The organism is Marinomonas sp. G8-14 (genome assembly GCF_055808935.1).
In genome coordinates this window covers 1175858-1231980 of record NZ_CM147891.1, presented here as the reverse complement: position 1 = coordinate 1231980, position 56123 = coordinate 1175858, and the positions used below count along the sequence as shown (strand labels likewise).

The following is a 56123-nucleotide window of genomic DNA, read 5'->3' as shown; positions in this document are numbered from 1 at the left end:
AATGAGCACTTCACCTCCTACAATCTCATTTGTTGAGAGATCTACCTGAGGTTGAATATCAAAATACAAAATGTCGTGTTGGATGTCTTCTGTTAGTAGGGTAATTAAACGCAGTTGATGTGCATGGTTGTTCTTAAGATTGTCGGTGAAAGGAACCCAATTGCCGGAGGAGTAGGTGACAGAATCTTTCGCAATCAGAGCATTTTGATACAATTTATCAAGATCGGTGCCTTGAGATGGGTAAAGAGCACTGCCTATTTTATACTGATGCCGAAAATGAATTTTATTCACCAGCGTTGGATGGTCGAGAGTGTCTTGTATTTGCTGAATTTGCGTTTTGAGTGCTTCTGGCTGGGTGCTGATGAAAACAATATTTTTTGTTGTCATGCGGATGATCTTCATCGCGTTTTTCTTGGACAATGAAAAGGGTAATAATCCGTCCATTGTCATGGTTTGTTGATGCACCTTTAAAATAATTTCACACATAGCGGCATCGGCTTTTGCTGGGCCGAATGCTTGGCTTAATGTTTGGTGGTTCGTTAGGTCTATTATGACTAAGGCTAGTTTTTGGTTAGTTAGGCCTTGCTTTTCTAATTGGGCTGGTAGCTTGTCAAAATAGTAAGTCCGATTGGGCAAATGAGTTGCTAAATCGGTTAAAGCTTGTATTCGGCGGTCGCGTTCCATTTGTTTGGCTTTATCAGCAAACGCGAAAGCGAAACCGAGTAGTTGCACAATACAAGCGATGGGGAAAATGGCTTCTGTTGCAGGGGTGATTGGGAGTATTTTCCAAAAGATAAGCGTATTTAGTATGCTGCCAGTAAGCAAAAAAACCAAGAGAATAGATAAAACCGCACTGGTGTAAAGCCTTTGTAATAGGCTTTTATTCCCCAAGTGATACATATAAAGAAGAGAAATACTTCGATGAACGCAAAAAGCAGTGCAAATATTTTTACAGAAAAAAGCTGTGTCGCAAGTAAAAAGGCGACAAATAGCCAATCACCGTACTGTTTGATGAGGGTGTTTGGGGCGGGTATCTGCGTTTCTTTTAGAAAATGTATGCTAAAACGAAACAGAATCCATGCCCCCAATCCAAAAACAACAAAGAGGTTGCTCGTGATCCATTGACTGATTGCCTGTGAGAAAATCCATCGGTTAAAACCTGTGATAGTAGAGAGTGAGATAAAGATAATCAGGTTTAATGCTAGGTAATAAATAAAACCAGGTTGTTTCAATAAGATGAAAAGAAAGACGTTATAAATCAATAATATACATAATGTGCTGATAATAAACGTCCAGAAAATCAATTTCTGCGCTTTTTGATTTGTCGCGGTTGAGCTATCCATTAGCTTGATTGGCGTCAGTAGCGGATGGTTGCCTTGTTTACGAATGAGTAGGCTTGTACTGTGTTGATTGGAGAGTGTGATTGGAATCCATATGCCATCATACTGACGGCTGTCTTTGCCCCAGTCTTGTAATGCGCCTCTTTTCCATTGCGATACGAGTTGTCCATCATGAAATAAGTAAAAGTCGAGCTGCTCTATGATGTAATAGCTAAAGGTAAGATAAAGAGTTTTTGTGCTTTCTTGTTCTGTGGCTTTGGGGAAAGTGAGCTTGTGCCAATACGCGTTTTCTGAGAAATTTTGTGATTCAGGATAAAGGTTATCGCTAAATTCATCGCTCAGAAAGGCGGCTTCAGCGGAAGTGGGGGTGATTTCTTTGAAGGTGGGAATGACGGATGGCGTGTATGAGTCGCCTCCAAAAGCATTCTGCACTGACAGCTGAGTCAGTAGTAAAAGACAAAATATAAGGGGATTGGCTGTCATTCCTGATGTGCCTCTTAGGCTTAACTTGGTTGCTGTTAAAAGACTTCACTTGCAATACGGTTGGCTTTCTTAAAATATAGGCGACATTTTTAATCAATGTATACTGTTTAGGATTTTTATGAGCGATAAACTTACTCACTTGGATAGTCAAGGCCATGCGCACATGGTGGATGTTTCTGATAAAGACATCACTAAGCGAACGGCGACCGCTAAGGCTATCGTTCTCATGAAGCCGATAACCCTAAAAAAAGTGATAGAAGGTGGCTTACCAAAAGGAGATGTGTTGGCTACTGCACGTATAGCCGGTATCCAAGCGGCAAAGAAGACGGCCGATTTGATACCCCTATGTCACCCATTGATACTGACGAAAGTAACCGTAGATATTAATGTGGTGAGTGATTGTGAGCTTGAGGTGTTATGTACCTGCTCTTTATCTGGTAAAACTGGCGTTGAAATGGAGGCGTTAACGGGAGCCAGTATTGCCGCTTTGACCCTTTATGATATGTGCAAAGCGGTTGATAAAGGGATTGTGATTCAGGCGGTTTCTCTGTTAGAAAAAAAGGCGGCAAGAGTGGTGATTGGAGTAATAACAATGCCTAGTGTTAGAGTGGTTTTTTTTGCCTCATTAAAAGAGCGTATCGGCCAAAATGAGTATGTGGCTGAGATCGCGCTGCCATTAAGTATTGGTGATTTAAAGCACCTATTGGCAAGCCAACTTAATCAAGGCAGTGTGCTGCTTGAAAAGGGAATTCAATCTTCCATTGATTTTGAATTCGCTAGAGACGCAGACATGGTCTCTGAAACCGTGAAAGAGGTGGCTTTTTTCCCACCTGTAACCGGAGGCTAGATGATTCGTGTACAAGAAGAAGATTTTCACGTTGATGAGTTGTATCAAGGTCTCTTGAAAGCCAACAAGACAGGTGCCGTGGCTATGTTTGTTGGATTAGTGCGTCAGTTTTCAGACTTGCCAAAGGCGGTTTGTCATTTTGAGCTTGAGCATTATCCTGGAATGACGGAGCGAAATTTACAAAACATAGTCGATGAAGCCAATAAACGTTGGTCCTTACTTGATGTTTGCGTTGTACACCGCGTTGGCCGTTTATCAGTGGATGATCAAATTGTGTTTGTCGGGGTGAGCGCGGCCCATCGTGCGGAAGCGTTTCAGGCCTGTGATTTTGTTATGGATTATTTAAAGAGCCGAGCGGCGTTTTGGAAAAAAGAGTCTCAAGGCTCCCAAAGCCATTGGGTGGAAGCCAATGGTAGTGATGAAGTGAGCCTAGAGCGCTGGAAAAAGTAATTTGGCGTGTGCGTGACTAATGAGGGCGAAGGGTTTTCTTTCGTCCACTTGCATGACGCTCTCGGTATTCGGTATCAATGTATTTGTCTGTCGTCGCCATGCTCGCGTGCCCCGCGTCTTCTCTGACGTGTTCTTTTGGTCTGGTTTTAACATCTTCAGATATGCCTGTGTGTCGTAACCAGTGAACGGTTGCGACACGCAAATCATCAGCATCGGCACGCATGCCATCTTCACACATACGCTCATAGGCTTTGTCGAAACACAGCTGAACAATATTACGTACTTGCCGTGAGCTGGTCATAGCGCCTTGGCCTCTATTTTTAGGCACTAGAGGGGTGTTTTCAGCAATGGTTGGAAGCATGGGTAAGTCTCGAAAACGACGGTAGCGAATCAAGGCATTGAGCATATCGTCTGATACCGCAACTAGACGTTCTTTATTGCCCTTAGACAGCACTTTAAACCACCAATGCCCATCGGAGTCTTTAATGAAATCTCCCATCACTGGTGCTGATCGTTCGTCGGCCACTAATTCTGAAATTCGCAAATACATCCCCAGTAGGGCGTTCATAATAAACAGAGTGCGTTCGTGATTGACGGGGTCTTCTTCTGCAAGCATTTCAGCGGTTTCAATAACATAGTCCCACTGTAGGTTAGAAATTCGTCGCACTTGCTTACGCGTTACTTCTTTCTTAACAAATTTACTTTTTTGTCTAATTAAAGCAACTGGGTTTTGCTGCGCGGCATCTTCTTGCATAAGAAAACCATAATAAGACGATAGAATTGAGAATGTGGCGCGGATTGCCGCTTGAGACAACGAGTGCAATTTTGTTTTTGGTACGTCACCATTTTTGAATTCCAATTTGCTGACATGGGCCACAAAGGGTCGCCACTCTTTGTTTGCGATTCTTTGTCCCATGTGTAATTTAAAACGAGCAACGTTTTTTATGCCAATCCAACTTTCGGGAGGTGTTATGCAAAAGTGTATAAATTCTTCAATTTGATCGCGTCGCAATTGAGTAGTAGGGCAATTAGCAATATTCCATGACCACAGTAGTAGTCGTTCTACTTCTCGACGATACGAGTTGAAAGTAGCCTGGGAGCCGTTGTAGCTATAGATAAAACATAAGGCAAGTTGGAGATCTCTGCGATACTCGGAATCACTAAGTTGAGGTGTCGATGCACTCAGATGAGTAAGAATACTATCAAACTGAGTGAAAGGGTTTGGTAGATTTTCTAAGTTATCGATTAAAGCAAGCGGCGTCATAATCTTTCATATCCAAATTGATGTCCTATATTAACAAAATTTTCGATGTATCCCACTGATTTATCATTCGCTACAAGCCTATCTTTAAAAAGTCGGTCTCAGTTTGTCTTTTTCTTCCTCATTTTTCAGCCTTTATGTCTCATTTATTTTGATTTCATTCTTTTTTATGTGATTTTGATGCAATTTGATACTTATTAATTCGTATTTGGAACAAAGGTGGAAGATAAGGTTTTGGGGTTTTTAAATTAAATTAAAAGACTATTATGAACTCATCGAAACACAATATGAATTGTGAATTAACATCAATATAGAATATCGAGGGAATAAATATGAAAACTTTTTCTAAATCAGCTATTACATTTTTTACTGCTTCTGTTATGGCAGCGTCTGCATTTGCTTCTGAATCAACAGATCGTGTGCAAAGCGCTAAAGGCAGTGTTGAAGCCTTGGGTGTTACGCTTGAAAACATGGGTGCTAACGTCGATACAAATGTCGATTTAAACGGTGCTTACACAGCGGATCAAAAAGCAGCTGTATACAAAGCTAAACACGCTGAACTACAAAGCCAGTTTAATACTTTGCATGCTCAGTCTGCTGAATAATTTAGGCTAAAAATATTTTTAATTATTAATTGAAGAGGGTTATATTATGAAAACGTTAAATAAAGCAGCATTGGCTATACTTGCAGCAACAGTTATGACAACTAGCGCATTTGCTAGTACAGAGGGTGCTACAGAGCGTGTTCAAAGCGCCAAAGGTAGTGTAGAAGCACTTTCTGTTACTCTTGAAAACATGGGGGCTGATGTAGACGCAAGTGTGGATATGAACGGTGCCTATACGGCCGATCAAAAAGTATCAATCTACAATGCAAAGCACGACGAACTACAAGCTCAATTTGATGCGTTACGCGCTCAATCAGCAGAGTGATACTGTGCAGTTCTTACAAAAAAGCCAAACATTTGTTTGGCTTTTTTATTGCTTTAATTTTCTTCTTCTAAATCTTCTTGTTTTTCTGCTTCATTTATTATTTTAAATTCTTCTATTGTATTATTTATGATGCTTTTTTCATTTTCTGTAGCATCTTTCTCTGCTCGGGTTATTAAATACTGAGCAGTCTTGTCTTTTCCTTGGCTGAAATCTAATAGTGCGCGGTAGTTTAATGCCATTGGTATATTGTTTCTGGATTGATAGTACTGAATATTAGCACGCCAAATTAGACGTTTTTCATAGATATAGTCAGATGATACGTTAATGGGTTTTGATTGGGTGGATTGTGCGTATAACATAGAGAAAAGGATGTTGTTGGGAGAAAGTTCTAATTGTCGGTTAATAATAACCAATCCTTCTTCTGCGTTATTTGCAGCGATAAAGCTTAGGGCTTGCAGGTAATCTGTAAACTTATTGTGCTTTTCTAGCTTGTTTAAGAAGCTTAGTGCACGTTCGGGTGACTGGACAATATAAGAAAAGAGTGCCTTGGCAAAGTTTCTGACATCATTGTCTTGGATTCTTTGGTCCAAGTACGCCAATGGTCTGTCTTCTAAGCCAGCTCTGTACGCAAGCAGACTAGCCCGGAAATAATCAAAGTCACTCTGGGGGCGACTGTTTAGTATACTTTCCTGAGTGTCTGTGCTGAATGAATCAGAGAGACGAGAGTTTGGTGATGGGTGGGTGGACAAAAACTCTAATTTTGGTCTGCCTAGGGCTTGTTTAAAAAAGGCTTGAAAGAGTTTGGTCATGCCTTCTGGTGGTAGACCGGCGTTAATTAGGTATTCTCGCCCACGTCTGTCTGCTTCCTGCTCTTGATTTCGACTGTAAGTTAGTGTGTTTTCGGCTTGGTTTGCGATACCACCTAACCATAGTGCAGTAGTCGCATCGCCACCTGCTCCGGCGAGAGCCGCTGCAATCCCAGCGCCTAACATGACTAACGTTTTGCTAAGCTCTTCACTAGAGTGTTTTGTTTGGCGTTCATAATGTCGAAGATCTAAATGGGCCACTTCGTGTGCTAATAATCCATAGAGCATGTCTTCACTGGTGATCATTTCCATAATATCGGAATAGATAAAAAGGTGATTGCCAGGAATGACAAAGGCGTTACTTTGGGTGCTATTGAGCAACGTCATTTCAACAGTGGTATTGTAAAGATTTGTCTGTGGCAGGATATGAGAAAGCGCATCTTTCAAATAGTCGTAAGCGGGTGGGAAATCGATTAAGGCGCGACTGCCATTCAGTTTTCTAAACCAGTGCTGTCCAAGTATGTAAGAGGGATTAGATAATGCCCTCTCGTCCTTGTTGGCTTCAAGATCCGGAAGGTTTGCATTTGACATACTTGAGAAAGTGCTTGTAAAAACAATGGCTAAGATGGTTAAGCTTGTTGTAACGTTTGAAAATAGTCTCATAATATGGCTAATGTATTTTTGAGTAAGTTATAAAATGAACGATCTATACGAAGAGTATGACGTAATCTTGGATGCAAGAGAAGATCGTTGTCCAATGCCTTTGCTAAAGACCAAGATGGCGTTAAGCAGAATGGCTGTCGGGGAGCGACTGTGTGTTATAGCGACAGACTCTGGTTCGTTAAAAGATATTCCTCAATATGTGACCTTGGTTGGATTGTCTTTATTGTCGATGCAGGAAGATAATGCTGTCTATACCTTTGTTATTCAGAAAAGCTGAAACGGATTCGATATGTTTAAAATTGTTGATACGCTGATTAAACGATATTTTTCAAATGAGGAAGTGGTTGTTTTCTTGCTTCTGATGATTGCGACCTTGTGTGTTTTTGCTTTTTGGGGTGGTATTTTAGCGCCGATACTGATTGCCATTGTGCTCGCCTTTCTACTGCAAGGCCTGGTGGATCGATTGCAAAGTTTGGGTCTTGGTCATGTTACTTCAGTGCTTCTTGTATTTTCTGCTTTTATAACCGCATGCGGTGTTTTCATCGGTGTTATGGTGCCGATTATTTGGCGTCAGGCTGTTCGCCTTGTGCAGGATGCGCCCCGCATGTTCACGGATATACGTCATGAGGTACAACTGTTTGCGGAAGGTCATCGGGATTTTGTTAGCGAAGCCGCCATTGATGAGGTGATTAACTCGCTAGCAAATGAATCAACAAATCTAGGGCAATGGCTGGTCTCTTTTTCGATTGCCAGTATTCCATCTTTGTTCTCGTTAATTATTTATTTGGTGCTTGTGCCTCTGGTCATGTTTTTTTTGCTCAAAGATCAGCAGAAAATTCTCACTTATATGACGTCATGGTTACCAAAAGAAAGAAAAATGATGCGTAATATCGCCCATGAAATGAATGAACAAATTGCTAATTATATTCGCGGTAAGTTCATCGAAATGCTAGTTGTGGGGATCGTAACCTATATTGTATTTTTGGTGTTTGGTTTGAAATACGCTGAATTGCTTGCTCTTTTGGTTGGACTGTCGGTGTTGATTCCATATATAGGCGCAGCGGCGGTGACAGTGCCTGTGGTACTCGTTGCTTTTTATCAGTACGGCACTCAGAGTGAGTTTGTGTATGTTGTGATCGCTTATTTAGTCGTACAAGCTTTAGATGGGAATGTACTTGTGCCTTTGTTGTTTTCTGAAGCGGTGAATTTGCACCCATTAGCCATCATTGTTGCTGTGTTGTTTTTTGGCGGTATATGGGGGTTTTGGGGCATCTTTTTTGCGATTCCCTTAGCCACCTTGGTGAAGGCCATCATTAATGCTTGGCCAGATCAGCAACAGTTGGCCTAACTTTTATCACAGTATATTACTGATAGCCCTTTCTTATTGCTAAGAAAGGGCTTTTTTTAGAGGATTACTTTCGCCAGCAGAATGCTGTATGGAGGAAGAACAACGGTATTGCCGTCGATGTACCCACTGTGTATTGCTTCAGGCAATATCAAAGCAGACAGTTTAAGTTCGACAGGTAAAATAATGTCTTGATTGGCGGTATTAATAGCGACGTAAAGCTGCTTACTCTTATAAGCACGCAGAAATGTCAGTGTGGTGTCATCGTTGTACATAAATTCAATGTCACCATGGCGTAATTCTGCGTGGTTGCGTCTTACATGAAGAAAGTCACGGTAGGCATGCAGAACGGAGTGGCGATTGCCTTCTTGTTCGTTAACGGCCAGTGGACGTTGGGTGTCAGCAATGGGTAACCAAGGCACCGTAGACTGGGTAAAGCCTCCCAGCGTTTCGTTTTTCCATGGAATAGGGGTTCGACAACCGTCACGTCCTTTGAATTCTGGCCAAAAAGCAATACCAAAAGGGTCTACTAGTTGATCTAACGTCAGTTCAGCTTCTGGTAGACCAAGTTCTTCACCTTGATATAAGCAAACGCTTCCTCTTAGGGTTAATAGCATGGCCATGTAGATTTTGCTTTTGGCAATGGCATCGTGGTTTTTTCCCCAGCGAGTTGCTACCCGTTCTACGTCATGATTGCCGATGGACCAACAGGGCCAACCATCTCCTAATCCGGCCTCTATCGTCTCCATGGTATTGCGAATGTGTGTCATTGAAGCATCATGAGTGAGGAGGTCGAACGAGTAACACATGTGTAGCTTATCTTTACCCTGGGTATACGCTGCCATGGTTTCTAAAGCAAAATCGCAACCGACTTCGCCAACTGTGGTGGTATTTGGGTATTTATCTAATAGACTGCGCAAGCGCTGCAGGAAGCCAATGTTTTCAGGTCTGGATTTATCATAAAGGTGTAGTTGATAGGCGTAAGGATTGTCTAGTCTGACACCAATACTTCCTTCTACGACGTCTTTTTTAGGTGGGTTATTTCTTAGCTCTATATCATGATAGTAATAGTTGGCTGTATCAAGACGGAAACCATCAACACCGCGTTTTAGCCAAAACTCGACAGTATCAAGTAGGGCATCGACGACATCAGGGTTGTGGAAGTTTAAATCAGGTTGGCTGTCTAAAAAGTTATGAAGATAATATTGGCGACGGCGGCTGTCCCAATGCCAAGCTGGACCACCAAAAACAGACAGCCAGTTGTTAGGTACCGTGCCATCAGGGTTGGCATCTGCCCAAATATACCAATCGGCTTTCGCGTTATCATGACTGCTGCGTGACTCGACAAACCATGGGTGTTGATCGGAGCTGTGGTTAAGCACTTGGTCTATCATCACTTTAAGGCCATGATGATGAGCAGACTCAATCAGCTGGTCGAAGTCTTCTAGCGTGCCAAAGATAGGATCAACGTTACAATAATCACTGACGTCGTAACCAAAGTCTTTCATCGGAGAAGTGAAGAAAGGCGATAGCCAAATCGCGTCGACCCCCAGTGAGGCAATATAACTCATTTTTTGGGTGACGCCTGGAAGGTCACCGATACCATCGTTGTTTGAATCGAAAAAGCTTCTAGGATAAACCTGATAAATTACCGCGCCGCGCCACCATTCTTGATTCATCATCATGATTCCTTCTCACTGTAATAGGGATGTTTTGGTGTCATTGCTAACAGAATTTCTTAGATTTATAGAGGATTGGTCCCATTCTCTGTCGTGCTTTTTTGACATAATTGCAGCATACTCAATGATTATAATTAATGCATGATTTTTGTTGCTTTATTTAGTGGCAATTTTGTTATTTTTTGGAGCTGTGATGTTCTCTGATAATGCTCGCCCTGTGGCTTGGCCTTTATTCTTTTTTTATTTTTTCTTTTGTGCATTAGTGGGCGTAATGATGCCCTATATCTCCCTGTATTATAAATCGATCGGTTTAACCGCGTCAGAGATTGGTAGGTTGATGTCGACCTTTACCTTGTCTGGCATCTTGATACCGCATTTTTGGGGGTGGCTGACTGCAAAAGTAGGGCTTCCTAAGCGCATATTACAAATTGGAATTTTAGGCTGTTTTATTGCTGTTATCCCATTTAATTGGAATGATCAATTTGAAACCTTGTGGCTATTAACCTGTACGATGGCTTTGTTTTATTCCGCTTTGATTCCGATGACGGATTCTTTGGCAGTGAGGAGTATTCGACACTTAGATGTGCCTTATACTCGTCTGCGGGTTGGTGGTTCAATTGGCTATGTGTTTGCTGTAACGGGAGCGGGCTTTTTAATTGGTCAGTTTGGTGTCGTAATCGTTATTCCTACTATGTGCGTATTTTTAGCACTGGCTGTAGTGACGTCATTTTTCCTTAAAGAGCAGGCCTATGAGGTCCAGACTCAAAAAGCCACTACGTCTTTTTTGGCTTTGGTGAGAACGCCAGAGTCTATGTTGTTTTTTGGGTTAGCGTTTTTGGCATTTATGTCTCATGCACCTTTTAATGTCTTTTTTGCGGTGCATTTGTCGAACTCGGGTTACAGCGGCCAATACATCGGTTTACTAATGGCGTTGGGGGTCGTTATTGAGATCGTATTATTCTTGTTTTTTGGCAATACGATCAAGCGTTTTGACGTGGTTCACATTATTACCTTGTGCTTTATTTGCGGCATGGTGCGTTGGTTTTTAGTGGGATGGTTTGCTTCCGTGGTATGGGTGCTGATTTTTACCCAACTGCTGCATAGTATAACCTTTGCTCTCTTTCATATGGTTTCTATCGAACAGATTCGGCGTCTATTTCCAGAGCGCTTCGCAGGTCAAGGTCAGGCTATGTATAGCGCCTTTGCCATCGGCTTGGGGGGCGGTTTAGGAATGGTTGTTGCCGGCTATTTATGGGAATGGATTGGTGGCGCATGGGTGTTTACTTTGGCGTCTTGTGTGAGTGCGTTGGCGTTAGGCATTCTCTTGTTCAGCCAGCGTCGTTAGTGCATTTCTAAGTTTGTGCCGTCGCTTTTTAATAGTTCAATAAAGGCGATGGCGGCACGACTCAATGTTCTTTGTTTGTGATGTATGACACCGAGTTTTCTTTCCACGTTTAAATCAGGCAAGTTTAAGACAACCAACTTTTCATCGACGAGTGTTGAGGGAAGGAGTGACCAACCCCAGCCGATGTTTACTAGCATCGCCAATGTTTCTAGGTTGTTTGTATTCATTCTTACTTTCGGTTTTAGCCCCTGCTTTCCAAAGGCTTGTTCGGCAATTTGTCTAGTAAACGTGTTTTTATTGGGCAAAACGCAAGCATGTTGTGCTAATTCAATAAGAGTTAGGTTCTTATAAAAAGCGAGAGGGTGGTCTTTACTGACGACACAGGTCAGTGGATCAGACCATATAGGCAAGGATTCAATTAATGGGTTTTCTTTGTTTGACAAGGTAATAATCCCTAGCTCTGCTCGACCTTTCAAAACATCTTGGTAGGCTTCTTCAGATTGCACAAATTCAATTTCTAATTGCGCACTGGGGTAATCTTCTTGAAATCGTTTGAGAGATTTAGGTAAACGGTGCAAGCCAATATGATGTCCGGTAGATATGCGCAATTCACCACTGACGTCTTGCATCTGTAATGTCATGCTGCGTTTGATTTCTTGCAGGTCTTCAGCCATTTTTCTAGCTTTGGGCAGCAAGCGAATGCCCGCTTCAGTTAATTGTACTTGCCGCCCGATACGATCAAAAAGTTTTACACCAAGGCTGTTTTCAAGTGAGGCTACTCGTTTGCTAATGGCGGGTTGGGTAACAAAAAGTTGATCTCCTGCTTCTGAAAAAGAGCTGGTCTCGGCAACTTTTATAAACGTAAGTAGTTCCGCGATGTCTATCATTCCAAAAAATTATCCAAAACATGAAAAATATGAATTTGAGTAATTTAAGCCAAAGTTTTAGGATAGCGCAATAGATTTCTGAGGAGAGAGCGTATGTCTGGTAAAACCCTTTATGACAAGTTGTGGGATAGCCATCTTGTTCAGCAACGAGATGACGGCAGTGCATTGATTTATATCGATTTGCAGTTGCTTCATGAAGTGACATCACCACAAGCATTTGAAGGTCTTCGGTTGGCTGGTCGTAAGCCTTGGCGTGTGTCGTCAAGCTTAGCAACGCCGGACCATAACGTACCTACCACTAAGAAAGAGCGTATTTCTGGTGTGGATGGTATTGAAGATCCTGTTTCGAAAATTCAAGTCACTACCTTGGATGATAACTGCAATGAATTTGGTATTACTGAATTCAACATGAAAGACATCCGTCAAGGCATCGTACACGTTGTTGGGCCAGAACAAGGTGCGACGCTTCCTGGTATGACGGTGGTGTGTGGTGATTCTCATACTTCTACCCATGGTGCATTTGGTGCTTTGGCGCATGGTATCGGTACGTCTGAAGTTGAACACGTGTTAGCGACCCAGTGTTTAGTACAAAAGAAAAGCCGCAATATGCTCGTTCGTGTTGACGGTGAATTGTCACCTTGGGTTTCTGCGAAAGACGTTGTTTTGGCGATTATTGGCGCGATTGGGACTGCGGGTGGTACTGGTTATGCCATTGAATTTGGTGGCACAGGTATTCAGTCTTTATCCATGGAAGGCCGCATGACGGTATGTAACATGGCCATCGAAGCGGGCGCTCGCGTTGGTCTGATCGCTGTAGACGATACGACCATTGAGTACGTAAAAGGTCGTCCTTATGCGCCAAAAGGTGAGCATTGGGACATGGCTGTCGAAGCTTGGAAAGATCTTGTGTCTGATAAAGATGCAAAATTTGACGAAGTGGTTGTGTTAAAGGCTGAGGATATTAAGCCGCAGGTTACATGGGGAACCTCGCCAGAAATGGTGATCGCTATTGATGAGCCTATTCCTCGCGCCGAAGATCAAAAAGATCCAGTGAAAAAAGAAGGTTATGCACGTGCTTGGAAATACATGGGGCTTGAAGGTAAGACCATGTTATCTGACGTCATTCTAGACCGTGTTTTTATCGGCTCTTGTACTAACTCACGTATTGAAGATTTGCGCATTGCTGCGCAAGTGGTGAAAGGTCGTAAAGTGGCGTCTAGCTTGAAGCAAGCGATTGTGGTTCCTGGCTCTGGCTTGGTGAAAGCACAAGCAGAGAAAGAAGGTTTACATGAAATCTTCGAAGCCGCTGGGTTAGAATGGCGTGAGCCAGGTTGCTCTATGTGCTTGGCAATGAACGCCGACAAGCTAGGCGCTGGTGAACATTGTGCGTCTACTTCGAATCGTAACTTTGAAGGGCGTCAAGGCTTTGGTGGTCGTACGCATTTGGTGAAGCCTGCTATGGCGGCTGCGGCTGCGATTGCTGGCCACTTTGTTGATGTTAATGAGTTTGTTAAAAGTTAGGAGAGAAGAGCATGCGTCCCTTTACTAAACACACAGGTTTAGCCGCTCCTTTGGATTTGGCAAACGTTGATACGGACATGATTATTCCAAAACAGTTCTTGAAATCCATCAAGCGTACTGGTTTTGGTAAAAATTTATTTGATGAGCTTCGTTACGAAGACGAAGGACAGCCAGATCAAGAGTGTGATGGTCGTCCATTGCGCAAAGATTTTGTATTAAACCAAGACCGTTACAAAGGCGCTAGCGTGTTACTGGCTCGCCAAAACTTTGGTTGCGGCTCTAGCCGTGAACATGCTCCATGGGCCTTAGACGATTATGGTTTTCGTTCCATTATTGCGCCAAGCTTTGCAGATATTTTTTACAATAACTGTTTTAAAAATGGCTTGTTACCTATCGTGCTGCAAGCAGAGGAAGTGGATCAATTGTTTGCTGAGGTGGCGCTTCGTGAAGGCGCTCAAATCACGATTGATCTTGAAAGCCAAACCGTGACATCACCTTCTGGTGCAACATTCGAGTTTACGGTTGATAATTTCCGCAAACATTGTTTGTTGAATGGCTTGGACGATATCGGCTTGACGCTACAGCAAGATGCCGCTATTCAGCGTTATGAAGAAAAACGAATGAAAGATGCGCCATGGCTTTTTTTGCCACGCGGTCAATAAATAAAAGATATCGATTTTAAGGATAAGAAATGACTAAAAAAGTATTGGTTTTACCAGGTGACGGTATTGGCCCTGAGATCGTTACGCAAGCGGTTCGTGTACTGGATGCGGTAAATGAACAGTTCTCCCTGAATATTCAACATGAAAGTGCCTTGGTTGGTGGTGCTGCTTATGATGAGACTGGATCTCCTTTACCCGAAACCACGTTAGCAAAAGCGAAAGTAGCCGATGCCATTTTGCTTGGCGCAGTGGGTGGTCCTAAATGGGATAAATTGGATATGTCGGTTCGCCCTGAAAAAGGCTTACTTGGACTGCGTTCCAATCTTGATCTGTTTTCGAATCTTCGTCCTGCTATTTTGTACCCACAGTTGGCGGATGCCTCTAGCTTGAAACCAGAAATCGTTGCTGGCTTGGATATTCTTATTGTTCGTGAATTAACGGGTGGCATCTACTTCGGTCAGCCACGTGGTATTCGTACATTAGAAAATGGTGAACGCGAAGGCTTCAATACCTACGTTTATAACGAGTCTGAAATTCGCCGCATTGGCCGATCTGCTTTTGAAGCCGCTCGTCAACGAGGTAAACGTGTGTGCTCTATTGATAAATCCAACGTGCTAGAAGTGACCGTGCTCTGGAAAGAAGTCATGGAAGAAGTGGCCAAAGAGTATCCTGATGTCCAATTGAGCCATATGCTAGTTGATAATGCTGCGATGCAGCTTGTTCGTGCCCCAAAACAGTTTGATGTAATGGTTACTGGCAATATGTTTGGTGATATCCTTTCTGATGCTGCTGCAATGTTGACAGGTTCTATTGGTATGTTACCTTCTGCATCACTCAATGCTGAAGGTCGTGGTATGTATGAGCCATGTCACGGATCTGCGCCTGATATTGCCGGTAAAGGAATTGCGAACCCATTGGCGACGATTTTGTCTGTTGCTATGATGTTGCGTTATTCTTTAGATGCAAAAGACGCGGCGGATGCCATTGAAGCGGCGGTGAGTAAAGTTCTAGACTTGGGTCTAAGAACAGCAGATATAGCATCAAAAGGATGCGAAACAGTTAGTACGCAAGCCATGGGCGATGCGGTTCTAGCTGCATTAAAAGCTTAATATCACTGTGATATTGGGCATTCATTAGGGATACTGCTCTTGGTATGAGCGGCCCCACAAAAAAAGGTAACGTTAACCATGTCAAAACACACTGTAGGTTTAGTCGGATGGCGCGGAATGGTTGGTTCCGTGTTGATGCAACGTATGATGGAAGAAAAAGACTTTGATCATATTGATCCGGTTTTTTTCACTACGTCACAAACGGGGCAAAAAGGTCCAGAAATTGGTAAAGATATTCCATTGCTTCAAGATGCGAATGATATTGAATCGTTGAAAAAAATGGACATTATTATTACCTGTCAAGGCGGGGATTATACCAAGGCTATTTACCCTCAGTTGCGTAATGCGGGTTGGAAGGGGTACTGGATTGATGCCGCGTCTTCTTTGCGTATGGAAAAAGACGCTATTATCGTGCTTGATCCTGTTAACTTAAATGTAATCAAGCAAGGTTTGTCTAACGGCGTAAAAACCTTTGTAGGTGGTAATTGCACCGTGAGTTTGATGCTGTTGGCGCTGGGTGGTCTATTTGAAAAAGGCCATATCGAGTGGATGACGTCGATGACTTATCAGGCTGCCTCTGGTGGTGGTGCACGCCACATGCGTGAGTTGATCAATCAAATGGGCATGCTGCAGAATTCTGTTGCAGCAGAGCTTGCCGATCCTGCCAGCGCTATTTTAGAGATCGACCGTAAAGTTGCTGAGCAAATGCGCTCGAATACTATGCCTGTTGATCAGTTTGGCGTGCCGTTAGCGGGTTCGTTGATTCCATATATCGATTCTCAGCTCGATAATGGTCAAAGCCGTGAAGAGTGGAAAGCACAGGCTGAAGCGAATAAGATCCTAGGCAATACTGGCGCAATTATTCCTGTAGATGGCTTGTGCGTTCGTATCGGTGCGATGCGTTGTCACAGCCAAGCCTTCACTATCAAGTTGAACAAAGACATCCCTGTTGCGGATATCGAAGGTATCTTGGCACAACATAACGATTGGGTCAGTGTGGTGCCTAACGATAAGCAAGCAACGATGGAGCGTTTAACGCCAACAGCCGCCACGGGAACATTGAATATTCCGGTTGGCCGTATTCGTAAATTGAATATGGGGCCTGAGTATATCAGCGCTTTCTCTGTTGGTGATCAGTTGTTATGGGGGGCGGCTGAGCCCTTACGTCGTATGCTACGAATTTTGCTCAATGACTAGCTTTATTGAGTAGGCTTGCTAATAAAAAGCGTCAGTCGTTTGTGACTGGCGCTTTTTTTGCTTGCTAGGTAGCTCATGGCGTGTTGTTATGAAGAATGAAATGCATCGCTTAAAAGAAGAGCGGTATAAATAGATTTTTAGTACAACATTTTAGGAGGCGCAGTGTTGTCTCGATTGCCTAAATGGGTTGAGTATGGCGCGTTTTTGCTTGCGCTTGTTGCAGGTAGTGTTAACGCGGTTGCACTACTGGGCTTTCATCATCAAGCGGTGTCTCATTTATCAGGCACGGCGACACTCATTGGGAGTGTTTTGTTCAGTCAATCGTCAGATGCTTTGTTGCATTTAATCGGGATTCTACTCAGCTTTGTTATAGGGTCGGCGATTTCAGGTTATATGTTGACAGGTAGATCATTAAAGCTCGGGCGATTCTATGATGTCTTGCTAGTGTTGGAGGCTCTATTTTTATTGATCGCGATGTATTTATTGTTAAATAATCATACATCGGGGCATTATCTAGCCTCGGCGGCCTGTGGCCTACAAAATGCGCTAGCGACTACTTACAGCGGCGCCATCGTACGAACCACCCATCTCACTGGTATTTTTACTGATTTAGGTATTATGTTAGGAGAGGCTTTACAAGGTAAGCCTCTAGATCGACGTAAAGCATGTTTATTTATTATTATTGTACTAGGCTTTATCTGTGGCGGAGCCTTAGGGTCATGGTTGTTCTTGGCACTTAGTTTTTGGGCTTTATCCATACCGGCGCTTGTCTGCTTTGTGCTCGCTGTTCTGTATCGCTTTGTGGCAACCGCTTCTTAGAGTGAGGCGCAGAAATTTTTCACATTTGGTGATATCGATATGTAGATTTATCGTCTATGGTTAATGAAATGGATGGTTAATGGTGTGTATGATAAGTGTCTTTAAAATATAGTGTATTGAAAAATTTGCTAGATTTTTAGAGTTATGATATTGATGTGTAAAGTGTTTTGAGTAGGAGGGTAGTGGTTTTTGTAAATGCTTGGCTTTGTTCATGATCTTGAGCAAGTATTTACATTATCGGTATTGAAATTAAGTGAATTCATCCATAGATTATAGAAAGGGCACAGAGGAGAGCAGAAAGTAAGTTAATAAAAAAACCTGATTACAACAGAAGGAAATTCTCTATGTATACATTGAATATCAGCGGTCACCACGTCCAATCTGGTGAAGAAGTTCAAGAAGTAGTAAAAGAAAAAATGGATCACTTGTCACGTATTAATAATCATATTACGACGATTAATGTGACCTTAAATACAGAGAAGCATGGGACTCATGAATTAATAGTAGAAGCCAGTGTGCATATTCCTGGTCATGATCTTTTTGCAATGGTTCAAACGGAAAAACAGCTTAAACCTGCCCTTGATATGTTGGTCAGTAAGTTAGAGAAACAGTTGATTAAGCATAAGGCGAAGCCTAAGAATGCTGGTCGACAACACCACATTAACGCTAAGGATGTTGAAAGTCCTATCGAGCGCCAGTTACAGGCTGAATTTGATGAGCTTGTTGAGCGTGAAGTGATTTAGTTAACCTAACCTTATAGGATAAAGCCTCGCTTATAGCGGGGCTTTTTTGTGCCTGCTTAAAAATAGTGTGAAAAAATTCATCACTCTTTTTACAGTTATATTTTCCTACCATAAGCTGGAAAATAAGAAAGGATAGGCGAAATGAAATTCAGTGCAAAAAAAGCGACGCCCGGTAAGGCATCGCTTTTTTATGTTACACATTATTTAATTGGTAATAATTAAATATTAGTAGCAGGGATAAACTCAACTGGAGCCATTGTCATTGCATCTAATGGTGGTGCGAAGTCTGTTAGGTGTATGCCATCAACCGCTGCTTTGTACTCTTCCAATGTTGGGAAACGTCCCAATATTGTAGAAAGCACAACAACTGGAGTTGAACCTAACAGTGACTCACCTTTCTTCTCGTTCGAGTCTGCTACAACACGACCTTGGAACAATCGAGTCGAAGTTGCAATAACCGTATCACCAGGCTCGGCTTTCTCTTGGTTACCCATGCATAAGTTACAACCAGGGCGCTCCAAGTAAAGGATGTTTTCGTACTTAGTACGTGCTTGACCTTTAGGATTGCTGTCGTCAAATTCGAAACCAGCGTATTTCTTAAGGATTTCCCAATCGCCTTCCGCTTTTAATTCATCAACGATGTTATAAGTTGGTGGTGCAACAACCAATGGCGCTTTGAATGTTACGCTGCCATTTTGTTTTTCGATGTTGCGTAACATTTGAGCGATGATTTGCATGTCACCTTTGTGAACCATGCAAGAGCCAACGAAGCCTAAATCAACCGGTTTATCTTTGTAGAAAGACACTTGGCGAATGACGTCATGTGTATAGCGCTTAGAAACATCATCGTTATTGACATCTGGATCGGCAATCATCGGTTCGATGATCTCGTCAAGATCAACAATAACTTCAGCATAGTATTTAGCGTTATTGTCTGGTACAAGAGCAGGCTGTTCGCCTGACTTGATGCCTGCAATGCGCTTATTAGCAAGATCGATTAGGTGATGAAGTGTTTTGGCTTCATTTTCCATGCCTTTGTCTATCATGATCTGGATGCGTTTTTTAGCCAGTTCTAAAGATTGGATTAGTGTGTCGTCTTTAGAAATACAGATAGAAGCTTTCGCTTTCATCTCGGCAGTCCAGTCAGTAAAGGTGAAGGCTTGGTCAGCCATCAATGTACCAATGTGAACTTCAATGACGCGGCCTTGGAAGACGTTTTCACCGCCAAACTGTTTAAGCATTTGAGCTTGCGTAGCATGGACGATGTCACGGAAGTCCATGTAGCTCTTCATTTTGCCCTTAAAAGTTACCTTGACGGATTCTGGGATTGGCATAGTGGCTTCACCTGTTGCCAGAGCCAACGCAACGGTTCCTGAGTCAGCGCCAAATGCAACGCCTTTAGACATACGAGTATGAGAGTCGCCACCAATGATAATCGCTGTATCATCAACAGTAATGTCGTTCAACACTTTGTGTATAACGTCTGTCATTGGAGGGTAGACGCCTTTGGGATCACGACCAGTGATTAATCCAAATTTGTGCATGAAAGACATCAGTTTAGGAATGTTGGCTTGTGCTTTTGAATCCCAAACAGATGCAGTGTGACAGCCTGATTGGTAGGCACCATCAACACTTGGAGAAATAACGGTAGCCGCCATAGACTCCAATTCTTGAGCCGTCATTAAGCCTGTTGTGTCCTGTGAGCCGACGATGTTTACTTTAACGCGAACATCTGAGCCGGCGTGAAGAGCTTTCTTCGATTTTACGCCTACTGCGTTTTTATTGAAGATTTTCTCAACGGCTGTCATGCCTTGATTGTCTTTAGAGATCTCTTTTGCTGGAGCGTAAACGGTTGGTGCTGTGATGCCCAAAGTTTCTGCCGCAAAGGTTTGAAGTTTCTTGCCGAATACCACAGCGTAGGAGCTGCCGGCTTTCATGAACTCAACTTGCTGAGGTGTAAAAGCGGAAGAAATATCCACTAACATTTTATCGCCGTTGTACAGTTTCTTTTCTTTGGTATTAATCGTTAATACTGTGCCTGTTTCAACAGAATAAGCTTGCTCAAGAACGACATCACCATTAGCGTCAAGTACAGGCTTGCCATTGGCATCCAGTTTTTTCACCCAGTTTTTAAGATCTAGACCAATACCACCTGTCACACCTACCGTTGTCATGAAGATAGGAGAAATGCCGTTTGTACCAGCGACGATAGGGGCAAAGTTTACAAATGGAATGTAAGGACTTGCTTGTTGGCCCGCCCAAAGTGCAACGTTGTTCACACCAGACATACGTGACGAACCAACGCCCATTGTGCCTTTTTCAGCGATAAGCATAACTTTCGCATTTGGGTGTTTAACTTGCAATGCTTTGATTTCTTGCTGAGCTTGTGGGGAGATCATGCATTTGCCATGAAGTTCACGGTCTGAGCGAGAGTGTGCTTGGTTGCCTGGAGAAAGCAAATCTGTAGAAATATCACCTTCCGCTGCGATGTAGGTTACTACTTCGATTTTTTCACTTATATCAGGAAGCTTGGTGAAGAACTCAGCTTTGGCGTAGCTTTCTAGAATGTCTTTGGCAATGGTATTACCCGCTTTGTAAGCGGATGCAATGCGTTCCATGTCAGCTTCGTATAGGAATACTTGTGTTTTCAACACGTCAGCAGCAGGTGCTGCGATAGCCAAATCATCGGATAATGCAAGATCAATTAAGACTTTAACAGAAGGGCCGCCTTTCATATGAGAAAGTAGCTCTAGAGCAAATTCTGGGGTGATTTCTTTTACGCTGGATTCGCCTAAAATGATTTCTTTTAAGAACTGGGCTTTAACAACTGCAGCGCTTGTGGTGCCTGGTAAGGTGTTATAAATGAAAAAAGAAAGAGATTCTTTACGGTGCTCGTGTTTTTCATCTTTGATTTGAGCAATGATTTCAGCAACCAAGTTGCCGTCATCAATGGGTTTAGGATGCAACCCTTGGCCTTTACGATTCTCTATTTCTTGTAAGTACTCTAAATATAAGCTCATTTGCACCTCTGAATAATAATTTACGATAACGTTATGTGCTAATAATGGAATGTAGGTTCACACTGTTTGTCTAATAGTGTGTCTAACTTTCCTGTGTCATTCCTTTGCTTAGCTTTTTCTATACAGATCGTTATTGGCATCAAGGGTTAGATACAATAATGTATCTAAAACAGGTCTTTCGAAATGCCTACAATATGTGTTTAGCATATTGAGTCCCTTGGGCTTTCATTTTCGACTTTACCGGTCGCAATGTTAGAAAACGTGGTTTGATTTAACAAATCAAACCAATCACTATCTTTACCATTTATTGTTGCACTTATTTTATATAAAAAAAGAACTAAAGGCTTACTCTAGGCCATAACAATTTCGAATAGGTGACATTTAGCGGAATTATTCTGATTTAGGCATGTCATCATGTTGCTGAATAATACGTACGACTCTAAAACCCCAATTACTGGCTTTTAATGTTGGCTCAGCTCGATATCGAGTGGCACTTCTACCTACTCTTGGAATGTCAAACCAAGATCCACCGCGCAAAACCCGACTGTCGCACTGGTCAGATAACCACACTTGATTTTTACTGGGCGCACCTTCATAGGAGTCGTGATAACAATCTTCTACCCATTCAGCAACGTTGCCATGCATATCAAATAAGCCGAGTGGATTACTTGCCTGACTGCCAACGGGGGCTGTAGAAACGCCATCCCATTGACTCCCGCAACTGTCACAAACACTGTAACCCGGTTTGACGCTGTTGCCATACCAAAAAGCAGTACTGGAATCAGCACGCGCAGAATATTCCCATTCTATTTCTGTCGGGAGGCGATATTCTTCGTTGGTTTGTTCAGACAGCCAAGCAGTATAGGCTTTAGCATCGTACCAACTCACGTTAATGACCGGACGTTGGCCGCGCCCCCATCCATTGTCTGGTGGTAAGTCACGTCCTGTTGCTTTGGCAAATCGATCATATTGATCAAAGGTCACTTCATGTTTACTGATAAAAAAACCATTGGGAATGTCAACTTCATGGACCGGCTTTTCATTATCGTCACCTATTCTATTTTGATCCCCCATCATAAATGTGGCCGGCGGGATTTTTTCTATCTTAGGAGCTGTACCGCCAGAGATGAGTGGCTCTTCTAGTGTTTGTGGTAGTGCTTCAAATGGTGTGCGCACTTCTACTTTTGGTTCAGGTGTTGGCGCATTCACCGTTTCTTCTTGCCGAGGCTCTGGCCATAAAACGACTGCAGCAATGATTCCTGAAGTCAGTGATGCTCCAGCGATAATCATCGTTTTCGAAGACGTATTGCGAATATAGCGCTTGATAGCGCGTTTTGTGTTTGAGCTGGCGTTAGCTTCGGGTTTGTAAAGGTTTGCCCGCAGCATCTGAATGACTTCGGTCAGAGATTTTGGTCTGTGGCGCTCGCTTTCGCGGCTCCATTTAAGAAGGCGGCTCCAAGTGGCATCACTTAAATTGGGGTGCGCATCAGGTAGATTGGTTGCAAAATCCTTATCAAGAATCGATTCTCCTAATAGTGCTGCCATTAACAGTTTCATAAAGGCAAAACTGTCGGAGATAGGGGCGCGTTTTTGTTCTTTTTTTGAGTATTCAGGTGGAAAAAGGCGCACATCCATTTCAGTTTCTTCAATACGCTTCATCCAATTGTAACAACCAAACCCTGTCATTACCCCCAAACCATTGACCACATGGATGGAATTTAAATCTAGATGCCCGTGAAAGAGTCCATTTTTATGAACCTGATCTAAAGCCTTCGCCATATTATCAAACAAGCCGATGACGACATTGAGTGGTGCCCCATCCGGGTATTTACCTAAAAAGCTGTATAAGTTCTCTCCACCACAGACAGCAGAGCATGAAAATACCCATAAATTAGAATAAAAAGGAGGGTAATTAGGGGTGATCGCAGGGTGTTTTACACTGGCGTATTTTCTTGCGTTCTGTAAAAAATCTTCAACCTTACCCTTTTTAGGTTGGAAGAAACGCAGTACAAAAGGTCGCCCACCTTGGTCGGCGACCCAAGTGGTTTTAGAGCTATCGACTGGGTAATTTAGAACGTAAGGGTCGAGTTCGACACCAACATGTTGTCCAATCTTTAGTTTTTGGGGGTCATAAAAATCATTCATTACGAATTTGATATCCAAATCAAGACGTTGCTGCCTAAGTGTTTAATACAGGGTATAATCACGTTTTTTAACACAAAAAGGTAGAGTAATGTTATCTGCATACCCAGAGCTTGTTGAATTTCTTCCATGCAAATCTCCTGAAGCATGGGTAAATTGGGCGATAGAGAATCAAACCTTGCTGTTAAATGATCACGCTCATTGTGAGAAAAAAGCCGCGTCAACGGCTATGAGTCTAATGTATCGCTATGTGGATCGCGATAACCTGTTGCATAAAATGTCCCGTTTAGCTCGGGAAGAGCTGTTGCATTTTGAGCAAGTGCACAAATTGATGCGCAAAAGAGGGATTGCTTATGAGCATCTAACCGCATCACGTTATGCGGATGGTATGCGTAAGCATATTAGAACTCATGAACCTGCACGCTTGGTTGATACGTTAATTATCGGTGCCTTTGTTGAAGCACGTTCTTGCGAACGCTTTGCTATATTGGCTCCTCACTTAGACGAAGAGTTGTCAAAGTTTTATATCTCCTTGCTTAAATCGGAAGCGCGTCATTTTGAAGACTATCTTGAACTTGCTCAGGAGTATGCCAACGAGGCAATTGATGATCGTGTTGCTTTTTTTAGAGAGTTGGAGCGCCAGTTAATTACGGAGCCTGATGTCGAATTTCGTGTGCACAGCGGGCCTCCAAGCGTTAATTAAGTTACAAATTTCCACAATCTATTTCTTCACTTAAATGGAGAGTTTTTAAGAGGCTGCTACACTAATATTTGAGGCCTTGTTGTCCACGCTGTGGACAACAGCCTCATGGTATTACTCGATACTCTGGAGAAATATGATGGGCCTACATAAGAGCGAAACCCTCCCAGATGTTACCTATTGGCTTGCCTTAGAGATTGCCAAAGTAGATCCTGTTGTTGATTTGGATGTGATGTATAAGGGGTCTTTAGAGCTGGACTTTTTATATCAACTGCTTACTTGCAAAGTGCAGCAGCATTGGTGGCAAACTTATGGCATTCAATTAAGCCCGGCCATTGTCAATAATGCCTTTTTTCGTGCAGTGGCCATGTTGCATAACCGGAACATAGAATTCAATCGATCTCGTAATTTAGAAGAGACGGTCTGGGTTCGGCAGCTGTTAAAGCGTTAAATCGGCGTCTTGGGTATAGCTGGATGTGGTGATGAGCATATTCAAAAGATATTTTTTGCTACGATATTCATTTAAAAGCGCCTCGGCGAACTTATTGACTGAGGCGCTTGATTTCTGTTATGACCTCATTCACGGCTATCTTGTGAGGGTTTCGCGGTGTATTTCTTTTAGTCCAATCAGTCCATGCTGTAGAAAATTCTCCACAGAAGTGCGATATTGGCGAAAAATGTTTCCTTCGATACTAGCGAGCCAAACAGCATTATCCCAGTCACCAAGTACACAGCGTAAGTAGTTGTCTGCTTGATGGGTTTCTGGACGATGGGTATGTCCATGAATAACCGTTTTGCAATGGTGGTGTTCCAAAGATGTTTTTACAGCGCTTTCCGTAACGTCCATGATGTCCATGGATTTTGCTGTCGCCATGGATTTACTATCATTGCGAAGCTGTGCTGCAAGCGCGATACGTTGCTCTAACGGCATGGCTAAAACATGTTCTTGCCAAGTTTTGGAGCGAACCGTTGTTCGAAAAGCTTGATACTCTGTATCTCCTAAACAATATTCGTCACCGTGGGTGAGAAGGACCGCGTTTCCGTTTATGGATAGCAGTGTTTGTTCATGCATAAAAGAGGCATTAACCCGAGATAACCATTCTTGACCAATGAGAAAATCTCTGTTGCCATGCAGAAAATACAGTTTAATGCCCGAATGCGTCAATTCAAGAAGCGCATTCTCTATTTGGGTGTTCCAATCGGCTTGGAAATCGTCACCGATCCAAGCTTCATAAAAATCACCTAGAATATACAGTTCTGCTTCTTCTTGGCGAGCAATCAGGTCTTTTGTCATTTGAACAAACGCCCGGATAAGATCCGGACGTTTGTCGCTCAAATGCAAATCTGAGATAAAATAACGAATCATTAGCCTTCGCTTTTTACCAATTCTGCACTTTCGATGATGACATCTTCAGCAGGCACATCTTGGTGACCTGATTTCATTGTCGTTTTTACTTCTTTGATTTTGTTAACGACATCCATACCGGCCGTTACCTTACCAAATACTGCGTATCCCCAACCGTCAGGTGTCTTGCTGCGATGGTTTAGGAAGCTATTGTCTGCCACGTTGATGAAAAACTGTGCAGAAGCAGAGTGAGGGTCCATGGTACGAGCCATTGCTAAAGTACCAATTTCATTCTTTAGGCCGTTGTCAGCTTCGTTCTCGATGGCCGTGCGGGACTCTTTTTGTGTCATGCCTGGCTCAAAACCGCCGCCTTGAATCATGAAGCCATTGATAACACGGTGAAAAATAACACCATTATAAAAGCCTGAAGTCACATAATCTTCAAAGTTTTTTGCCGATTTTGGCGCTTTTTCGTAATCCAGTTCAACGTGAATGTCACCGTGATTTGTGTGCAAAATAATCATTTAAGATTCCTTGTTTAATGAACAGTAAAGTTTCGTTTATCTAATCAATGTTGAGCATTTTATGTGTTTGTAAGCTAAGACGCCACCTTGGATGCGATAAACAATAGTGCAAAGTGGCTTGCTGGGTGTCAATGAGTGGAATTTGATCAGCTGTTAGGTGGCTTTGGTCCATTGGTTGCAGGTAAAAATGTGTAAAATCTAGGCTTTCAAATAAATCTGGTGAGATATGTGATTGCGGATAAACCAGCTTGAGTTCGTCACCTTTAGTTACCACTAAAGGTTTGGCTGTTTTTGGGCTTACACAAACCCAATCAATCCCTTGGGGTAATGCCATTGTGCCATTGGTTTCAATGGCGATGGTGTAGCCGTGACGTTTCATTTCAGAAATGAGTTCATCGTCGAGTTGAAGGGCGGGTTCACCGCCCGTAAAAACAACGTATTTATGTCCTTGGTTTTCAGGCCAAAGAGCATCGATATGGGAGCGTAATTGTTCGGCGGTGTTAAATTTTCCGCCATGCTGCCCGTCTGTACCAATAAAATCGGTGTCACAGAATTGACATTCGGATTTTGCGCGCGTTTTTTCAAGACCAGACCATAAGTTACAGCCGGTAAAACGACAAAATAGAGCAGGGCGTCCAGCGTGAGCGCCTTCGCCTTGTAATGAATAAAAGGCTTCTTTAATAGAATACATTTGGTTACACCTGTTACATCTCGAAAAACAGTCGAGGTAAGGGTTATAACTTTAGTTGAAAATTTAATGACTAAATTGGGCATTTGTGGAACAAAAACCAATTAGCACTAAAGCAAACACACTAAAATCAGAAATTAAGTTATTTGTACCGCTAAATGGTTAGATCTCGTAATCTAATGGATCTGTTTTACCTTGTTCAGCAAACGCTTCTAAACGTTCGTAGCAAGCGCCACATTTGCCACAAGATTTTTCACGTCCATTGTAACAGGTCCATGTATTGGCATAGTTAAGATTCATAGCCAATCCGGCTTTTAAAATCTCGCCTTTCGATGAATGCAAAAACGGTGTGACGATTTCCACCGATTGATAGTTGGCTATTTTAGATACCGCGTTCATGGCTTCCACAAATTCTGGACGGCAATCAGGATAGATATGATGATCGCCAGAGTGCGCACCGTAATAGACTTTGCCTGCTTCTAATGAAACGGCATAGGCAATTGCCATAGAAAGCAGAACCATATTGCGATTGGGTACGACAGTAGACTTCATGTTGTCGTCTTCGTAATGGCCTTCTGGAATCTCAGCATCGCTGGTCAAAGAAGAGTTTGCCATTAAGCTATTAATGGCAGTGATATCGACCACTTTATGGGAAATGCCCAATTCACGACAAACCTTTGTGGCCACGTCCAGTTCTTTGCTGTGCTTTTGCCCATAGTTAAAGGATAAAGCGTAAACATCCAATCCGTTTTGAATGGCCGTATTCAGAACAGTAAAAGAATCCATTCCTCCTGAATATACCACGACGGCTTTTTCAGACATGTTTGTGTCCTCGTAAAGGTCTTTTTGAATGAAAAAAGACCAGGTTAATAAAGCGTTGGAGTATAACAGAAGCGCGAGATACCAAACTAGGAAACTCTGCATAAGAAAGTATAAAGGGCTAGAGTAAAGATAAGGGCTTACAGTCAATTTCCATCTTTGTGTGCCGTCACCTATAATGCCACTCTTTCGGCTTTCTGTGTGTTGATTAGGTCGCTGTCTCCGTTTTGATGGCCATCATCACGCCGATGATTTTGATGCCGAATCAGCATATGGATTTTCGTTATCAAATCCTTGGTTGCTTGGTGCGTTAGCGGCTTTTATCGTGGGTATTTGGCGTCAGCAGCAATTGTTAACTATTCTAGTGGACGTTCTGGTTTTTTTCGTGGCGAAATACGGATTTTCATTATAAAAAAAACAGAAAAAGACCGAAAAGATTTTCTGCTCAATATCCTATGCAAACCTAAATACTATATACTTACCGATCAAAGTAACAATATTGTTAGACCAACACTTATCGGGACTTACATCAAACATGTCAGAAACGTCTAAACCAGGTAATTTCATTACCCAAATCATTGATAAAGATAACGAATCAGGTAAACATGGCGGTAAGGTTCTTACTCGCTTTCCACCTGAACCAAATGGCTACTTACACATTGGTCATGCGAAATCTATTTGCCTTAATTTCGGCTTAGCGCAGCGTTACAACGGTCAATGTAATCTACGTTTTGATGACACCAACCCTGAGAAGGAAAGTGTTGAATACATAGAGTCTATTAAACGTGATGTGGAATGGCTTGGTTTTCAATGGAGCGGCGAGCCTAAATTTGCCTCGGATTATTTCGACGAGTTATTTGATTTTGCGGTACAGCTCATTCAAGCAGGCAAAGCCTATGCTTGTGAGTTAAACGCAGAGCAGATGCGTGAATACCGTGGCACATTAAAGGAGCCTGGTAAAAACAGCCCATTCCGTGATCGTACCGTTGAAGAAAACATGGCTATCTTTATGGACATGAAAAACGGTAAGTATAAAGATGGCGAAGTGGTTCTGCGAGCCAAGATTGATATGGCGAGTCCCAAACATAAATATGCGTGATCCGATCATTTATCGCGTTCGTCATGTACACCATCACCAAACGGGTGATAAGTGGTGCGTGTACCCAATGTATGACTTTACGCATTGCTTGTCCGATGCATTGGAAAATATTACGCATTCTGTTTGTACGCTGGAATTCCAAGATCACCGACCATTATATGATTGGGTTCTAGAAACATTAAATACAGCGCATCCGCAGCAAATTGAATTCGCGCGTTTGAACTTAAACTACACAGTGACGAGTAAGCGTAAGCTTAAGCAACTAGTGGATGACAAACATGTTCATGGCTGGGACGACCCTCGTATGCCAACGATTTCTGGTCTGCGTCGTCGTGGTTACACGGCGTTGTCTATTCGAAATTTCTGTGAGCGTATTGGGGTGACCAAATCTGACGGTGTTGTGGATGTTGGTATGCTAGAACACGCCATTCGTGAAGATTTGGATGCAAGCGCAAATCGTGTCATGGTGGTGTTAAATCCAATTAAGGTGACCTTGACCAACTATCCGGCAGACAAAGAAGAAATCTTCACGGTTGGCAATCATCCAAAAAACGAAGAAGCGGGTACTCGTGAAGTGCCATTTAGTAAAGAGCTGTACATAGATGCGGCCGATTTTGCTGAAGTGCCACCTCGCAAATGGAAACGTTTGACACTGGATGGTGCGGTTCGCCTTCGTGGTGGCTACGTCATTATTTGTGATGAAGCAATTAAGAATGAAGCGGGTGAAGTGGTAGAGGCTCTTATGTCGCTACGATGAGAAAACACTTGGTGTAAATCCAGAAGACTACAAACCAAAAGGTGTTATTCATTGGGTGAGCGCTAAGCACGCTGTAGACGCGACCGTGAATCTTTATGATCGTTTGTTTGTCAATGAGGCGCCGGATGCCAATTATGAAGATAAAACCTTTTTGGACTTTATCAATCCAGATTCTTTGACTGTGCTAACCAATGCCAAAGTTGAGCCTTCATTGATGACGTCTGATAAAGGTCAGAGCTTCCAGTTCGAGCGTGAAGGGTATTTCTGCCGAGATTTAAAAGAAGACGGTTTAGTATTTAACCGTACGGTAACATTGCGTGACTCTTGGGCAAAGATCGAAGCAAAAGGAAATTAAGCGCATGCTGAAGATTTATAATACCCTCAGTGGTAAAAAAGAAGTTTTCAAACCTATTGTTGAAGGCAAAGTCGGCATGTATGTCTGTGGCAATACCGTCTATGACTTTTGTCACATTGGGCATGCACGCGCGATGATTTCCTTTGACGTTATTTCGCGTTTTATTCGTCATCTTGGTTATGAGCTGAATTATGTTCGTAACATTACGGATGTTGATGACAAGATCATCAAACGTGCTGAAGAGAATAATGAATCAACCCAGTCTTTGACTGAGCGAATGATTACGGCACAGCGCGAAGATGAACTGCGTCTTGGAAACAAAATGCCAGACCGTGAGCCGAAAGCCACTGAGTTTATGCAAGAAATTATTGATATGGTGCAAATCCTTATTGATAAAGGTTTTGCTTATCATGGCACTTCTGGCGACGTTTATTATCGAGCGACTAAATTCAAAGATTACGGCAAATTAAATAACCGCAAACTTGAAGATATGTTGGCTGGTGCTCGAATTGATGTCGAGGTGGCAAAAGAGCATCCAGCAGATTTCGTGTTGTGGAAACAAGCGAAAGCTGGCGAAGTGTCTTGGCCTTCACCTTGGGGGGATGGTCGTCCTGGTTGGCACATTGAATGTTCTGCCATGTCGACTAATTGCCTGGGTAGTCACTTTGATATTCATGGTGGCGGTCCTGACCTTAAGTTTCCACACCATGAAAATGAAATTGCTCAGTCAGAAGCGGCAACCGGTAAGGACTATGTTAACTACTGGATGCATTGTGGTGCGGTTCGTGTGAATAACGAAAAGATGTCCAAGTCTTTGGGTAACTTCTTCACGGTGCGTGATGTATTGGCCAAGTTTAATCCTGAGGTGGTTCGCTACCTGATGGTGTCTAGTCAGTACCGCAGTGCCATTGATTATTCAGATCAAAGTTTGCATGATGCAAAAGTGGCGTTAGAGCGTCTTTATACGGCATTGCGTCATCAGCCTATTGCAGAATCCTATGTATCGACAGAATTTACTGCTCGGTTCGAAGAAGCAATGAAGGATGATTTTAATACCGCTGTGGCGGTTTCTGTTTTGTTTGAATTGGTTCGAGATTTAAATAAAGCGAAAACTGAGGACGCGGATAAAGCATCAAAATTGGCTGCGGAATTACGTTCTTTGGCGGAATTGCTTGGATTGCTTCACCAAGATCCAGAATACTTTTTGCAAAATAGTACGGTGTCCGAAGGGCTGAGCGAAGCAGCAATACAGGCTTTGATTGATGAAAGAGCGCAGGCGCGAAAAGACAAAAATTTTGCGCGCGGTGATGAGATTCGTGATGAATTAGCCAGTCAAGGTATTGAGCTTTTGGATAGTCGTGAAGGAACAACTTGGACTAGGCATTAAGCGTCTTTCGCAAAAGTCGAACAAAAGAGTGGGCTAAAATAAAGAAAAAGGCGATGGTTGCATCGCCTTTTTATTGGTTTATTGTTTACGTTATTGGTTTAGTCTTTCACAACTTTGACGGCCAGTACGTCGCACGGTGCGCCATGAAGTACGCCGTTGGCAGTAGAGCCTAATAAAAGTGCTAGTCCATGACGGCCATGGCTACCTACCACAATAAGATCGACTCTTTTTTCTTCGGCAATGCGGTGTATTTCGCTTTCTATGCCGCCTTGGGAAATGCAGCTCTCGCTAACAGGAATATCGAGCTGGGCCTCTAGGATGGCGATACGTTCTTTAGCGGTTTCTTGCAATTGTGCTTGAATATCCGTTATGTCGATTGGCACATCGCCGCCGTAGGCATAGTTTAAGGACTCAATGACATGGAGTATGGTCAGTTCAGCGCCAGTTGCTTTGCATAATGCGACAGCCTTATTGGCAACCTTAATGCTTTCATCGGTTAGATCAACAGCGAGTAGAATTCTGTTATACATCATAGAACACCTCCAAAAAATTGGCTTGATTAACTTATTTTAGTTGAAAACTCGAGAGACATGAAAATATGACTGCTCTTATTGTTATTTTTATTACACTATCATTAATGGGGTCGGCATTATGGATCATGCCACATAAAAAAGAGCGTCAACGCATGGCATTACGTATGCATGCTCGAAAGCTGGGTCTTACCGTTCAGCTTACATCAATTGACCTTCCTGACAAGTGGGATAAGTCAATCAACCGACAAAAAACAATCGCTTATTCTTTTTATCGTTTAAAGCCTATTGCTACTTTGCCGCCGCAGCTTTTGTTATTACCTTTCGAGGTATGGAAATATCATGCCTTGGCTGATGGGTGGTGGTCTAGTAAATTTTTTGAATTGAATAGCGCATCTAAAAATACATTGGAACGTTATGGTCACTTGCTCACTGCGGTAAAAATTACCCCAGAGTATGTCGCATTGTATTGGAGTGAAGCCGGAGATGAAGAGGCGCTAGCGGCGCTGACAACGTTGATTTTTTCATTGGCAGAATTGAAAACCGTCAATACTTAAAAGCAGTCCCTGTTAGGGGAGGATTTTTAGCGCCGATTAGTTTTTTTATGCGTGTCTAAATTGTGTATCAGTTCGCTTAGTACTTCTTCTGGATTGTCGCTGTCCTTCATGGCTTCAATTTTAGGTGATAAAATTTGCCGAATTCGATCCGTAACAAAGTTTTTTAACGCATTTTTTTCGGGGCGCTCTGTCGCATCGGATTTAAGGTGTGACAGAATGACACCATAAAGCGTTTGAGCAACGCGCATGTCGCCACTGGCAAAGTTTTTATTGGCTTGAACTATTTGGCGATTCAATTGAATCCATAGGTTGAGCCAGCGTAGATACTCATAGCATGCTTGGTAATGCGAATGGCTGATGCGGCCTTTTCGACGAAGATAGAGTAACATTTTTGCCAGTTTTGTTAGGCGTTCTCTATAATTGGTTTTTTCCTGAAAGCTGAATAGCTCTGGTTCCGGGTTAAATGTATGTGGGTCATTATTACGGTTTTCTTCGGCAGTGGCGATACGAATTTCTATTTTCTCTGGGTCGTCGGAATATTGCAGAAGCTCGCGAAGTGTGTCTAGATAGAAGTCATAAAGCACATCCGTCGCGATGGTGTCTGTGTTAATATCTCTTAAACCGCGGATATGTTGCTCAGCACGATCTGCTCGATTAGATAGTTGTAGTTGTTTAACGCGTCGCTGCGTAATTTCTTTTTCTTTTTGGTGTGCACGTGATCCAATAACAACAGACAAAAGCACAATGATGATCAAAAATGCAATTGTTAATATTTGAAGGGTAGCCATGATTGTCCTTAAGCAATGAATTCAGTATGTTAAATAAGAAATACTAAGTTCAGCAAGATTTAATGTGAAACAATACAGGGATCGCTTGTCATATAAAAGGTGTTTGCTTAATATCAGCGCCCCTAGAGATGAAACTTCGTGCAACGTGGATTTGCAGACCTACTTTATTAAAAGGCTTACACAGTTCAATGGGAAAATCACTGGTTATCGTGGAATCGCCGGCTAAGGCGAAAACCATCAACAAATACCTAGGCAACGACTTTATTGTCAAATCGAGTGTAGGACACATTCGAGATTTGCCAACTGGTACAACTGCCACCTCTACGCCTCAAGAGCGCGCAAAGCAAGCTGCTTTGACACGTAAGATGAGTCCAGAAGAAAAACTTGAGTATAAAAGTAGTAAATCCCGTCAACAGTTAATTTCTAGAATGGGTGTGGATCCAGAACATAACTGGAAAGCGCACTATGAAATTTTGCCGGGTAAAGAAAAAGTTGTCGATGAATTAAAACGACTTGCTAAGAATGCTGACACCATCTATCTCGCAACCGATTTGGATAGAGAGGGGGAGGCGATTGCTTGGCATTTGCGTGAAGCTATTGGTGGCGATGATAGTCGTTATAAGCGCGTCGTTTTTAACGAAATTACTAAAAAAGCCATAAAAGCGGCGTTTGAAACGCCATCTGAATTGGATATGAACCGAGTCAATGCGCAGCAAGCGCGTCGTTTCTTGGATCGTGTAGTTGGCTTTATGGTGTCGCCTTTGCTTTGGGCAAAAGTGGCCAGAGGGCTCTCTGCGGGTCGTGTTCAGTCTGTGGCTGTGCGCTTGATTGTAGAGCGTGAAAAAGAGATTCGTGCATTTGTTCCTGATGAGTTTTGGGAACTTGATGCAATGCTAGCGACGCCTTCGAAGGAGGTGATCAAATTCGAGGCGGCGAAATATCAAGATAAAGAATATCGTCCCGTTAATAAGGCGCAATCTGATGAGCATGTTGCACGTTTGATTGATGCTAAATATCTGGTTAGCAGCCGAGAAGACAAACCGACAAGCAGCAAGCCTTCTGCGCCTTTCATTACGTCTACGTTGCAACAAGCGGCAAGTACACGTTTAGGTTATGGCGTTAAAAAGACCATGATGCTTGCTCAGCGTCTGTATGAAGGTGGTTATATTACGTATATGCGTACTGACTCGACGAATTTGAGTGTCGATGCAGTCGAGGCATTAAGAGGTTATATACTGTCTAATTTTGGTGAAGCGTATTTGCCTGAAGAGCCGATTCGTTATAGCAGTAAAGAAGGCGCGCAAGAGGCCCATGAAGCCATTCGTCCTTCTGACGTCACCGTTCGTGTTGATGATTTACAAGGCATGGAGAAGGACGCTCATCGTTTGTACGACCTGATCCGTAGTCAGTTTATGGCGTGTCAAATGACGCCTGCAGAATATACGTCAACAACGATTACGGTTACTTCTGGGGATTATGAATTTAAAGCCAAAGGGCGAATCTTACGTTTTGACGGTTATACGCGTGCAATGCATACCGTGGCTAAAAAAGGGGAAGACAATATTCTTCCGGATGTTGGTCAGGGAGAATACCTGGATCTTAAAGAGCTTTTGCCTGAGCAGCATTTTACTAAACCAGTTGCTCGCTTTAGCGAAGCCAGTTTGGTGAAAGAGCTTGAGAAACGTGGTATTGGTCGACCTTCAACATATGCTTCTATCATTTCTACCATTCAAGATCGTGGTTATGTTCGGGTTGAAAATCGCCGTTTTTATGCCGAAAAAATGGGAGATATTGTCACTGAGCGTTTGGTGGATAGCTTCAGTTCCTTGATGAATTTTAGTTTTACGGCACAAATGGAAGAGCAATTAGACGATATTGCTGAAGGTCATAAAGATTGGATTAAAACACTGAATGCGTTTTATAAAGATTTTAGTACGGTACTGGCTAAAGCGGAGTCGCCTGATGGTGGTATGATGCTCAATGAGCCGACGCCGACGGATATTGCGTGTCCAACATGCTCTCGTCCGATGCAGATTCGTACAGCCAGTACAGGAGTGTTCTTGTCATGTTCAGGCTACGCTTTGCCGCCAAAAGAGCGCTGTAAAGCAACCATTAACCTTATTCGTGGTGATGAGGTTATTGCTGTTGATGATGAAGAAGGTGAATCTAAAGCGCTTATTAATAAACATCGCTGTCAGATCTGTGGCTCGGCCATGGATAGCTATTTGATGGATGAAAACCGTAAGTTGCATGTTTGTGGTAACAATCCGTCCTGTTCTGGTTACGAGGTAGAGAAGGGCTCCTTTAAAATTAAGGGATACGATGGTCCTACCCTTGAGTGCGACAAGTGTGGCTCTGAAATGCAACTTAAGACAGGTCGTTTTGGTAAGTATTTCGGTTGTACTAATGAGAGCTGTAAAAACACTCGTAAGCTTCTTAAAAATGGCGAAGCTGCGCCACCTAAGATGGATCCTGTGCCTATGCCAGATTTGGCTTGCCAGAAGGTTGAGGATCATTATGTGTTACGTGATGGGGCGACGGGCTTATTTTTAGCTGCAAGCCAATTCCCGCGTAAACGTGAGACACGTGCGCCTTTAGTGGAAGAATTGCTGCCTTACATGGATCAGATTGATCCTAAATATCACTTTTTTGCGGATGCACCAAAGAAAGACCCTGAAGGTCGTCCTGCTATTATTCGTTACAGTCGTAAGACAAAAGAGCAATACGTCATGACGGAAGAGGAAGGTAAGCCAACTGGTTGGAAGGCATTTTATGTTGGCTCTAAATGGGTGATTGAAGAAGGTAAGAAAAAATGAGCGGTGTTACCTTGGCAAGTTTGACAAACCAAAAGCTGGATACGGCAAGACGCTTTATTCAGCAAAGTCAAATCAGTGAAGAAGCATGGCTTAATGTCGGCCTGGAAAGTTCAGCGATTTTTCAGTTAAGAAGCGCGCTGAATGGTTTGTTAAAAGAAGTGTCGACGACGTATTCATTATCTGGTTCTTTAGATGTGCCTAGCATGCTACGCGAAGCTGAAAAAAACAGATAATGGTTCCGGTGCTGACTGAGCTGGCGGATTTGTTTTCACGCCCCGAGTCTTGGTGTTCTCAGCTGAATCAAGCTTATTTGGTGCAATTTGAATGTCGTGGCTCTTTGTCTTCTCCGGTTCAAAGCGATAATTTGATTGGTCGCGGTAGTGATAACGGAGCATCTGTGAGTTTTTATTTAACCAAATTGGTTGAGTTGGTTTTGCGTTTTAGAGAAGAGTCATCAGAGTATTGAATATGAAAGAGTCCTACCTAGAAATTGTTGAGCTGGAGAATGGTGATATCGTGCTTCGTCCAGCCAGCGAGGATGGTGAGGAAACCGTTCCTTTGGCAATATTGCAGATCCTGGATGATACTCGATCTTATCTAAAGAATCGTTATTTTGAGTTGGCAAAATGCATGTTTCACGCGGGCATTGATTTTGTTTATTCTGAAGACGCCTTCTTTGATGAAGATTCAGATTATCTTGATGATGAGGAATTTCGACCAAAAATTCTGCATTAGTTTGTGAGCGAGTATAAGCACAAATAAAAAAGCGATGCTTAAGCTTCGCTTTTTTATTTGTGCATTGAAGAGCGTTTAAATACCTTGTCGAATCACGCCAACGGATAAGCCTTCTATCGCAAAGTCTTCGCTTTCAAGGTCAACGATGATGTCAGTAAACTCTTCGTTTTCAGGAATTAGTCGAACAATTTTGCCATTTTGTTCAAAGCGTTTAACGGTGACTTCATCGCCAATGCGTGCAACCACTATTTGTCCATTACGGACTGTGGTTGTTTTATGTACGGCGAGTAGATCACCTTCCATGATGCCGATATTTTTCATGCTGGTTCCTGATACAGACAAGAAATAATCTGCTTGTGGAGAAAACATGCTGGCAGGTATGTTCACGTGTGAGGCGATGTTCTCTTGGGCTAAAATAGGATAGCCAGCAGCAACTTTGCCAATGACAGGTAGGCCAAGGTCTTCTGTTAGATCGTCATTAGAAGCTCGCTCAACTAAGCGTATCCCTCTTGAGGCGCCAGACAGCATTTCAATTGCGCCTTTTTTGCATAAGGCTTTGAGATGCTCTTCAGCCGCATTAGGGGATTTAAACCCTAATCGGTGCGCTATTTCTGCTCTCGTTGGCGGAAACCCTGTTTCACCAATAAATTCGCGAATGGTTTCTAGTACGTCAGATTGTCTTTTGGTTAGTTTAATCATAAGTTGTCTGGTTGTTTATACAGTAACTGTTATTATATACAGCATTCTTAACGATACTCAATGATATAAATGCTTTCAGATGAACTAAAAACACAAATTCAACTTGCATACCGAGCTTCTTTGGATGCCAAGTCCCATAAACCAAGGTCTGGACAGCGTCAAATGATTGCTGCGATCGCGCGAACCTTGGGTAACATTAATCGCGGCTCAGAGGGTGAGCGATTAGGAGAAAAGCATGTTGCTGTGATTGAAGCAGGAACGGGGACGGGGAAAACCTTGTCGTATTGCCTGGCTGCTATTCCAATTGCCAAAGCGCGAGGGTTAAAATTAATTATTTCCACTGCCACTGTCGCGCTGCAAGAGCAAATCTTACACAAAGAGTTGCCAGATCTGTTAGAGCACACCCAGCTTAGCTTTAAATACACGCTTGCCAAAGGGCGTGGACGTTACCTGTGTTTGAATAATCTGGAAGGTTTTCTCAATTCTGAAGAGCAAGCAATGGACGATATGTTCGCAGGTCTTTTTGAACAACATCTTCATTCAGATGATATTAATACCGTGCTTTATCAAGAAATGGACGCTGCTTTGCAAAAAGGTGAGTGGGACGGCGATAAAGACAACTGGGCAGGTATCGTTCGTGATCAAGATTGGCGACGCTTAACGACCGATCATCAACAATGTACAAATCGTAATTGTGCGAATTACTCCGCCTGCCCATTTTTTAAGGCGCGTGCCGAGATCGAAGTGGCGGATGTTATTGTAGCCAATCATGACCTTGTGCTCGCTGATTTGTCATTGGGGGGCGGCGCTATTTTGACGCCACCAAAAGATACAATATATGTATTTGATGAAGGGCATCACCTGCCGGATAAAGCGATCGGGCATTTCCGCCATGAAGTGCGTTTGCAACAAAGTATTACTTGGTTGCGCCAGTTAGAAAAAAACTTAGTGAATTTAAAACAAGAGTTAACGGATGACGTGAGCGTCACCGGCCAGCTTTTATTAAAGATACCTCAGCAAATACAGAGTATTGTGAACTTTATTCAATATGCGCAGCAAGGTTTAGCGCCTTATATTCAAGGCTTGGGGTTGGATCAAGATAATAATCAGCATCGCTTCGAGTTTGGTCAAATTCCAGACGAATTGCGGCAATTGGCTTATAGCTTGCAAACGTCTTATCAAAAGTTATTTAACAATATTGAAAGTATTCAGGACGAATGCAAGAAGACAAAACAAAATGAAGGGATGGGTGTGACGCCTGAAACCGCCGAAACGTGGCAGCCTATTTTGGGTGTTATTCTTGGTCGCTTAGAGCAATGTGTTGGTTTGTGGCGATTATACTCTGCTGTTGATGATCAGAACTTTCCCCCAAATGCTCGTTGGTTGGTGTTATCCGGCCAGGGGATGGAGCAAGATATTGAATTGGGCGGTTCGCCTATTCTTGCCGCGAATACATTAAGACAACAATTATGGGATAAGTGTTTTGGTGCGGTGGTGACCTCTGCAACGCTGACCGCTCTTAACCAGTTCCATCGTTTTAATATGCGCTCTGGAGTGCCCTATGAAAGTGAATATTTACGGGTATTGAGTCCGTTTGACTTTCAAAAAAATGGTTTGCTGATTGTGCCCAATATGGTGAATGAGCCTCAATAGAGTAGAGCAGCATACCGCTGAGATCATTACCTACTTGAACGAGCATGTTGATGTTGAGAAAGGCAGTTTGGCGTTGTTTTCGTCTCGTCGGCAAATGGAAGAAGTGGCGCAGTCTTTGTCTTCTAAGCTGCAAGAAATCTTGTTGATGCAAGGAGAGCAATCCAAGCGCGTCATTTTGGATTCTCATAAAGCGCGTATTGATGAGGGTAAAGGCAGCTTGTTGCTCGGATTGGCAAGCTTTGCAGAGGGTGTAGACTTGCCAGGAAAGTACTTAACCTGCGTATATATTGCGAAGATTCCTTTTGCTGTGCCGGACGACCCCGTTGAAGCCACTCTGGCTGAATGGATACAAAAGCGTGGTGGCAACCCGTTTATGGAGATCACCATTCCCGACGCTTCATTGCGTTTAGTTCAAGCCACAGGCAGGCTGCTGAGAAGTGAACAAGACGCTGGTGAAATACATATTTTAGATAAGCGATTGCGCACCAAGCGTTATGGGTCGCAATTAATTAACAGCTTGCCACCTTATAAGTATCAATAGACTGACAAAGCGTAAGCAAGGGGTGATAAAGCTTTACCAATTAGGTACACTCTTTGCAAAGATCATTAACCTCAAAACATAGAAGCGTAAAGATTCCAATATGGAAAACCAAATTCAAGAAGCACCATCAGAAATTAGCACAAAACCAAAACGCACCCGTCGCCCAAACAAGCGACCAAGAAATAATGATGAGGCTCAAAATGGAGTTCAATCCAATACCCAAGTTGGTCATGAAGCCGTGACGACGGGTAGTGGAAAAAATGCTATTTGGTCCATAGAGGATTTTCCGGTTGCTAAGGTAGATGGAAAGTTGCGCTTTCATGATTTAAATCTACCTGATCGTGTGATTAAGTCTATCGCGGAAATGGGTTTTGAGTATTGCAGTGAAATTCAAGCTGAAACTCTGCCTATGACCTTACTGGGTTATGACATTATCGGACAGGCCCAAACTGGAACGGGTAAAACGGCTGCATTTTTGATAGCGATGATCAGTGATTTTCTGGATTATCCCCTTGAAGAGAAGCGTCCTAATAACGTTGCTCGCGGTTTGATTATTGCGCCTACTCGTGAGCTGGCCATTCAAATTGCGGATGAAGCGGTAAAGCTGACATCAAACTGCCATTTGAATGTGGTGACTTTGGTCGGCGGATTGAGTTACGAAAAGCAAAAGATCGCCTTGGAAACCGAAAATGTTGATATTTTGGTGGCGACACCAGGGCGTTTGTTGGACTTCGCGCGCAGCCGTAAGGTGCAATTGGGTAAAGTGGAATGTTTGGTGTTGGATGAAGCCGACCGTATGCTGTCGATGGGCTTTATTCCTGATGTAAAAAGTATTATTCGTATGACGCCGCATAAAGAATTAAGGCAAACCATGCTATTTAGTGCGACTTTCCCGAAAGACATTCAGGCGCTTGCGCAGCAATGGACGTATTTTCCAAAAGAAGTCTCTGTGGTGCCAAAAGAAGCCACCAATCAGAACATTGATCAGGTGATTTATACGGTTGAAGCGGATCAAAAATGGCCCGTTTTAAAACAGCTGATTAATGAAAATGGCGGTCAGCGTACGATTATTTTTGCTAATCGTCGTGATGAAACGCGTGATTTATACGAGCGTCTACGTAAAGCAAACATCAACTGTGCGATCTTATCTGGCGAAGTGGCTCAAGATAAGCGAGTTAAGACATTAAACAACTTCAAAGAGGGTATCATTCAGGTGCTGGTGGCAACGGATGTTGCAGGTCGTGGTATTCATGTTGATAACGTAGAACTCGTTGTTAACTATTCATTACCGGAAGACCCTGAAGATTATGTGCATCGCATCGGCCGTACTGGCCGCGGTGGTGAAACGGGCAAATCGGTCAGTTTTGCGAGCGAGGACGATGCGTTCATGATCCCTGAAATTGAAAGGGTTGTGGGCGAGAGCATTCGCTGTGAGTACATGGTTGATACCTCGCTATAAAGATCGCTTAATTTTTAAGTGAGATAAAATGAATTTAGAGCACCATTTTGCCAGTCTGGGGGAGGCGTTTTCTTCGAAAACCCTTGTCCAGCCACTTCTTGAGCAGCGATTGGTAGAGTTTAATCAATCGCTCGCTTCTTTTCTGTCCATTGATATTAAATCCACTGAAACCAAACGCATTTTGAGTGGCGAAGACGCATTGCCGCTCAGTCTAAGCATGGTGTACGCCGGTCACCAGTTTGGTGGCTTTTCGCCTCAACTAGGAGATGGTCGAGGCGTTTTGTTAGGTGAGGTTCGTGGTCAAGATGGCCTTTTGTATGATTTGCACATGAAAGGGGCTGGGCCGACACCTTATTCTCGTCGAGGCGATGGTCGTGCTGTGTTGCGTTCTTGTATTCGTGAATACTTAGCCAGTGAGGCCATGACGGCGCTCTCTATCCCTTCGTCTCGCGCTTTAGCGCTTTACGACAGCAGAGAAGCTGTGTATCGAGAAACGCCAGAGGCGGGGGCGATGTTATTAAGAGTTGCGCAAGGTCATATCCGCTTCGGTCATTTTGAATACTTTTTTTATCAAGGTAAGCAGGCGGAGCTGGATCAGCTTATTGAATATTGTCTTACACACTATTACCCCGAGTGTTTGGCCGCTGAGTCTCCCCTAGAAAGTATGTTGATTGAAGTGGTTAAGCGTACCGCTAGAATAATGGCGAAGTGGCAATCTGTTGGTTTTCAACATGGCGTGATGAACACCGATAATTTCTCGTTCACCGGAGAGACGATTGACTACGGTCCTTATGGTTTTATGGAGGATTATGAACCCGATTGGGTTTGCAATCATTCTGACCACGAGGGGCGTTATGCCTTTTCTCGGCAGCCTGGTGTGGGTTTATGGAATCTTAACTGTTTGATGCGTTGCTTTTCAAAACACCTTGAGCGCGATCAGCTTATTGCCATTTTGCAATGTTATGAGCCAGAGTTGCAGTCTCATTACGATGTTCTGATGATGAGTAAGATGGGGTTAGATTCAGCGCATGATGTTCATGCTTTATTGCCGTCATTGTTGTCAATATTGGCATCAGAAAAAATGGATTATAATGTTTTTTTCCGTTTGTTGAGTCATCTTGAGCAAGGCGTTTACACGCCTATATTAGATGAGGTGGTTGATCGCGAAAAAATGTCAGTTTGGCTTGCGCAATATGAGGCTGCGCGGATCAAAAGTGTGTATGCCTGGTCTCAGGTGAATGCCTCTATGTTGGCGGTTAATCCGAAGTTTATACTCAGGAATTATTTGGCACATGAGGCAATTCTTTCCGCTGAACGAGGAGATTACTTGCCCTTTCGACGTTTGTTGCATGTGCTTACTCATCCTTTTGATGAACATCCAGAATCCGACAGTCTTGCGCAAAGATCGCCAGAATGGGGTAGATCATTAGAAGTAAGCTGTTCGTCTTAGTTTGGTTCATTTTTTTATAATTGGACGATATTTTTAAAGAGAAATAGTCAATATGAAGCATTCTGTATGTGTATTGGGTGGTGGTAGTTTTGGTACGGCTTTGGCGAATATTATGGCGAAAAATGGCCATCAGGTGAGCCAGTGGATGCGTAATGAAGAGCAGGTGGAAGAGATTAATTTAACCGGCTTGAATAGTCGTTATTTGCCTAATGCGCCTTTGCATCGAGAATTGTTAGCAACCAGTAATTTAGAGCAAGCCATTCGAGACAGTGATACTGTTTTTGTATCAATTCCGTCCAAATCTTTTGAACAAGTTGTGCAGCGCATTGAACCTTTGTTGACGGCAGATAAAATATTAATTAGCACCACAAAGGGATTTAATCCAAATCGTTTTGAACTTATGAGTGATGTTTTGCGTCGAAACCCTATAACGCAAAAGATTGGTGTTCTGAGTGGTCCGAATTTGGCGAAAGAAATAGCCGCAGGTCAAATGACTGGAACAGTTATTGCCAGTGCGGACGATCAAGTTCGCCGTAGAGTGATTGAATTACTCAAATCCCCGACGTTTCGTGTATATGAAAACAAAGACAGTAAGGGGGTTGAATTAGCGGGCGCTCTAAAAAATATTTATGCGATTGTGTGTGGTCTTGCCAAAGCGCTCAATGTAGGGGAGAACACCATGTCGATGATTATGACGCGCAGTCTGGCTGAGATGAGCCGATTTGCTGTGCATTTTGGTGCAAATCCAATGACGTTTCTCGGACTGGCAGGAATGGGGGATTTGATTGCGACTTGTACTTCGCCGTTGAGTCGAAACTATCGAGTAGGTTTTGCTATTGGTTCCGGTCATAATTTGGACGAAGCCGTTGGGGGACTTGGCGAGGTTGCTGAAGGGGTGAATACTTTAAAAATGGTGGTTGATGAAGCTCATAAGCATGGGCTTCTATATGCCGCTTGCTGAGGGTTTGTCTAAATTATTGTTTGAAAATGCCCAGTTGGAGTCGTTGATTGGTTCAATGATGACGGGGGAGCAAAAATGGGATGTCGAATTTGCGACAAACGAGGAGAATGACAATGTCTAAGCCAGGTTATGCTGATCAAGGTTTTTGGTTTCGGGTAATTTTCATGTTGCTGTATTGGGTTGTGCTAAATATTGCGGTGACTGTGTTTGGTATTTTGCTGTTGCTAGTGAGCTTGGTCAAATTAGGTTCAAAACATGAGCCTATCATGCTGTCTTCTTGGCTAAACAGTGTTACCGCTTTTATTGGTCAAATATTTTCTTTTTTGTCTTTCCAGTCAGAAGAAAAGCCTTTTCCATTTCAACCTTGGCCCTCGGAAGGTGTGGATGAGGAAGCTTAAGCGTCTCTATGTTTTACGCCACGGCAATGCCCAGCCATATGGTTATGCTCATGATGAAAGTCGTGAGCTTACTGAGCTTGGAGTGGCTGAGGTAAAAATGGCGGCACAAGCATTTCGTGAACGAGGTGAGGCAATTGATGTGGTTTTCGTGAGTCCTTATGTTCGGGACTCAGCAAACGGCAAAGACTTTTTTAGCCAGTCTAGATACTTCGGTTGAAATGAAAGATTGCCCTTTCATTACTCCTAATGGCCAAAAAATTGATGTGGCGTTATGGTTAAATGATCTGCCTTATGAGTCAATTTTATTGGTTACGCACCAACCGTTTTCTCATCAATTTGTGGATTATTTGGTGGATCAGCCTTTACCTATCAATTTCGCTATGACTACTGGGACTTTGGCCTCGGTTGAAGGGGAGTTATTTGCTGGGGCCTGTTGCCAATTTCGTTGGTGTTTTTCGCCATCATGAATGATTGAAGTAAATTTTTTGGATTGGTAAAGAGCAAATATGGGAAATGATATTGTTTATAAGCTTGCGCACACGGAAATAGCTGGGTTGCAGTGGCTGCCTAAAAATTCATCCGCTTTTAAAGTTTTGTCCTTGCATGGCTGGCTTGATAACGCAGCGAGCTTTTCTAATTTGTCTCCTCATTTGTCTGATTTCTCCCATATCGCGTTAGATCTCGCAGGGCATGGTCTGTCTTTGCATCGGCCAGCAGGAAGTTTTTATCACCTGTGGGATTATGTTTTAGATGTGGTGTCTATATTGAACCAGTCTAAACAGAGCGTGTGGTTAATCGGGCACAGTATGGGAGGGGCGGTAGCGATGTTGGTCGCGGCCATTGCGCCAGACAAAGTCCGAGGCCTAATTGTGTTAGATAATATGGGGCCTTTGACGGGAACACCTGCTGATCGTGTAGTGACGTTGCAAAGGGCTGTCAATAAAATGGCTAAATTTCGTTTAGGCAGAGAAACCAGCTATCTAACGAAAGAGGACATGGTGCTTGCGCGAATGGAGGGTTTTACCCAGCTGTCTAAATCGGCTTCGAAAATTTTGGTAGATCGTGGTGCTAAACAAAATGTGGACGATGCCTGGGTGTGGCGACACGATGCTAAACTGACGTTTCCGTCCCCATTTCGCATGGATGAAGAGGGTGTTGAGGCTTTCATTCAAGAGATTAAGTGTCCTACCTTAGCTCTGGTTGCTAAGTCTGGTATTTATCAAAATGATCGCAACCTAGTTGAAAAGCGTGCGGCTCAGTTTCCATGGATAAAGCTCAAATGGCTTGACGGTAATCATCATTTTCACCTCGAACCTGAAACATGTTTTGCTGTTGCGACGGAAATTCATCGATTTATCGATCTAAATTAATAGGGTGTCTTTGTTGTTTGGTATTGTGCAAAGTTATCCATCCCGGATTGGGTGAAAGGAAGGTTATATGCTTACGTTACGTGTGGTGTCATTTTCTTTATTGGCTTTTTTTAGTGGCTTCTCGACGGCTGGGATTTTAGGGATAGAGCCATACCGAGATGCTCAGTTGGTGAAGAGTAACTCGCAAACAGGGCAGTTTACTGAAATACCGCTTGGCAAAATAAGTCGCGCCGGAAGCGGTTGGGAGCCAGAGAGTGTTGAGCGGGTGGAAGGTGATCTTTTCTCATCACTCTATAAGATTCATCGTAATGCGGTGTTGTCTGATGTTTATGCACACTACCGCACACAAATGGCGGTTGATGGTCGAATGGTCTTATTTGAGTGCGATAGTCGTAGCTGTGGTAGCAGTAATGCATGGGCGAATAACTTTTTCGGTGACTACCTTCTTTATGGCCCAGATCAAAGTCAATTTTTGTTAGTGGTCAAAAATCCACAAGATATTTATCAAGTCTTGTACATAAACCGTCGTGGTGCTGGCGATGTCATGGTTCGCTTGGATGAAGTGAAGTCGGCGCGAGCAAACGGAACTGAATTTGAGATAGTGGCTCAAATGGACGTTCAAGATATCCCCAGGATACGACGCTTTGTTAGTGCATTATCGGCTGATCAAAACTTAGTCGGTTTTGTGACGAGTCAAAAAACCGCTGGATTGAGTGCGCTTGAGTCTGGTGATCAACTTATTTCTATTATGCAAGCGGGTTTAGGGGATAGGTTTAAGGATAGGGTTCGTTTTGTTAATTTGGCGGATTTAGGTCGTGAATCACTTGGTATTAATCGTGTGTCCTTTGTTTATGTACGTCCATAGGGGGTATTGGTGAACTCGAAAAAAACAGTTGCTCTGATATTGGGTAGTGGAGCAGCGCGTGGTCATGCGCATATTGGTGTTATTCAGGCCATTGAAGAGCGCGGCTATGAGATTATTAGTATTTCGGGTTGCTCGATTGGCGCTATCGTCGGCGGTGTTTTTGCGGCAGGTAAACTGCCTGAGTATCGTGAGTGGGCTGAATCGTTAGATCGGGTGAGTGTGTTGCGTTTGTTGGATATGTCCTTTTTGAATGGTGGTTACATAAAGGGCGACCGTTTCTTTGAAAAGGTCCAAAGTATGATAGGAACGCCTGTGATTGAGTCTTTGCCGATAGACTACACGTCTGTTGCGGTCGATTTGTTGAATCAAAAAGAGTTTTGGTTTCAGCGAGGAGATCTGATCAGTGCAATGCGGGCCTCATCCGCCATTCCTTCGATAGTGTCGCCTGTGCCGTTAAATGGTCGAATGTACGTTGATGGTGGGGTATTGAATCCGCTGCCTATTATCCCTTCTGTGCCTGCTGGAGCGGATTATATTATTGCGGTGGATCTGAATGGGCCAGCGGAAGGTATGTTAGAAGACGCGCCTGAGGCAACGTCTAGTGCGCCTGCTTGGTGGTTGAACGCGAAAGGTTTTTTTGTAAAAGAAAAAGGCGACGATTTGGAGGAAAAGCCCAAGTATTCACCTGAAAGCTGGGGGCGTCTTCAAACAATTAATATGATGTTTGAAACCATGCAGGAGTCCCTTACGCAATACAAGTTGGCTGGCTACCCGCCTGACTTGCTTATTTCTATGCCAAAAGATATTTCAGGCTTTTATGAGTTTTGGCGGGCAAAGGAGTTGATTGATTTTGGTTACGAAGTGGCTCTCAAGGCGATTGACGGTTTGGAATCGCCGACGTCGAGTTATTTTTCATTTCCAAAAGGGTATTAACGGTCTTTACGCCATTTAGTCTTTAGCCTATTGGGTTGATGTCGAGTCTCACGCAACAGACGTGAGAGTGATATCAATGGCAACCCAATAAGGCTGTTAGGGTCGTCTCCTTCCATTTTATCGAATAAGCAGACACCTAGGCCTTCACATTTAAAGCTTCCAGCGCAATCAAGTGGTTGCTCAAGTAAAACGTATTGGCGAATTTCATTGAGAGTAAGCGTTCTAAAATAAACGTGATATTCGCTTAGTGTATATTGATACGACTGGTCTTGTTGATTAAATACGCATAACCCTGTTAGGAAACTGACTTTTTTACCGCTAAAACGACTTAGTTGACTTATCGCATTGTCTACGGTGTGAGGTTTGCCTAAAATTTTATTATTTAAAACGGCCACTTGATCAGAGGTGATAATGATCCCATTGGGTGTGTGATCCGTCCCCCGTCGTTCACGGTCCACAGCAAACGCTTTGGCAATGCTTAGGCGCTTGACTAAATCAACAGCAGATTCTGGGTGTAACGGGGTTTCGTCAATGTTGGGGGAGTGGCATTCAAAGGGGACGCCTAAGCGTTTGAGAAGGTCTTTTCGGTAGGGTGAGGAGGACCCTAATATGAGTTTATTTGGCATTGTTTTTTCATCGTTTTAATAAAATGAGAGTGTATTTTACTTTTTTTTGCTTCCATTGGCGTAAAAAAGAGAAAAAAGTGCTTTAAGGGCAGTTAGACTTTGACAAAATGGGTCCTTAGCAATATTATCCCCCGCCATGTTGAATGATACGTTACCTAAATATTTTGACCCTCGAAAATACGCAAGCAATGAGCAAGCGTTCGAAGGGTACTTGCCCCTTAATGAATTTAAGGAGCTTTGTGCTATATTAGCCTCTGATGAGGGTAATGCTTTTATTCATCTAGACTTTAGAGTTGATGAGGATAGGCGTTACATTGCTACTGGATTATTAACCGCTCAAGTACAAGTTGTTTGTCAGCGTTGTATGGGAGCCGTTACACATGATCTAGCGTTGGATTTATCCTTGGGGTTCGTCTACGACGAAGACCATGCGAAAAACCTACCGTACAATTACGATCCTGTTGTCATGACCGATGGTGAAGTAATTTTAGCAGATATGGTAGAGCAAGAAATTATACTTGCCTTACCCATTGTCGCTTATCACGAAGAAAGTGGTTGCAACCCAACAGCTGTAAAGTATGCCTCGTCTACCGATGACGCACCGGATGACGAAAAACCGAATCCATTTAGTATATTGGCCCAATTAAAGGCCAAGTAAAGTTAGGAGCTCCAAAAATGGCAGTACAAAAAAGTAAAGTAACTCGTTCACGTCGCGGCCAGCGCCGTTCTCACGATGCTTTGACTGGTCCAACTCTTTCTGTAGAAAAGACTACTGGTGAGATTCACCGTCGTCACCACATTTCTGCTGATGGTTTCTACCGTGGTCGTCAAGTTATCACCCCTAAAGGTGAGTAACTAAGATACCCATGATCAGGGTAGCTTTAGACGCTATGGGCGGGGACTTAGGTCCCCGCATTGCATTTGACGGTGCAATAGAGATTCTTTCTCGCCATGAAGATGTCGTCATTACTGTGTATTATTCCCCTCATTCTGGTTTGGATCTTCCTAAGCCTCATAAACGTTTGTCTTTGATTGCTTGCTCCGATGTGATTGATGGAGATGAAGAAATTGTTTTGTCTTTATTTCGTCGTCGCAATAGTACGCTTTACCAATCTTTGAATGCCTTAGTGAATAGGTCTTCGGATGTTGTTGTCACCTTAGGCAATACAGGTGCTATGGTGGCGCTTGCTCGTCATTTGTTGGGGGTGTTGCGTCCTAAACTTTATCCGGCTTTAATTAGAGAACTTTATTCTAATCCACTTCGATGTTTGGTGGATTTGGGAGCGAATGTTCATTGTCCGCCATCTATGTTAGTAGGTTTTGCTGAGCTTGGTGCAGCGTATGTTGAAGCTTTGAGTGGTGAGGCTCCAAAAGTTGGTCTGTTGAACGTCGGTGTTGAAAGCTCTAAGGGGAGTGCGGTTATTCGAGAGACAAATAGGCTTTTAGCCAGTAAAGTGTGGCCGACTTATCTTGGGTATGCGGAAGGCACAGAGCTATTTGAAGGGGAGAAAAATGTCATTGTTTGCGATGGCATGGTTGGGAATGCCGTATTAAAGGCATCTGAGGGTCTGCTTTCCTTTATGATGAACAAATTTAAAAAAGCAGAAGGGGCGTCCTCGTTATTTGAGACTTTTTACCAAACTGAGCGTAGGCATGGGGCCTGCCTTGTGGGTGTGCGTGGCAATTTGGTAAAGGGTCATGGTCGTTCTGATTTGCCGGCTATGGTAGGCGCGATAGAATATGGTATCGATATTGCGCGAGCGAATTTGTATTCAGCGATTGAAACGCGTCTTTGTAATGAAGCTTTAGAGTCAGGAGATTAAATGAGCAGTAAATTAGCTTTTGTTTTTCCAGGGCAAGGTTCTCAGCAATTGGGAATGTTGGCGGATTTGGCAGAAAAACATGATGTAATAGAGCAAACGTTCGCACAGGCATCTGCTGTGCTTGGTTACGATTTGTGGGATCTTGTGCAAAACGACGCAGAGAAATTGAGCCAAACAGACAAAACACAGCCTGCGCTTTTGACCGCAAGTGTTGCTTTGTGGCGTTTGTGGGAGCAGCAGGGTGGTGAAAAGCCTGCGTATGTTGCTGGCCACAGTCTTGGAGAATATTCTGCTTTAGTGTGTGCGGGCGTAATAGCGTTTACTGATGCTGTAGAACTTGTTAAATTACGCGGTGAATACATGCAGCAAGCGGTGCCAGCAGGTGAAGGAGCAATGGCTGCAATTATTGGTCTGGACGATGATAAGGTCGTGGCTGCATGCGACGCTGCGCCTGGGATCGTGAGTGCGGTCAATTTCAATTCTCCTGGTCAGGTGGTTATTGCTGGTCATGTTGCTGCGGTAGAAGCGGCTATGGTGAATTCGAAAGAAGCGGGTGCTAAACGAGCACTGCCGTTGCCTGTTAGTGTGCCTTCGCATTGCGAGTTAATGATTCCAGCGGGTAAAAAGTTGGCGGAAAAACTTGAAACAATTACGTTTCATTCGCCTTCTTGCACTTTGGTGCAAAATGTTACCGCTCAGGCAGTATCAGATCCTGCCGTGATCAAAGCCAATCTTGTGTCTCAGTTGAGCGAGCCAGTATTGTGGACGCAATCCGTTATGTTGCTGGCTGAATTGGGTGTGACCTCTACAATAGAGTGTGGTCCTGGTAAAGTGCTTAGTGGCTTGAATAAACGCATTGTTAAAGGTTTGGAAACTGTTTCGCTTGGTGATCTAGCTGGCTTTGAAGCGGCTTTACCTGCGTAAATAGAGTTTTTATTTGTTCGAAAAGTATTCGATTCAAACTATATTGTTGGAGACAAGCATGAGTCTTGAAGGAAAAGTGGCTCTGGTAACAGGCGCTACTCGCGGTATTGGTAAAGCGATTGCTGTCGCTCTAGTTGAGCAAGGTGCGACTGTTATTGGTACAGCAACGAGTGAGTCTGGTGCGCAAAGTATTAGTGAATACCTTGGCGTTAATGGTAAAGGTTGGGTGCTAGATGTATCATCAAGCGAATCAGTTGATGTTGTTGTAAAAGAGATTACAGCAGAGTTTGGGGCGCCAACTATTTTGGTAAATAACGCGGGTATTACTCGTGATAACCTCATGATGCGGATGAAAGAAGAGGAGTGGGATCAAGTAGTAAATACGAATCTAACGTCTGTATTTCGTGTTACAAAAGCTTGCTTGCGCGGCATGACTAAAGCAAAGTTTGGCCGTGTTATTAGCATCAGCTCGGTTGTTGGCTCTATGGGCAACGGCGGGCAAACGAATTATTCTGCAGCAAAAGCAGGTCTAGAAGGTTTTAGCCGTTCTCTAGCAGCAGAAATTGCGTCTCGTGGTATCACAGTGAATTGTGTTGCACCAGGGTTCATTGAAACCGACATGACTAAGGTCTTACCTGAGGAGCATAAAGCCAAATTGGTTGAAAAAGTGCCTTCATCACGACTTGGTCAACCAGAAGAAATTGCGGCGGCAGTCGCGTTTTTGGCGTCAAATGGCGCCGCTTACATCACCGGAGAGACATTACATGTCAATGGCGGTATGTATATGTCGTAATTTGAGTTGAATTTTATGTTTAATTCAACGAAAATACATCTCCGGTTCATGTCGAGAATCACGCCTTTTAGGTGATCGAATTTTATAATATGCTCACACTGAGCTGTTAATGAGTAGAGTAGGAACTTCTAATGAGTAGCATTGAAGAACGCGTTAAAAAAATCGTTTGTGAACAACTAGGCGTTAAAGAAGAAGATGTTGTTGCTTCAGCATCTTTTGTTGATGACCTAGGTGCAGATTCCCTAGATACAGTTGAGCTTGTAATGGCTCTTGAAGAGGAATTTGATACTGAAATTCCTGATGAAGAAGCTGAAAAAATCACTACCGTACAAGCAGCGAACGACTACATCAACGCTAACTTGTAATATATTGGTGAACTGAGTTTTCCGAAAAGCCGCTTGTATTCGTTACAGCGGCTTTTCTTATTAATAGCCCTGAGAGTTGAGGGCGAATTGCTGGAGAAATCTTATGTCTCGTCGTCGGGTTGTAGTCACAGGAATGGGAATGGTGACACCCCTTGGCAATAATGTGAAAGATACGTGGGATAACATATTGGAAGGTAAAAGTGGTGTATCGGAGATCACCTCTTTTGACGCAAGCCAATTTTCCACTCGTTTTGCGGCACAAGTAACTGGTTTTGATGCGACTCAGTATATGAGCGTGAAAGAAGCCCGCAAGATGGATCTTTTTATTCAGTATGGTATCGCTGCTGCCGTGCAGGCTTTGGATGATGCTAATCTTAATTCCGATACGGCGAATTTAAGCCGAGTTGGTTGTGCGATAGGTTCTGGCATTGGTGGCTTACCAATGATTGAGAAAAATCTAGAGCTATTGAATGAATCAGGTCCAAAGCGTATTTCTCCTTTTTTTGTTCCAGGCGCGATTATTAATATGATTTCAGGTCATGTTGCGATTCGTTTTGGTTTTAAAGGCCCCAATATATCGATTGTGACTGCCTGTACCACTGGTACACATAACATTGGTATGGCGGGCCGTATGATTGCATATGGTGACGCTGATGTGATGATTGCCGGTGGCGCTGAAATGGCGATTACGCCACTTGGTATTGGTGGCTTTGGTGCTGCTAGAGCACTGTCGACGCGAAATGATGATTATAAAACAGCAAGTCGTCCATGGGATAAAAATCGTGATGGTTTTGTCATGGGAGACGGTGCCGGTATCTTGGTGCTAGAAGAATACGAGCATGCCCTAGCACGTGGAGCAAAAATCTACGCTGAATTGGCTGGCTTTGGTATGAGTGATGACGCTTATCATATGACAGCGCCACCAGAAGGTGGAGAGGGTGCAGCTTCGGCTATGAGGGCAGCATTAAAAGACGCTAAGCTAGAGCCGTTGGATATCGATTATATAAACGCTCACGGTACATCTACTCCAGCTGGTGATTTAGCTGAGACTCAGGCCGTTAAGGCTGTGATGGGGGCGGATGCATCTGATGTTGCTATCAGCTCCACTAAGTCCATGATAGGGCATTTATTGGGGGCATCCGGCGCGGTTGAGTCGATTTTTTCGATATTAGCCATTCGTGATCAAGTTGCTCCACCTACCATTAACTTAGAAGAGCCAGGTGAGGGTTGCGATTTAAATTATGTTCCAGGAACCCCGCAAAAACGCAAAATAGACGTTGTTTTAAATAACTCGTTTGGTTTTGGTGGTACAAACGGTACCTTGGTGTTTAAGAAAATATCTTGAAATCGTTATCTTAAGAGCAATTTGGCTTTGTTCTTTTTGGGGTAATAACGGTCGGTCTATCACCGACCGTTTTCGTTAACTATAGCTAATGAATTTGGGTTGTTACGCCGCGTAATATATTGATTTGTTCCTGAATATCGTAGCTTTTATTTTGGCTATCTAGATCATAAAGGTGTTCTTCCAGCTGTTGATAAAGCGCAATTTCCTCATCACCTAAAAAGTGTAAGCATTCTCCGCCGACAAACCACAATAGTTCCCGTTTGATCAGCGGGACTAGGTTTGCGTAGCAACGTATGAAGCGTGATAATACTTCTTGGGCATCAAAGCTGTAGTCGTGGGAGGTATTCTGTATGTTTTTTATTAGTTGGTCCCATGTTTCTAAGAAGTCTAATTCTTCTTCAGCCAGTTCTGGTTGGTTAAAAGGAGCATGTTCTGCAATGCGCTGACGCAAATCAGCAAAAGCGTTAAGTATGTATTGTGTGCGTGATTCCACGTAATAAAAACCTATTCAAGTAAGTAACTATTTTAGTCGGCATTGCCGTACGAGAACTTCAATTATGACATATGCAATCGAAATTAGTGACCTTAAAAAACGCTATGGAAGTGGTTTTGAGGCGTTAAAAGGTATCGATTTAAAAGTTGAAAAGGGAGATTTCTTTGCGTTATTGGGGCCAAATGGCGCTGGTAAGTCTACCACTATAGGTATTTTGTGCTCTTTGGTGAATAAAACATCAGGTAGTGTTTCTATTTTTGGTACAGATATTGATGAAGATTTTGCCAGAGCAAAAAAATACTTAGGTGTGGTACCACAAGAATTTAATTTTAATGTATTTGAAACTGTTTTTAATGTGGTTGTTACTCAAGCCGGTTTCTATGGAATAAGTCGTTCCGTTGCTGAGGAGAGGGCTGAGAAATATTTAAAGCAGCTTGATCTTTGGGATAAAAGAAATGATCAATCCCGTATGCTGTCTGGAGGAATGAAGAGGCGGTTAATGATAGCGAGGGCCTTGATACATGAGCCTGAGGTACTTATTTTAGATGAACCTACAGCTGGCGTGGATATTGAGTTGCGTCGTTCTATGTGGGAGTTCATTAAAAAATTAAACGAGCAAGGCACGACGATTATTTTAACGACGCATTACCTAGAGGAAGCTGAGCAGTTATGTCGTAATATTGCGATTATCAATGCAGGAGAAATTGTCGAAAATACCAGTGTGAAAGCGTTATTGAAAACTCTGAATCAAGAGACGTTTATTCTGGATTTGGATTCATGCTTACCGACTGGTTGGTCTTTACCCGGTTTTAGTGTTGTGGTAGGTAAAGATGCAAGTTCAGTAGAGGTTGAAGTTGTTAAGGGGCAATCAATCAACGCTATTTTTAAAGCGTTGGATGCCATATCGATTAATGTTGTTAGCATGCGCAATAAGTCTAATCGACTCGAAGAGGCTCTTCGTTAAATTAATTAAAGGCTAGATAGATGAAAAATTCGGAAATTTGGGTCGCATTTTATACGATTTTAGTGAGAGAGATTCGTCGTTTTACTCGAATTTGGCCACAAACATTATTGCCTCCTGCCATTACGATGACATTATACTTTGCTATTTTTGGCAATTTGATCGGTGATCGAATCGGGCAGATGGGCGGTTTTAGTTATATGCAGTATATTGTGCCAGGCCTGATTATGATGTCTGTCATTACTAACTCTTACTCAAACGTTTCGTCATCGTTTTTCTCTGCAAAATTCCAGCATAGTGTGCAAGAGTTATTGGTATCACCTACCCCAAATTGGGTAATATTACTCGGTTATACATTAGGTGGTGTAGCGCGAGGGTTGTGCGTTGGCTTAATTGTCACCGTGCTGTCGTTGTTTTTTACGCATTTGGCATTAGAAAATTTGTTTTTAACTGTTTTAGTAGTGTGTTTGACGGCCATTATGTTTTCTCTCGGTGGCTTTGTTAATGCCATTTATGCGAGAAATTTTGACGATGTTTCTATTGTGCCCACTTTTATTTTGACGCCGTTAACCTATCTTGGTGGTGTGTTCTACTCGATTGATTTATTGCCAGACTTTTGGCAGTCGGTTTCTTTGTTAAACCCAGTTTTATATATGGTGAATGCATTTCGCTTTGGCGTATTAGGCGTTTCTGATATTAATGTGTATTGGGCGCTGGTGATTGTTAGTGTTTTTATTGTGGTGTTGTTTGGTTTTGGTCTGCGTTTGCTCAATCAGGGCAAAGGTATTAGAAATTGAGGTAATGTATATGGGCTTTTTACCCTTAGGTCAGCAAACAGAGTATGTTTCTGAGTATGATGCAGGGTTGCTTTTTCCCATTGCGAGAGTGGACAAATGGACTGAAATGGGGATTGAATCTGAGCGCTTGCCATTTTATGGTGAGGACGTTTGGAATGCTTATGAATTGTCATGGTTAAACTTAAAAGGTAAGCCGATCGTTGCTTTGGCCGAATTTCGTTTGCCTTGTGACTCGCCAAATATTATTGAGTCTAAATCGTTTAAATTGTATTTGAATTCATTGAATCAAATGCGTTATGAGTCTGCTGAAGTGGTGCAGGCGATTCTTGAAAAGGATTTATCTGCCGCCGCAGGGGCGACAGTGACCGTGATTATTCGAGACGTTGATTCGATGGCCTCTTTGGTAGTGTTAACACCTGACTACTGTGTGGATGAGTTAGATGTTGATGTATCGGAATATCATCCTAACGCGAGCTTGTTGACAACTGACGAGACCATGGGGATGGTTGAAGAGCGTTTGGTGAGTCATCTTTTAAAATCCAATTGTCCGGTTACCAATCAACCTGATTGGGGACTCGGTTTTTATTGATTATAAAGGGCCTAAAATTCACCACGAAAGTTTGTTGAAATATGTTATTTCGTTTCGTGAACATACGGACTTTCATGAGCAATGCGTTGAGCGAGTTTTTATTGATATCATGCGCCAATGTAAGCCTGAGAATCTCACCGTTTATGCGCGTTATGTAAGACGTGGCGGTTTGGATATCAATCCTTATCGCTCAACAATGCCTCTAGTATTGGGGAATGACCGTTTAACACGTCAGTAGCTTTTTATTCAAACGTTGCTTTGGTTCACTTATGTAAAACAAAAAACCGCCTGTTAAAAAACAGGCGGTTTTTGTTTTAAAGGCATGGGTTTATTGGATGTTCAGTTGTTTTCTTACGACCGGCAATGCAGGATTTCCTTCAAAGGTAGACACGCCTTGCAGCCATTTTTCAAGTACTTCTGGGTGAGCCTTGATCCAATTTGCCGCTGCTTGTTCTGGCTTTTCATTTGAGTCGATGATCTCGTTTTCCATTGTTAGGCTAAATTCGAGGTTACTTAATAGTTTGCCAACATTAGGACACTCATCTGCATAGCCTTTACGAGTTAGGGTTTGAATGGTTGCACCACCATAATTAGGGCCAAAATACTCGTCGCCACCTGTTAGATATTTTAGGTCAAAATTTACGTTCATTGGATGGGGCTCCCAGGCAAGAAACACGATAAAATTGTCACGTTTTACACTTCTTGCCACTTGAGAGAGCATGGCTTGTT

57 protein-coding genes and 4 pseudogenes (2 of these 61 running past the window's edge) are annotated in these 56123 nt (G+C 43.0%); 43 read left to right on the top strand and 18 right to left on the bottom strand.

Translation table 11 applies throughout. The features are described from left to right. A protein-coding gene (locus tag AC0L6V_RS06255; RefSeq protein WP_418138854.1) for an EAL domain-containing protein crosses the window boundary here: on the bottom strand, window positions 1–834 show its 5' portion. 678 nt of this gene lie to the left of the window's left edge; only the first 834 of its 1512 coding nucleotides appear in the window; it begins with the start codon at window positions 832–834; the stop codon falls past the left edge of the window. Next, a complete protein-coding gene (locus AC0L6V_RS06250) occupies window positions 804–1823 on the bottom strand; it encodes a 7TM-DISM domain-containing protein (RefSeq protein ID WP_418138853.1) in 1020 nt (339 codons plus the stop codon). Before AC0L6V_RS06250 ends, AC0L6V_RS06255 begins: the two co-directional genes overlap by 31 nt. A gap of 118 nt (window positions 1824–1941) precedes the next feature. On the opposite strand from AC0L6V_RS06250, the gene moaC reads away from it, so the two are divergent. Together moaC and AC0L6V_RS06240 are read left to right on the top strand one after the other, a co-directional pair. Beyond that, window positions 1942–2670, top strand: a complete 729-nt coding sequence (moaC, locus tag AC0L6V_RS06245) for a cyclic pyranopterin monophosphate synthase MoaC (protein WP_418138852.1) — start codon at window positions 1942–1944, stop codon at window positions 2668–2670. Further along, the gene (locus tag AC0L6V_RS06240) at window positions 2671–3120 is read left to right on the top strand and encodes a molybdenum cofactor biosynthesis protein MoaE (protein ID WP_265221002.1); all 450 of its coding nucleotides are present in this window, start codon (window positions 2671–2673) and stop codon (window positions 3118–3120) included. It abuts the gene before it with no gap. A 16-nt stretch (window positions 3121–3136) separates the two neighbouring features. On the opposite strand, the gene AC0L6V_RS06235 is transcribed toward AC0L6V_RS06240, so the two are convergent. Further along, on the bottom strand, window positions 3137–4384 hold the full coding sequence (locus AC0L6V_RS06235) for a tyrosine-type recombinase/integrase (protein WP_409419545.1): 1248 nt from the start codon (window positions 4382–4384) through the stop codon (window positions 3137–3139). Window positions 4385–4713: 329 nt separating this feature from the next. Here AC0L6V_RS06235 and AC0L6V_RS06230 point away from each other — a divergent pair, with 329 nt between their 5' ends. After that, the gene (locus AC0L6V_RS06230) at window positions 4714–4986 is read left to right on the top strand and encodes a hypothetical protein (RefSeq protein WP_265221004.1); all 273 of its coding nucleotides are present in this window, start codon (window positions 4714–4716) and stop codon (window positions 4984–4986) included. Window positions 4987–5032: 46 nt separating this feature from the next. Continuing rightward, a complete protein-coding gene (locus tag AC0L6V_RS06225) occupies window positions 5033–5311 on the top strand; it encodes a hypothetical protein (RefSeq protein WP_265221005.1) in 279 nt (92 codons plus the stop codon). 53 nt (window positions 5312–5364) lie between these two features. On the opposite strand, the gene AC0L6V_RS06220 is transcribed toward AC0L6V_RS06225, so the two are convergent. Continuing rightward, window positions 5365–6708 carry a M48 family metalloprotease gene (locus AC0L6V_RS06220; protein ID WP_265221006.1) on the bottom strand — a complete coding sequence of 448 codons (1344 nt, stop codon included), beginning with the start codon at window positions 6706–6708 and terminating at the stop codon, window positions 5365–5367. Between the two features lie 106 nt (window positions 6709–6814). Here AC0L6V_RS06220 and AC0L6V_RS06215 point away from each other — a divergent pair, with 106 nt between their 5' ends. Together AC0L6V_RS06215 and AC0L6V_RS06210 are read left to right on the top strand one after the other, a co-directional pair. Continuing rightward, window positions 6815–7057, top strand: coding sequence for a sulfurtransferase TusA family protein (locus AC0L6V_RS06215; protein WP_265221007.1), 243 nt, complete (start codon window positions 6815–6817; stop codon window positions 7055–7057). Window positions 7058–7069: 12 nt separating this feature from the next. Further along, the gene (locus AC0L6V_RS06210; RefSeq protein WP_409419544.1) at window positions 7070–8128 is read left to right on the top strand and encodes an AI-2E family transporter; all 1059 of its coding nucleotides are present in this window, start codon (window positions 7070–7072) and stop codon (window positions 8126–8128) included. 56 nt (window positions 8129–8184) lie between these two features. Here AC0L6V_RS06210 and AC0L6V_RS06205 read toward each other — a convergent pair whose 3' ends face one another. Then, complete coding sequence (locus AC0L6V_RS06205; RefSeq protein WP_265221008.1) at window positions 8185–9810, bottom strand: alpha-amylase family glycosyl hydrolase; 1626 nt, start codon at window positions 9808–9810, stop codon at window positions 8185–8187. A gap of 187 nt (window positions 9811–9997) precedes the next feature. Here AC0L6V_RS06205 and AC0L6V_RS06200 point away from each other — a divergent pair, with 187 nt between their 5' ends. Then, on the top strand, window positions 9998–11149 hold the full coding sequence (locus AC0L6V_RS06200) for an MFS transporter (protein ID WP_409419543.1): 1152 nt from the start codon (window positions 9998–10000) through the stop codon (window positions 11147–11149). On the opposite strand, the gene AC0L6V_RS06195 is transcribed toward AC0L6V_RS06200, so the two are convergent. Beyond that, window positions 11146–12036 (bottom strand): LysR family transcriptional regulator, encoded by an 891-nt coding sequence (locus AC0L6V_RS06195; protein WP_265221010.1) that lies wholly within the window; start codon window positions 12034–12036, stop codon window positions 11146–11148. The two genes, AC0L6V_RS06200 and AC0L6V_RS06195, sit on opposite strands and share 4 nt — an antisense overlap. A 93-nt stretch (window positions 12037–12129) precedes the next feature. On the opposite strand from AC0L6V_RS06195, the gene leuC reads away from it, so the two are divergent. From leuC to hpf, 6 genes are all read left to right on the top strand, one after another. Beyond that, the gene (leuC, locus tag AC0L6V_RS06190) at window positions 12130–13557 is read left to right on the top strand and encodes a 3-isopropylmalate dehydratase large subunit (protein WP_418138851.1); all 1428 of its coding nucleotides are present in this window, start codon (window positions 12130–12132) and stop codon (window positions 13555–13557) included. Between the two features lie 11 nt (window positions 13558–13568). Beyond that, on the top strand, window positions 13569–14219 hold the full coding sequence (gene leuD, locus AC0L6V_RS06185) for a 3-isopropylmalate dehydratase small subunit (RefSeq protein WP_265221011.1): 651 nt from the start codon (window positions 13569–13571) through the stop codon (window positions 14217–14219). A 29-nt stretch (window positions 14220–14248) separates the two neighbouring features. Then, a complete protein-coding gene (leuB, locus tag AC0L6V_RS06180) occupies window positions 14249–15328 on the top strand; it encodes a 3-isopropylmalate dehydrogenase (protein ID WP_265221012.1) in 1080 nt (359 codons plus the stop codon). A gap of 78 nt (window positions 15329–15406) precedes the next feature. Then, window positions 15407–16525, top strand: coding sequence for an aspartate-semialdehyde dehydrogenase (asd, locus tag AC0L6V_RS06175; protein WP_409419541.1), 1119 nt, complete (start codon window positions 15407–15409; stop codon window positions 16523–16525). Between the two features lie 162 nt (window positions 16526–16687). Continuing rightward, window positions 16688–17344: a YoaK family protein gene (locus tag AC0L6V_RS06170; RefSeq protein ID WP_409419540.1), complete on the top strand. Its 657-nt coding sequence runs from the start codon at window positions 16688–16690 to the stop codon at window positions 17342–17344. Window positions 17345–17688: 344 nt separating this feature from the next. Continuing rightward, window positions 17689–18087, top strand: a complete 399-nt coding sequence (gene hpf, locus AC0L6V_RS06165; protein WP_409419539.1) for a ribosome hibernation-promoting factor, HPF/YfiA family — start codon at window positions 17689–17691, stop codon at window positions 18085–18087. A gap of 218 nt (window positions 18088–18305) precedes the next feature. On the opposite strand, the gene AC0L6V_RS06160 is transcribed toward hpf, so the two are convergent. Continuing rightward, window positions 18306–21107 carry a bifunctional aconitate hydratase 2/2-methylisocitrate dehydratase gene (locus tag AC0L6V_RS06160; protein ID WP_265221015.1) on the bottom strand — a complete coding sequence of 934 codons (2802 nt, stop codon included), beginning with the start codon at window positions 21105–21107 and terminating at the stop codon, window positions 18306–18308. A gap of 390 nt (window positions 21108–21497) precedes the next feature. Further along, window positions 21498–23252, bottom strand: coding sequence for a formylglycine-generating enzyme family protein (locus AC0L6V_RS06155; RefSeq protein WP_265221016.1), 1755 nt, complete (start codon window positions 23250–23252; stop codon window positions 21498–21500). An 88-nt stretch (window positions 23253–23340) separates the two neighbouring features. On the opposite strand from AC0L6V_RS06155, the gene AC0L6V_RS06150 reads away from it, so the two are divergent. Then, the gene (locus AC0L6V_RS06150) at window positions 23341–23952 is read left to right on the top strand and encodes a MiaE family protein (protein WP_265221017.1); all 612 of its coding nucleotides are present in this window, start codon (window positions 23341–23343) and stop codon (window positions 23950–23952) included. A 133-nt stretch (window positions 23953–24085) separates the two neighbouring features. Further along, on the top strand, window positions 24086–24400 hold the full coding sequence (locus tag AC0L6V_RS06145) for a hypothetical protein (RefSeq protein ID WP_265221018.1): 315 nt from the start codon (window positions 24086–24088) through the stop codon (window positions 24398–24400). Window positions 24401–24535: 135 nt separating this feature from the next. On the opposite strand, the gene AC0L6V_RS06140 is transcribed toward AC0L6V_RS06145, so the two are convergent. The 4 genes from AC0L6V_RS06140 to queC form a co-directional block, all read right to left on the bottom strand. Continuing rightward, on the bottom strand, window positions 24536–25315 hold the full coding sequence (locus AC0L6V_RS06140; protein WP_265221019.1) for a UDP-2,3-diacylglucosamine diphosphatase: 780 nt from the start codon (window positions 25313–25315) through the stop codon (window positions 24536–24538). Next, a complete protein-coding gene (locus AC0L6V_RS06135; RefSeq protein WP_111607821.1) occupies window positions 25315–25818 on the bottom strand; it encodes a peptidylprolyl isomerase in 504 nt (167 codons plus the stop codon). The genes AC0L6V_RS06140 and AC0L6V_RS06135 overlap by 1 nt, the downstream gene beginning before the upstream one ends. Before the next feature lie 40 nt (window positions 25819–25858). Next, the gene (queE, locus tag AC0L6V_RS06130; protein WP_265221020.1) at window positions 25859–26509 is read right to left on the bottom strand and encodes a 7-carboxy-7-deazaguanine synthase; all 651 of its coding nucleotides are present in this window, start codon (window positions 26507–26509) and stop codon (window positions 25859–25861) included. A 159-nt stretch (window positions 26510–26668) separates the two neighbouring features. Beyond that, window positions 26669–27328, bottom strand: a complete 660-nt coding sequence (gene queC, locus AC0L6V_RS06125) for a 7-cyano-7-deazaguanine synthase QueC (protein WP_265221021.1) — start codon at window positions 27326–27328, stop codon at window positions 26669–26671. Window positions 27329–27860: 532 nt separating this feature from the next. Between queC and AC0L6V_RS06120 the strand changes: the two are divergent. Together AC0L6V_RS06120 and cysS are read left to right on the top strand one after the other, a co-directional pair. Further along, window positions 27861–29536, top strand: a pseudogene (locus AC0L6V_RS06120) (glutamine--tRNA ligase/YqeY domain fusion protein). Between the two features lie 4 nt (window positions 29537–29540). After that, entirely contained in the window at window positions 29541–30923 is a 1383-nt protein-coding gene (gene cysS / locus AC0L6V_RS06115; protein ID WP_265221022.1) for a cysteine--tRNA ligase, read from the top strand. 98 nt (window positions 30924–31021) lie between these two features. On the opposite strand, the gene AC0L6V_RS06110 is transcribed toward cysS, so the two are convergent. Beyond that, window positions 31022–31456 carry a universal stress protein gene (locus tag AC0L6V_RS06110; protein WP_265221023.1) on the bottom strand — a complete coding sequence of 145 codons (435 nt, stop codon included), beginning with the start codon at window positions 31454–31456 and terminating at the stop codon, window positions 31022–31024. 65 nt (window positions 31457–31521) lie between these two features. On the opposite strand from AC0L6V_RS06110, the gene AC0L6V_RS06105 reads away from it, so the two are divergent. Next, a complete protein-coding gene (locus AC0L6V_RS06105; protein WP_409419537.1) occupies window positions 31522–32010 on the top strand; it encodes a hypothetical protein in 489 nt (162 codons plus the stop codon). Window positions 32011–32036: 26 nt separating this feature from the next. On the opposite strand, the gene AC0L6V_RS06100 is transcribed toward AC0L6V_RS06105, so the two are convergent. Further along, window positions 32037–32798: a DNA topoisomerase I gene (locus tag AC0L6V_RS06100; RefSeq protein ID WP_418138850.1), complete on the bottom strand. Its 762-nt coding sequence runs from the start codon at window positions 32796–32798 to the stop codon at window positions 32037–32039. 188 nt (window positions 32799–32986) lie between these two features. Here AC0L6V_RS06100 and topA point away from each other — a divergent pair, with 188 nt between their 5' ends. The 4 genes from topA to AC0L6V_RS06080 are packed head-to-tail and all read left to right on the top strand — an operon-like array spanning window position 32987 to window position 36349. After that, window positions 32987–35614, top strand: a complete 2628-nt coding sequence (gene topA, locus AC0L6V_RS06095) for a type I DNA topoisomerase (protein WP_409419535.1) — start codon at window positions 32987–32989, stop codon at window positions 35612–35614. Continuing rightward, window positions 35611–35847, top strand: a complete 237-nt coding sequence (locus AC0L6V_RS06090) for a hypothetical protein (RefSeq protein WP_418138849.1) — start codon at window positions 35611–35613, stop codon at window positions 35845–35847. Before topA ends, AC0L6V_RS06090 begins: the two co-directional genes overlap by 4 nt. After that, the gene (locus tag AC0L6V_RS06085) at window positions 35847–36080 is read left to right on the top strand and encodes a hypothetical protein (protein ID WP_418138848.1); all 234 of its coding nucleotides are present in this window, start codon (window positions 35847–35849) and stop codon (window positions 36078–36080) included. The genes AC0L6V_RS06090 and AC0L6V_RS06085 overlap by 1 nt, the downstream gene beginning before the upstream one ends. A gap of 2 nt (window positions 36081–36082) precedes the next feature. Then, complete coding sequence (locus AC0L6V_RS06080; RefSeq protein WP_265221027.1) at window positions 36083–36349, top strand: hypothetical protein; 267 nt, start codon at window positions 36083–36085, stop codon at window positions 36347–36349. A 75-nt stretch (window positions 36350–36424) separates the two neighbouring features. Here AC0L6V_RS06080 and lexA read toward each other — a convergent pair whose 3' ends face one another. After that, window positions 36425–37048, bottom strand: coding sequence for a transcriptional repressor LexA (lexA, locus tag AC0L6V_RS06075; protein WP_265221028.1), 624 nt, complete (start codon window positions 37046–37048; stop codon window positions 36425–36427). Window positions 37049–37117: 69 nt separating this feature from the next. Between lexA and AC0L6V_RS06070 the strand changes: the two genes are divergently transcribed. From AC0L6V_RS06070 to AC0L6V_RS06020, 11 genes and pseudogenes are all read left to right on the top strand, one after another. Then, a complete protein-coding gene (locus tag AC0L6V_RS06070) occupies window positions 37118–38701 on the top strand; it encodes a DEAD/DEAH box helicase (RefSeq protein ID WP_418138847.1) in 1584 nt (527 codons plus the stop codon). Next, window positions 38688–39242 carry a helicase C-terminal domain-containing protein gene (locus tag AC0L6V_RS06065; protein ID WP_418138846.1) on the top strand — a complete coding sequence of 185 codons (555 nt, stop codon included), beginning with the start codon at window positions 38688–38690 and terminating at the stop codon, window positions 39240–39242. The genes AC0L6V_RS06070 and AC0L6V_RS06065 overlap by 14 nt, the downstream gene beginning before the upstream one ends. Before the next feature lie 100 nt (window positions 39243–39342). Next, entirely contained in the window at window positions 39343–40701 is a 1359-nt protein-coding gene (locus AC0L6V_RS06060; protein WP_265221031.1) for a DEAD/DEAH box helicase, read from the top strand. 28 nt (window positions 40702–40729) lie between these two features. Next, complete coding sequence (locus AC0L6V_RS06055) at window positions 40730–42151, top strand: protein adenylyltransferase SelO (protein WP_265221032.1); 1422 nt, start codon at window positions 40730–40732, stop codon at window positions 42149–42151. A gap of 52 nt (window positions 42152–42203) precedes the next feature. Next, window positions 42204–43233, top strand: a pseudogene (locus tag AC0L6V_RS06050) (NAD(P)H-dependent glycerol-3-phosphate dehydrogenase). Next, on the top strand, window positions 43226–43510 hold the full coding sequence (locus AC0L6V_RS06045; RefSeq protein WP_265221034.1) for a DUF4389 domain-containing protein: 285 nt from the start codon (window positions 43226–43228) through the stop codon (window positions 43508–43510). The pseudogene AC0L6V_RS06050 and the gene AC0L6V_RS06045 overlap by 8 nt, the downstream one beginning before the upstream one ends. Next, window positions 43497–43727 (top strand): SixA phosphatase family protein, encoded by a 231-nt coding sequence (locus AC0L6V_RS06040; RefSeq protein ID WP_418138845.1) that lies wholly within the window; start codon window positions 43497–43499, stop codon window positions 43725–43727. Before AC0L6V_RS06045 ends, AC0L6V_RS06040 begins: the two co-directional genes overlap by 14 nt. 1 nt (window position 43728) lies before the next feature. Continuing rightward, window positions 43729–43977: a hypothetical protein gene (locus AC0L6V_RS06035; protein ID WP_265221037.1), complete on the top strand. Its 249-nt coding sequence runs from the start codon at window positions 43729–43731 to the stop codon at window positions 43975–43977. Between the two features lie 39 nt (window positions 43978–44016). Further along, complete coding sequence (locus AC0L6V_RS06030; RefSeq protein WP_265221038.1) at window positions 44017–44880, top strand: alpha/beta fold hydrolase; 864 nt, start codon at window positions 44017–44019, stop codon at window positions 44878–44880. A gap of 67 nt (window positions 44881–44947) precedes the next feature. After that, window positions 44948–45745, top strand: coding sequence for a DUF4892 domain-containing protein (locus tag AC0L6V_RS06025; RefSeq protein ID WP_265221039.1), 798 nt, complete (start codon window positions 44948–44950; stop codon window positions 45743–45745). A 9-nt stretch (window positions 45746–45754) separates the two neighbouring features. Further along, the gene (locus AC0L6V_RS06020) at window positions 45755–46678 is read left to right on the top strand and encodes a patatin-like phospholipase family protein (protein WP_321160409.1); all 924 of its coding nucleotides are present in this window, start codon (window positions 45755–45757) and stop codon (window positions 46676–46678) included. On the opposite strand, the gene AC0L6V_RS06015 is transcribed toward AC0L6V_RS06020, so the two are convergent. Further along, window positions 46675–47304 carry a Maf family protein gene (locus AC0L6V_RS06015; protein ID WP_265221041.1) on the bottom strand — a complete coding sequence of 210 codons (630 nt, stop codon included), beginning with the start codon at window positions 47302–47304 and terminating at the stop codon, window positions 46675–46677. The genes AC0L6V_RS06020 and AC0L6V_RS06015 overlap by 4 nt on opposite strands. A gap of 136 nt (window positions 47305–47440) precedes the next feature. Here AC0L6V_RS06015 and AC0L6V_RS06010 point away from each other — a divergent pair, with 136 nt between their 5' ends. The 7 genes from AC0L6V_RS06010 to fabF all read left to right on the top strand — a co-directional run bounded on the left by AC0L6V_RS06010 (window position 47441) and on the right by fabF (window position 52554). Further along, window positions 47441–47962, top strand: a complete 522-nt coding sequence (locus AC0L6V_RS06010; protein ID WP_265221042.1) for a YceD family protein — start codon at window positions 47441–47443, stop codon at window positions 47960–47962. A 17-nt stretch (window positions 47963–47979) separates the two neighbouring features. Further along, entirely contained in the window at window positions 47980–48159 is a 180-nt protein-coding gene (gene rpmF, locus AC0L6V_RS06005; RefSeq protein ID WP_265221043.1) for a 50S ribosomal protein L32, read from the top strand. 11 nt (window positions 48160–48170) lie between these two features. Next, window positions 48171–49127 (top strand): fatty acid synthesis protein, encoded by a 957-nt coding sequence (locus AC0L6V_RS06000; protein WP_265221044.1) that lies wholly within the window; start codon window positions 48171–48173, stop codon window positions 49125–49127. Then, complete coding sequence (fabD, locus tag AC0L6V_RS05995) at window positions 49128–50051, top strand: ACP S-malonyltransferase (RefSeq protein WP_265221045.1); 924 nt, start codon at window positions 49128–49130, stop codon at window positions 50049–50051. 58 nt (window positions 50052–50109) lie between these two features. Next, entirely contained in the window at window positions 50110–50844 is a 735-nt protein-coding gene (gene fabG, locus AC0L6V_RS05990; protein ID WP_265221046.1) for a 3-oxoacyl-ACP reductase FabG, read from the top strand. Window positions 50845–50975: 131 nt separating this feature from the next. Continuing rightward, on the top strand, window positions 50976–51209 hold the full coding sequence (gene acpP / locus AC0L6V_RS05985) for an acyl carrier protein (RefSeq protein ID WP_012069834.1): 234 nt from the start codon (window positions 50976–50978) through the stop codon (window positions 51207–51209). Window positions 51210–51312: 103 nt separating this feature from the next. Continuing rightward, window positions 51313–52554, top strand: a complete 1242-nt coding sequence (gene fabF, locus AC0L6V_RS05980) for a beta-ketoacyl-ACP synthase II (RefSeq protein WP_265221047.1) — start codon at window positions 51313–51315, stop codon at window positions 52552–52554. Window positions 52555–52639: 85 nt separating this feature from the next. Here the strand turns inward: fabF and AC0L6V_RS05975 are convergent, their stop codons facing one another. After that, a complete protein-coding gene (locus AC0L6V_RS05975; protein ID WP_265221048.1) occupies window positions 52640–53047 on the bottom strand; it encodes a PA2817 family protein in 408 nt (135 codons plus the stop codon). 64 nt (window positions 53048–53111) lie between these two features. Here AC0L6V_RS05975 and AC0L6V_RS05970 point away from each other — a divergent pair. From AC0L6V_RS05970 to queF, 3 genes and pseudogenes are all read left to right on the top strand, one after another. Then, window positions 53112–54027: pseudogene (locus tag AC0L6V_RS05970) on the top strand (ABC transporter ATP-binding protein). Window positions 54028–54031: 4 nt separating this feature from the next. Then, window positions 54032–54805 (top strand): ABC transporter permease, encoded by a 774-nt coding sequence (locus tag AC0L6V_RS05965; RefSeq protein ID WP_265221049.1) that lies wholly within the window; start codon window positions 54032–54034, stop codon window positions 54803–54805. A gap of 10 nt (window positions 54806–54815) precedes the next feature. Beyond that, window positions 54816–55632 (top strand): annotated as a pseudogene (gene queF / locus AC0L6V_RS05960) (NADPH-dependent 7-cyano-7-deazaguanine reductase QueF). Between the two features lie 90 nt (window positions 55633–55722). Here queF and choX read toward each other — a convergent pair. Further along, window positions 55723–56123, bottom strand: the 3' end of a protein-coding gene (gene choX, locus AC0L6V_RS05955; RefSeq protein ID WP_409419527.1) for a choline ABC transporter substrate-binding protein. The gene runs 547 nt beyond the window's last position; 401 of the gene's 948 nt are visible here — the last part of the coding sequence; its start codon lies beyond the right edge, outside the window — the gene reads right to left on this strand; the stop codon is at window positions 55723–55725.

What these genes read in the sequence shown, in the direction of transcription:
- AC0L6V_RS06100 (WP_418138850.1), bottom strand. Translation starts at nt 32,798, where the DNA reads ATGGCTACCCTTCAAATATTAACAATTGCATTTTTGATCATCATTGTG.
- AC0L6V_RS06160 (WP_265221015.1), bottom strand. Translation starts at nt 21,107, where the DNA reads ATGAGCTTATATTTAGAGTACTTACAAGAAATAGAGAATCGTAAAGGC.
- AC0L6V_RS06150 (WP_265221017.1), top strand. Translation starts at nt 23,341, where the DNA reads ATGTTATCTGCATACCCAGAGCTTGTTGAATTTCTTCCATGCAAATCT.
- AC0L6V_RS06110 (WP_265221023.1), bottom strand. Translation starts at nt 31,456, where the DNA reads ATGATGTATAACAGAATTCTACTCGCTGTTGATCTAACCGATGAAAGC.
- cysS (WP_265221022.1), top strand. Translation starts at nt 29,541, where the DNA reads ATGCTGAAGATTTATAATACCCTCAGTGGTAAAAAAGAAGTTTTCAAA.
- queC (WP_265221021.1), bottom strand. Translation starts at nt 27,328, where the DNA reads ATGTCTGAAAAAGCCGTCGTGGTATATTCAGGAGGAATGGATTCTTTT.
- AC0L6V_RS06235 (WP_409419545.1), bottom strand. Translation starts at nt 4,384, where the DNA reads ATGACGCCGCTTGCTTTAATCGATAACTTAGAAAATCTACCAAACCCT.
- AC0L6V_RS06135 (WP_111607821.1), bottom strand. Translation starts at nt 25,818, where the DNA reads ATGATTATTTTGCACACAAATCACGGTGACATTCACGTTGAACTGGAT.
- leuC (WP_418138851.1), top strand. Translation starts at nt 12,130, where the DNA reads ATGTCTGGTAAAACCCTTTATGACAAGTTGTGGGATAGCCATCTTGTT.
- AC0L6V_RS06080 (WP_265221027.1), top strand. Translation starts at nt 36,083, where the DNA reads ATGAAAGAGTCCTACCTAGAAATTGTTGAGCTGGAGAATGGTGATATC.
- AC0L6V_RS06065 (WP_418138846.1), top strand. Translation starts at nt 38,688, where the DNA reads ATGAGCCTCAATAGAGTAGAGCAGCATACCGCTGAGATCATTACCTAC.
- rpmF (WP_265221043.1), top strand. Translation starts at nt 47,980, where the DNA reads ATGGCAGTACAAAAAAGTAAAGTAACTCGTTCACGTCGCGGCCAGCGC.
- lexA (WP_265221028.1), bottom strand. Translation starts at nt 37,048, where the DNA reads ATGATTAAACTAACCAAAAGACAATCTGACGTACTAGAAACCATTCGC.
- AC0L6V_RS06090 (WP_418138849.1), top strand. Translation starts at nt 35,611, where the DNA reads ATGAGCGGTGTTACCTTGGCAAGTTTGACAAACCAAAAGCTGGATACG.
- leuB (WP_265221012.1), top strand. Translation starts at nt 14,249, where the DNA reads ATGACTAAAAAAGTATTGGTTTTACCAGGTGACGGTATTGGCCCTGAG.
- AC0L6V_RS06070 (WP_418138847.1), top strand. Translation starts at nt 37,118, where the DNA reads ATGCTTTCAGATGAACTAAAAACACAAATTCAACTTGCATACCGAGCT.
- moaC (WP_418138852.1), top strand. Translation starts at nt 1,942, where the DNA reads ATGAGCGATAAACTTACTCACTTGGATAGTCAAGGCCATGCGCACATG.
- AC0L6V_RS06225 (WP_265221005.1), top strand. Translation starts at nt 5,033, where the DNA reads ATGAAAACGTTAAATAAAGCAGCATTGGCTATACTTGCAGCAACAGTT.
- AC0L6V_RS06045 (WP_265221034.1), top strand. Translation starts at nt 43,226, where the DNA reads ATGTCTAAGCCAGGTTATGCTGATCAAGGTTTTTGGTTTCGGGTAATT.
- hpf (WP_409419539.1), top strand. Translation starts at nt 17,689, where the DNA reads ATGTATACATTGAATATCAGCGGTCACCACGTCCAATCTGGTGAAGAA.
- AC0L6V_RS06010 (WP_265221042.1), top strand. Translation starts at nt 47,441, where the DNA reads ATGTTGAATGATACGTTACCTAAATATTTTGACCCTCGAAAATACGCA.
- AC0L6V_RS06060 (WP_265221031.1), top strand. Translation starts at nt 39,343, where the DNA reads ATGGAAAACCAAATTCAAGAAGCACCATCAGAAATTAGCACAAAACCA.
- topA (WP_409419535.1), top strand. Translation starts at nt 32,987, where the DNA reads ATGGGAAAATCACTGGTTATCGTGGAATCGCCGGCTAAGGCGAAAACC.
- AC0L6V_RS06200 (WP_409419543.1), top strand. Translation starts at nt 9,998, where the DNA reads ATGTTCTCTGATAATGCTCGCCCTGTGGCTTGGCCTTTATTCTTTTTT.
- fabF (WP_265221047.1), top strand. Translation starts at nt 51,313, where the DNA reads ATGTCTCGTCGTCGGGTTGTAGTCACAGGAATGGGAATGGTGACACCC.
- AC0L6V_RS06195 (WP_265221010.1), bottom strand. Translation starts at nt 12,036, where the DNA reads ATGATAGACATCGCGGAACTACTTACGTTTATAAAAGTTGCCGAGACC.
- AC0L6V_RS06230 (WP_265221004.1), top strand. Translation starts at nt 4,714, where the DNA reads ATGAAAACTTTTTCTAAATCAGCTATTACATTTTTTACTGCTTCTGTT.
- AC0L6V_RS06240 (WP_265221002.1), top strand. Translation starts at nt 2,671, where the DNA reads ATGATTCGTGTACAAGAAGAAGATTTTCACGTTGATGAGTTGTATCAA.
- AC0L6V_RS06140 (WP_265221019.1), bottom strand. Translation starts at nt 25,315, where the DNA reads ATGATTCGTTATTTTATCTCAGATTTGCATTTGAGCGACAAACGTCCG.
- AC0L6V_RS06210 (WP_409419544.1), top strand. Translation starts at nt 7,070, where the DNA reads ATGTTTAAAATTGTTGATACGCTGATTAAACGATATTTTTCAAATGAG.
- AC0L6V_RS06035 (WP_265221037.1), top strand. Translation starts at nt 43,729, where the DNA reads ATGAAAGATTGCCCTTTCATTACTCCTAATGGCCAAAAAATTGATGTG.
- AC0L6V_RS06250 (WP_418138853.1), bottom strand. Translation starts at nt 1,823, where the DNA reads ATGACAGCCAATCCCCTTATATTTTGTCTTTTACTACTGACTCAGCTG.
- AC0L6V_RS06055 (WP_265221032.1), top strand. Translation starts at nt 40,730, where the DNA reads ATGAATTTAGAGCACCATTTTGCCAGTCTGGGGGAGGCGTTTTCTTCG.
- queE (WP_265221020.1), bottom strand. Translation starts at nt 26,509, where the DNA reads ATGTATTCTATTAAAGAAGCCTTTTATTCATTACAAGGCGAAGGCGCT.
- AC0L6V_RS06220 (WP_265221006.1), bottom strand. Translation starts at nt 6,708, where the DNA reads ATGTCAAATGCAAACCTTCCGGATCTTGAAGCCAACAAGGACGAGAGG.
- AC0L6V_RS06105 (WP_409419537.1), top strand. Translation starts at nt 31,522, where the DNA reads ATGACTGCTCTTATTGTTATTTTTATTACACTATCATTAATGGGGTCG.
- AC0L6V_RS05965 (WP_265221049.1), top strand. Translation starts at nt 54,032, where the DNA reads ATGAAAAATTCGGAAATTTGGGTCGCATTTTATACGATTTTAGTGAGA.
- AC0L6V_RS06155 (WP_265221016.1), bottom strand. Translation starts at nt 23,252, where the DNA reads ATGAATGATTTTTATGACCCCCAAAAACTAAAGATTGGACAACATGTT.
- AC0L6V_RS06205 (WP_265221008.1), bottom strand. Translation starts at nt 9,810, where the DNA reads ATGATGATGAATCAAGAATGGTGGCGCGGCGCGGTAATTTATCAGGTT.
- AC0L6V_RS06000 (WP_265221044.1), top strand. Translation starts at nt 48,171, where the DNA reads ATGATCAGGGTAGCTTTAGACGCTATGGGCGGGGACTTAGGTCCCCGC.
- AC0L6V_RS06085 (WP_418138848.1), top strand. Translation starts at nt 35,847, where the DNA reads ATGGTTCCGGTGCTGACTGAGCTGGCGGATTTGTTTTCACGCCCCGAG.
- acpP (WP_012069834.1), top strand. Translation starts at nt 50,976, where the DNA reads ATGAGTAGCATTGAAGAACGCGTTAAAAAAATCGTTTGTGAACAACTA.
- AC0L6V_RS06145 (WP_265221018.1), top strand. Translation starts at nt 24,086, where the DNA reads ATGATGGGCCTACATAAGAGCGAAACCCTCCCAGATGTTACCTATTGG.
- AC0L6V_RS06015 (WP_265221041.1), bottom strand. Translation starts at nt 47,304, where the DNA reads ATGCCAAATAAACTCATATTAGGGTCCTCCTCACCCTACCGAAAAGAC.
- fabD (WP_265221045.1), top strand. Translation starts at nt 49,128, where the DNA reads ATGAGCAGTAAATTAGCTTTTGTTTTTCCAGGGCAAGGTTCTCAGCAA.
- AC0L6V_RS06030 (WP_265221038.1), top strand. Translation starts at nt 44,017, where the DNA reads ATGGGAAATGATATTGTTTATAAGCTTGCGCACACGGAAATAGCTGGG.
- AC0L6V_RS06025 (WP_265221039.1), top strand. Translation starts at nt 44,948, where the DNA reads ATGCTTACGTTACGTGTGGTGTCATTTTCTTTATTGGCTTTTTTTAGT.
- leuD (WP_265221011.1), top strand. Translation starts at nt 13,569, where the DNA reads ATGCGTCCCTTTACTAAACACACAGGTTTAGCCGCTCCTTTGGATTTG.
- asd (WP_409419541.1), top strand. Translation starts at nt 15,407, where the DNA reads ATGTCAAAACACACTGTAGGTTTAGTCGGATGGCGCGGAATGGTTGGT.
- fabG (WP_265221046.1), top strand. Translation starts at nt 50,110, where the DNA reads ATGAGTCTTGAAGGAAAAGTGGCTCTGGTAACAGGCGCTACTCGCGGT.
- AC0L6V_RS06040 (WP_418138845.1), top strand. Translation starts at nt 43,497, where the DNA reads ATGAGGAAGCTTAAGCGTCTCTATGTTTTACGCCACGGCAATGCCCAG.
- AC0L6V_RS06215 (WP_265221007.1), top strand. Translation starts at nt 6,815, where the DNA reads ATGAACGATCTATACGAAGAGTATGACGTAATCTTGGATGCAAGAGAA.